General features: G+C 55.0%; 54 protein-coding genes (1 of these 54 running past the window's edge). 35 read left to right on the forward strand and 19 right to left on the reverse strand.

What is annotated here, in order from left to right:
* Positions 1-413 precede the first annotated feature (413 nt).
* Positions 414-1,121 (forward strand): FadR/GntR family transcriptional regulator, encoded by a 708-nt coding sequence (locus tag ACOTZP_RS12165; protein ID WP_045620979.1) that lies wholly within the window; start codon positions 414-416, stop codon positions 1,119-1,121.
* The gene (mdtD, locus tag ACOTZP_RS12170) at positions 1,118-2,551 is read left to right on the forward strand and encodes a multidrug transporter subunit MdtD (protein ID WP_023305119.1); all 1,434 of its coding nucleotides are present in this window, start codon (positions 1,118-1,120) and stop codon (positions 2,549-2,551) included. The genes ACOTZP_RS12165 and mdtD overlap by 4 nt, the downstream gene beginning before the upstream one ends.
* On the opposite strand, the gene rbsR is transcribed toward mdtD, so the two are convergent.
* The 7 genes from rbsR to kup form a co-directional block, all read right to left on the reverse strand.
* Positions 2,517-3,509 (reverse strand): ribose operon transcriptional repressor RbsR, encoded by a 993-nt coding sequence (gene rbsR, locus ACOTZP_RS12175; RefSeq protein WP_074143179.1) that lies wholly within the window; start codon positions 3,507-3,509, stop codon positions 2,517-2,519. The genes mdtD and rbsR overlap by 35 nt on opposite strands.
* A 3-nt stretch (positions 3,510-3,512) precedes the next feature.
* Positions 3,513-4,442, reverse strand: coding sequence for a ribokinase (rbsK, locus tag ACOTZP_RS12180; protein WP_022649865.1), 930 nt, complete (start codon positions 4,440-4,442; stop codon positions 3,513-3,515).
* Positions 4,443-4,550: 108 nt separating this feature from the next.
* Positions 4,551-5,441: a ribose ABC transporter substrate-binding protein RbsB gene (gene rbsB, locus ACOTZP_RS12185; protein ID WP_271075112.1), complete on the reverse strand. Its 891-nt coding sequence runs from the start codon at positions 5,439-5,441 to the stop codon at positions 4,551-4,553.
* A 27-nt stretch (positions 5,442-5,468) separates the two neighbouring features.
* On the reverse strand, positions 5,469-6,434 hold the full coding sequence (gene rbsC / locus ACOTZP_RS12190; RefSeq protein ID WP_022649866.1) for a ribose ABC transporter permease: 966 nt from the start codon (positions 6,432-6,434) through the stop codon (positions 5,469-5,471).
* 4 nt (positions 6,435-6,438) lie between these two features.
* Entirely contained in the window at positions 6,439-7,944 is a 1,506-nt protein-coding gene (gene rbsA / locus ACOTZP_RS12195; RefSeq protein WP_022649867.1) for a ribose ABC transporter ATP-binding protein RbsA, read from the reverse strand.
* A 7-nt stretch (positions 7,945-7,951) separates the two neighbouring features.
* Positions 7,952-8,371: a D-ribose pyranase gene (gene rbsD, locus ACOTZP_RS12200; protein WP_003862392.1), complete on the reverse strand. Its 420-nt coding sequence runs from the start codon at positions 8,369-8,371 to the stop codon at positions 7,952-7,954.
* 662 nt (positions 8,372-9,033) lie between these two features.
* Positions 9,034-10,902, reverse strand: a complete 1,869-nt coding sequence (gene kup / locus ACOTZP_RS12205) for a low affinity potassium transporter Kup (RefSeq protein WP_006808744.1) — start codon at positions 10,900-10,902, stop codon at positions 9,034-9,036.
* 222 nt (positions 10,903-11,124) lie between these two features.
* Between kup and ravA the strand changes: the two genes are divergently transcribed.
* On the forward strand, positions 11,125-12,621 hold the full coding sequence (gene ravA, locus ACOTZP_RS12210) for an ATPase RavA (RefSeq protein WP_271075360.1): 1,497 nt from the start codon (positions 11,125-11,127) through the stop codon (positions 12,619-12,621).
* Complete coding sequence (gene viaA / locus ACOTZP_RS12215) at positions 12,615-14,066, forward strand: ATPase RavA stimulator ViaA (RefSeq protein ID WP_022649870.1); 1,452 nt, start codon at positions 12,615-12,617, stop codon at positions 14,064-14,066. The genes ravA and viaA overlap by 7 nt, the downstream gene beginning before the upstream one ends.
* Here viaA and asnA read toward each other — a convergent pair whose 3' ends face one another.
* Entirely contained in the window at positions 14,067-15,059 is a 993-nt protein-coding gene (asnA, locus tag ACOTZP_RS12220; protein ID WP_003862385.1) for an aspartate--ammonia ligase, read from the reverse strand.
* Positions 15,060-15,210: 151 nt separating this feature from the next.
* Here asnA and asnC point away from each other — a divergent pair, with 151 nt between their 5' ends.
* From asnC to phoU, 20 genes are all read left to right on the forward strand, one after another.
* Positions 15,211-15,669, forward strand: a complete 459-nt coding sequence (gene asnC, locus ACOTZP_RS12225) for a transcriptional regulator AsnC (RefSeq protein WP_003862383.1) — start codon at positions 15,211-15,213, stop codon at positions 15,667-15,669.
* A gap of 90 nt (positions 15,670-15,759) precedes the next feature.
* The gene (mioC, locus tag ACOTZP_RS12230) at positions 15,760-16,209 is read left to right on the forward strand and encodes an FMN-binding protein MioC (protein WP_032626719.1); all 450 of its coding nucleotides are present in this window, start codon (positions 15,760-15,762) and stop codon (positions 16,207-16,209) included.
* A 374-nt stretch (positions 16,210-16,583) separates the two neighbouring features.
* On the forward strand, positions 16,584-18,473 hold the full coding sequence (gene mnmG / locus ACOTZP_RS12235; protein WP_421633722.1) for a tRNA uridine-5-carboxymethylaminomethyl(34) synthesis enzyme MnmG: 1,890 nt from the start codon (positions 16,584-16,586) through the stop codon (positions 18,471-18,473).
* Positions 18,474-18,578: 105 nt separating this feature from the next.
* Complete coding sequence (rsmG, locus tag ACOTZP_RS12240; protein ID WP_022649872.1) at positions 18,579-19,202, forward strand: 16S rRNA (guanine(527)-N(7))-methyltransferase RsmG; 624 nt, start codon at positions 18,579-18,581, stop codon at positions 19,200-19,202.
* A gap of 616 nt (positions 19,203-19,818) precedes the next feature.
* Positions 19,819-20,199: a F0F1 ATP synthase subunit I gene (gene atpI / locus ACOTZP_RS12245; RefSeq protein WP_003862375.1), complete on the forward strand. Its 381-nt coding sequence runs from the start codon at positions 19,819-19,821 to the stop codon at positions 20,197-20,199.
* A gap of 8 nt (positions 20,200-20,207) precedes the next feature.
* Positions 20,208-21,023 (forward strand): F0F1 ATP synthase subunit A, encoded by an 816-nt coding sequence (gene atpB, locus ACOTZP_RS12250; RefSeq protein ID WP_022649873.1) that lies wholly within the window; start codon positions 20,208-20,210, stop codon positions 21,021-21,023.
* Between the two features lie 49 nt (positions 21,024-21,072).
* Complete coding sequence (gene atpE, locus ACOTZP_RS12255) at positions 21,073-21,312, forward strand: F0F1 ATP synthase subunit C (protein ID WP_000429386.1); 240 nt, start codon at positions 21,073-21,075, stop codon at positions 21,310-21,312.
* Between the two features lie 48 nt (positions 21,313-21,360).
* The gene (gene atpF, locus ACOTZP_RS12260; protein ID WP_003862370.1) at positions 21,361-21,831 is read left to right on the forward strand and encodes a F0F1 ATP synthase subunit B; all 471 of its coding nucleotides are present in this window, start codon (positions 21,361-21,363) and stop codon (positions 21,829-21,831) included.
* Between the two features lie 14 nt (positions 21,832-21,845).
* The gene (gene atpH / locus ACOTZP_RS12265; protein ID WP_003862369.1) at positions 21,846-22,379 is read left to right on the forward strand and encodes a F0F1 ATP synthase subunit delta; all 534 of its coding nucleotides are present in this window, start codon (positions 21,846-21,848) and stop codon (positions 22,377-22,379) included.
* Positions 22,380-22,391: 12 nt separating this feature from the next.
* A complete protein-coding gene (atpA, locus tag ACOTZP_RS12270) occupies positions 22,392-23,933 on the forward strand; it encodes a F0F1 ATP synthase subunit alpha (protein WP_006808751.1) in 1,542 nt (513 codons plus the stop codon).
* Positions 23,934-23,984: 51 nt separating this feature from the next.
* Entirely contained in the window at positions 23,985-24,848 is an 864-nt protein-coding gene (atpG, locus tag ACOTZP_RS12275) for a F0F1 ATP synthase subunit gamma (protein WP_003862364.1), read from the forward strand.
* 31 nt (positions 24,849-24,879) lie between these two features.
* Positions 24,880-26,262 (forward strand): F0F1 ATP synthase subunit beta, encoded by a 1,383-nt coding sequence (gene atpD, locus ACOTZP_RS12280; RefSeq protein WP_003862362.1) that lies wholly within the window; start codon positions 24,880-24,882, stop codon positions 26,260-26,262.
* Positions 26,263-26,282: 20 nt separating this feature from the next.
* Positions 26,283-26,702 carry a F0F1 ATP synthase subunit epsilon gene (locus ACOTZP_RS12285; RefSeq protein ID WP_006177560.1) on the forward strand — a complete coding sequence of 140 codons (420 nt, stop codon included), beginning with the start codon at positions 26,283-26,285 and terminating at the stop codon, positions 26,700-26,702.
* 138 nt (positions 26,703-26,840) lie between these two features.
* Positions 26,841-28,211 (forward strand): bifunctional UDP-N-acetylglucosamine diphosphorylase/glucosamine-1-phosphate N-acetyltransferase GlmU, encoded by a 1,371-nt coding sequence (glmU, locus tag ACOTZP_RS12290; RefSeq protein ID WP_421633724.1) that lies wholly within the window; start codon positions 26,841-26,843, stop codon positions 28,209-28,211.
* Positions 28,212-28,451: 240 nt separating this feature from the next.
* Positions 28,452-30,281, forward strand: coding sequence for a glutamine--fructose-6-phosphate transaminase (isomerizing) (gene glmS / locus ACOTZP_RS12295; protein ID WP_022649875.1), 1,830 nt, complete (start codon positions 28,452-28,454; stop codon positions 30,279-30,281).
* 278 nt (positions 30,282-30,559) lie between these two features.
* Positions 30,560-31,600 (forward strand): phosphate ABC transporter substrate-binding protein PstS, encoded by a 1,041-nt coding sequence (gene pstS, locus ACOTZP_RS12300; RefSeq protein WP_022649876.1) that lies wholly within the window; start codon positions 30,560-30,562, stop codon positions 31,598-31,600.
* 127 nt (positions 31,601-31,727) lie between these two features.
* On the forward strand, positions 31,728-32,687 hold the full coding sequence (pstC, locus tag ACOTZP_RS12305) for a phosphate ABC transporter permease PstC (RefSeq protein WP_022649877.1): 960 nt from the start codon (positions 31,728-31,730) through the stop codon (positions 32,685-32,687).
* Positions 32,687-33,577: a phosphate ABC transporter permease PstA gene (gene pstA / locus ACOTZP_RS12310; protein WP_022649878.1), complete on the forward strand. Its 891-nt coding sequence runs from the start codon at positions 32,687-32,689 to the stop codon at positions 33,575-33,577. The genes pstC and pstA overlap by 1 nt, the downstream gene beginning before the upstream one ends.
* A 47-nt stretch (positions 33,578-33,624) precedes the next feature.
* On the forward strand, positions 33,625-34,398 hold the full coding sequence (pstB, locus tag ACOTZP_RS12315; RefSeq protein ID WP_003861154.1) for a phosphate ABC transporter ATP-binding protein PstB: 774 nt from the start codon (positions 33,625-33,627) through the stop codon (positions 34,396-34,398).
* Between the two features lie 26 nt (positions 34,399-34,424).
* The gene (gene phoU / locus ACOTZP_RS12320; RefSeq protein ID WP_003861153.1) at positions 34,425-35,150 is read left to right on the forward strand and encodes a phosphate signaling complex protein PhoU; all 726 of its coding nucleotides are present in this window, start codon (positions 34,425-34,427) and stop codon (positions 35,148-35,150) included.
* 85 nt (positions 35,151-35,235) lie between these two features.
* Here phoU and yieH read toward each other — a convergent pair whose 3' ends face one another.
* Complete coding sequence (gene yieH, locus ACOTZP_RS12325) at positions 35,236-35,901, reverse strand: 6-phosphogluconate phosphatase (RefSeq protein WP_022649879.1); 666 nt, start codon at positions 35,899-35,901, stop codon at positions 35,236-35,238.
* Positions 35,902-36,066: 165 nt separating this feature from the next.
* Here yieH and adeP point away from each other — a divergent pair, with 165 nt between their 5' ends.
* Positions 36,067-37,404: an adenine permease AdeP gene (gene adeP, locus ACOTZP_RS12330; protein ID WP_139152660.1), complete on the forward strand. Its 1,338-nt coding sequence runs from the start codon at positions 36,067-36,069 to the stop codon at positions 37,402-37,404.
* 91 nt (positions 37,405-37,495) lie between these two features.
* Here adeP and ACOTZP_RS12335 read toward each other — a convergent pair whose 3' ends face one another.
* The 9 genes from ACOTZP_RS12335 to rpmH all read right to left on the reverse strand — a co-directional run bounded on the left by ACOTZP_RS12335 (position 37,496) and on the right by rpmH (position 45,015).
* Positions 37,496-38,062 carry an NADPH-dependent FMN reductase gene (locus tag ACOTZP_RS12335; protein WP_038414971.1) on the reverse strand — a complete coding sequence of 189 codons (567 nt, stop codon included), beginning with the start codon at positions 38,060-38,062 and terminating at the stop codon, positions 37,496-37,498.
* Between the two features lie 36 nt (positions 38,063-38,098).
* Positions 38,099-38,845 (reverse strand): 4'-phosphopantetheinyl transferase family protein, encoded by a 747-nt coding sequence (locus ACOTZP_RS12340; RefSeq protein WP_023298947.1) that lies wholly within the window; start codon positions 38,843-38,845, stop codon positions 38,099-38,101.
* A 122-nt stretch (positions 38,846-38,967) separates the two neighbouring features.
* Complete coding sequence (gene yidZ / locus ACOTZP_RS12345) at positions 38,968-39,939, reverse strand: HTH-type transcriptional regulator YidZ (RefSeq protein WP_022649883.1); 972 nt, start codon at positions 39,937-39,939, stop codon at positions 38,968-38,970.
* Positions 39,908-41,083, reverse strand: coding sequence for an MFS transporter (locus ACOTZP_RS12350; RefSeq protein WP_032622027.1), 1,176 nt, complete (start codon positions 41,081-41,083; stop codon positions 39,908-39,910). The genes yidZ and ACOTZP_RS12350 overlap by 32 nt, the downstream gene beginning before the upstream one ends.
* Before the next feature lie 111 nt (positions 41,084-41,194).
* A complete protein-coding gene (gene mnmE, locus ACOTZP_RS12355; RefSeq protein ID WP_022649885.1) occupies positions 41,195-42,559 on the reverse strand; it encodes a tRNA uridine-5-carboxymethylaminomethyl(34) synthesis GTPase MnmE in 1,365 nt (454 codons plus the stop codon).
* 72 nt (positions 42,560-42,631) lie between these two features.
* On the reverse strand, positions 42,632-44,275 hold the full coding sequence (gene yidC, locus ACOTZP_RS12360; RefSeq protein ID WP_023298949.1) for a membrane protein insertase YidC: 1,644 nt from the start codon (positions 44,273-44,275) through the stop codon (positions 42,632-42,634).
* Positions 44,276-44,277: 2 nt separating this feature from the next.
* A complete protein-coding gene (yidD, locus tag ACOTZP_RS12365; protein ID WP_001307474.1) occupies positions 44,278-44,535 on the reverse strand; it encodes a membrane protein insertion efficiency factor YidD in 258 nt (85 codons plus the stop codon).
* Positions 44,499-44,858, reverse strand: coding sequence for a ribonuclease P protein component (rnpA, locus tag ACOTZP_RS12370; protein ID WP_006808764.1), 360 nt, complete (start codon positions 44,856-44,858; stop codon positions 44,499-44,501). Before rnpA ends, yidD begins: the two co-directional genes overlap by 37 nt.
* A gap of 16 nt (positions 44,859-44,874) precedes the next feature.
* Positions 44,875-45,015: a 50S ribosomal protein L34 gene (rpmH, locus tag ACOTZP_RS12375; RefSeq protein WP_000831330.1), complete on the reverse strand. Its 141-nt coding sequence runs from the start codon at positions 45,013-45,015 to the stop codon at positions 44,875-44,877.
* 638 nt (positions 45,016-45,653) lie between these two features.
* On the opposite strand from rpmH, the gene dnaA reads away from it, so the two are divergent.
* Genes dnaA through gyrB form a run of 4 tightly spaced genes read left to right on the forward strand, consistent with a single transcriptional unit; the run spans position 45,654 to position 51,666 of the window.
* A complete protein-coding gene (gene dnaA / locus ACOTZP_RS12380) occupies positions 45,654-47,048 on the forward strand; it encodes a chromosomal replication initiator protein DnaA (RefSeq protein ID WP_003861124.1) in 1,395 nt (464 codons plus the stop codon).
* A 4-nt stretch (positions 47,049-47,052) separates the two neighbouring features.
* A complete protein-coding gene (gene dnaN, locus ACOTZP_RS12385) occupies positions 47,053-48,153 on the forward strand; it encodes a DNA polymerase III subunit beta (RefSeq protein ID WP_003861122.1) in 1,101 nt (366 codons plus the stop codon).
* On the forward strand, positions 48,153-49,226 hold the full coding sequence (gene recF, locus ACOTZP_RS12390; RefSeq protein ID WP_022646527.1) for a DNA replication/repair protein RecF: 1,074 nt from the start codon (positions 48,153-48,155) through the stop codon (positions 49,224-49,226). Before dnaN ends, recF begins: the two co-directional genes overlap by 1 nt.
* 28 nt (positions 49,227-49,254) lie before the next feature.
* Positions 49,255-51,666, forward strand: coding sequence for a DNA topoisomerase (ATP-hydrolyzing) subunit B (gyrB, locus tag ACOTZP_RS12395; protein ID WP_023305131.1), 2,412 nt, complete (start codon positions 49,255-49,257; stop codon positions 51,664-51,666).
* Between the two features lie 34 nt (positions 51,667-51,700).
* Here gyrB and ACOTZP_RS12400 read toward each other — a convergent pair whose 3' ends face one another.
* A complete protein-coding gene (locus ACOTZP_RS12400) occupies positions 51,701-52,636 on the reverse strand; it encodes a LysR family transcriptional regulator (RefSeq protein WP_154849748.1) in 936 nt (311 codons plus the stop codon).
* Between the two features lie 110 nt (positions 52,637-52,746).
* On the opposite strand from ACOTZP_RS12400, the gene ACOTZP_RS12405 reads away from it, so the two are divergent.
* The 6 genes from ACOTZP_RS12405 to dgoD all read left to right on the forward strand — a co-directional run.
* Positions 52,747-53,772, forward strand: a complete 1,026-nt coding sequence (locus ACOTZP_RS12405; protein ID WP_271075358.1) for a zinc-dependent alcohol dehydrogenase family protein — start codon at positions 52,747-52,749, stop codon at positions 53,770-53,772.
* 113 nt (positions 53,773-53,885) lie between these two features.
* The gene (yidA, locus tag ACOTZP_RS12410; RefSeq protein ID WP_023298954.1) at positions 53,886-54,698 is read left to right on the forward strand and encodes a sugar-phosphatase; all 813 of its coding nucleotides are present in this window, start codon (positions 53,886-53,888) and stop codon (positions 54,696-54,698) included.
* Positions 54,699-54,924: 226 nt separating this feature from the next.
* Positions 54,925-55,614, forward strand: coding sequence for a D-galactonate utilization transcriptional regulator DgoR (dgoR, locus tag ACOTZP_RS12415; RefSeq protein ID WP_003861109.1), 690 nt, complete (start codon positions 54,925-54,927; stop codon positions 55,612-55,614).
* The gene (locus ACOTZP_RS12420; RefSeq protein ID WP_063849882.1) at positions 55,611-56,489 is read left to right on the forward strand and encodes a 2-dehydro-3-deoxygalactonokinase; all 879 of its coding nucleotides are present in this window, start codon (positions 55,611-55,613) and stop codon (positions 56,487-56,489) included. Before dgoR ends, ACOTZP_RS12420 begins: the two co-directional genes overlap by 4 nt.
* Positions 56,473-57,090 (forward strand): 2-dehydro-3-deoxy-6-phosphogalactonate aldolase, encoded by a 618-nt coding sequence (locus ACOTZP_RS12425; RefSeq protein WP_063849883.1) that lies wholly within the window; start codon positions 56,473-56,475, stop codon positions 57,088-57,090. Before ACOTZP_RS12420 ends, ACOTZP_RS12425 begins: the two co-directional genes overlap by 17 nt.
* Positions 57,087-57,671 carry the 5' portion of a galactonate dehydratase gene (gene dgoD / locus ACOTZP_RS12430; RefSeq protein WP_017694024.1) on the forward strand. 564 nt of this gene lie beyond the right edge of the window, so the window shows 585 of its 1,149 coding nt (coding positions 1-585); its start codon is at positions 57,087-57,089; the stop codon falls past the right edge of the window. Before ACOTZP_RS12425 ends, dgoD begins: the two co-directional genes overlap by 4 nt.

Genomic DNA, 57,671 nt, shown 5'->3' on the forward strand with positions numbered 1-57,671 from the left:
GTGTTCACTCGTTGAGACTTGGTATTCATTTTTCGTCCGAGGACGTTAAGAATCCATGTCACTTTGAGTGCCCACACAGATTGTCTGATAAATTGTTAAAGAGCAGTGCCGCTTCGTTTTCGCTGCGGCGCGGGGTGTGCATATTACGCTTTCCCGCTTCAGAGTCAAGCGTTTGTTTTGCTTTTCTCTGCTGACCCGGCGGCGTGTGTGCCGTTGTTCCGTGTCAGTGGAGGCGCATTATAGGGAGTTCTTCTGAAGTGACAAGAGGTAATTTAAAAAAAGTTTCTGACCGTGTTTTTTTTCACCAAAAGCGATGAGATCAAGCTACAAATTGTTCTAATTGGTGTATCTGCAACCACAATCACCCCTGAGATGGCATAATTAGCCGCATCAATATTTAAGGAATAAAAGCGATGCCATTAAGCGCTCAACAGCTGGCAGCTCAAAAAAACCTGTCCTATGTGCTGGCAGAAAAGCTGGCTCAGCTGATCTTAGCGGGTAAATATGCCCCAGGTAGCATCCTGCCCAGCGAGATGGAGCTGGGGGATCAGTTTGGTGTAAGCCGTACCGCCGTTCGCGAAGCGGTAAAAACATTAACGGCGAAAGGGATGGTGCTTCCACGCCCGCGCATTGGCACCCGCGTTATGCCTCAGGGGAACTGGAACTTTCTCGATCAGGAGTTACTCACCTGGTGGATGACCGAAGATAACTTTAATCAGGTCGTCGATCACTTTCTGGTCATGCGCAGCAGTCTTGAGCCTCAGGCCTGTCTGCTTGCCGCCACGCTCGGCACAGCAGAGCAAAAAGCGCAGCTCAATACTTTTATGGAAGAGATGGTGGATCTGAAAAAGCACTTTAACCGCGAGCGCTGGATAGAGGTCGATATGGCCTGGCATGAACATATCTATAATATGAGCGGAAATCCTTTCCTGACCTCCTTTGCTTCTTTATTCCATTCGGTGTACCACACTTACTTTGCCTCTATCACACAGGATGAGGTGGTGAAGCTGGATCTGCATCAGGCGATAGTCGATGCCATTCAGGAAAGCGACGGGCAGCGAGCCCTGAGTGAGTGCCAGGCGTTGCTGGCGGCGCCAACCCACCAGCAGGTAAATAAATGACAGAGAAAAAAGCACGCAGTATGGCCGGATTGCCGTGGATTGCAGCCATGGCGTTCTTTATGCAGGCACTGGATGCCACTATCCTCAATACCGCCCTTCCCGCAATAGCCCAAAGCCTTAACCGCTCCCCACTGGCGATGCAATCCGCCATCATCAGTTATACCCTGACGGTGGCGATGCTCATTCCGGTCAGCGGCTGGCTGGCCGATCGTTTCGGCACGCGCAAAGTGTTTATGCTGGCGGTGACGCTGTTCACCCTCGGTTCTCTGGCTTGCGCCCTTTCTACCTCTCTGACGGAACTGGTTATCTTCCGCGTTCTACAGGGGATAGGCGGCGCGATGATGATGCCCGTCGCGCGTCTGGCGTTATTGCGCGCCTATCCGCGCAGCGAACTGCTCCCGGTGCTCAACTTTGTGACTATGCCGGGGCTGGTCGGCCCGATACTTGGCCCGGTTCTCGGCGGCGTACTGGTGACCTGGGCAAGCTGGCACTGGATCTTCCTGATTAATATTCCGATTGGTGTGGCAGGGCTAATCTATGCCCGCAAATATATGCCGAACTTCACCACACCACGACGCAGCTTCGATATGGGCGGCTTCTTCCTGTTTGGCCTGAGCCTGGTCCTGTTCTCCAGCGGGATGGAGCTGTTTGGCGAGAAAATCGTAGCGACGTGGCTGGCGCTGGCCATCATTCTTAGCGGTATTCTGCTGTTCCTTCTATATATCCGTCATGCACGTCGCCATCCGACACCGCTTATCTCTTTATCTCTGTTTAACACCCGAACGTTTTCCGTCGGGATCGCGGGCAATATTGCCTCGCGTCTGGGCACGGGCTGCGTACCGTTCCTGATGCCGCTGATGCTCCAGGTCGGTTTCGGCTATCCGGCCCTGATTGCTGGCTGCATGATGGCCCCCACAGCGATGGGCTCAATTCTGGCAAAATCGACGGTCACGCAGGTGCTGCGCTGGTTTGGCTATCGTAAGACGCTGGTTGGCGTGACGATCTTTATTGGATTGATGATTGCGCAGTTCTCCCTGCAATCTGCGGCGTTACCCATCTGGATGCTGATCCTGCCGCTGTTTGTGCTGGGTATGGCCATGTCGACGCAGTTTACGTCGATGAACACCATCACCCTTGGGGACCTCACCGACGAGAATGCCAGCAGCGGCAACAGCGTACTGGCGGTCACTCAACAGCTGTCGATCAGCCTCGGGGTTGCCGTGAGCGCGGCGGTACTGCGGTTTTATGAAGGGTTTGACGGTACAAATACCGTTGAGCAGTTCCACTATACCTTTATCACCATGGGCGCGCTTACCGTGGTATCGGCGGTGGTCTTTATGTTGTTAAAACCAAAAGACGGCCGGAACCTGATTAAAGAGCGTCACAAAGAGAAGGCTAAACCGAACCGCGTTCCATCAGAACAGGAGTAAGCTGCAAACGTTGCTGTTGCAGCGTGGGCTGGGCCATACGGTGGATCAACACATCAATGGCCAGCTCACCCAGTTCATCTTTCGGCTGATGGATGGTAGTTAGCGGCGGCGTCATGTAGCGCGCCAGTTCGATATCATCGTAACCGACGATCGCCATGTCGTCCGGAACACGTAATCCCGCCTGATACAGCGCCTGATAAGCTCCGAATGCCATCGCATCGTTACCGATAAACACCGCCTGCGGGCGCGACTCTTGCGCCAGCAGTTTCTGCATTGCTTCAAATCCACCGTTAAATTCGAAATCGCCGGTGATGCGATAGCCATCAGGAATGGCAAGCCCCGCCCGTTCCATGGCCGAAAGATAGCCTTCCAGACGCAAGCGCGCCGGGGTTTTATCCAGCGGGCCGGTAATACAGGCGATGCGGGTATGGCCTTTATCTATCAGATGCTGGGTCGCCATATCGCCACCCAGCAGCGAGTTATCCTGGATCAGATCGCTGGTGCCATCGAACGGCGCCCAGTCCATCATGACCGTAGGAATAGAAGGGTAGCGCTGAATGATCTCTTTCGAGGGTTGATGCGTTTCGGTACAGAGCAGCAGCAGCCCGTCGACGCGTTTTTGCATCAGCGTCTCCAGGTTTCGGTTCATGCGCTGCTCATCGCCTTCGGTATTGCACAGCACCAGGCTGTAGCCGCGCTCGAAGCAGCTGCGCTCCACGCCGCGCACCAGTTCAGAATAAAAAGGGTTGGTACTGGCGGTGATCAGCATGCCGATGGTGCGCGTCTGGTTAAGCTTCAGGCTGCGGGCCAGCGCAGACGGCGCATAGTTGAGTTCTTTAATTGCAGCGTCAACTTTCTCCCGAATCGCCTCGCTGACGAAGCGATCCTTATTGATAACGTGGGAAACAGTCGAGGTAGAAACGCCCGCCATACGGGCGACATCTTTCATTGTGGCCAAGCGTTACCCCTGCTGACTTAAGAATTCATCAATCTCTTTACGCCATGGAACAGAAGGCTGAGCGCCTTTACGCGTCACCGCAATCGCAGCGGCGGCATGCGCGAAGCGGATCGCGTCATCCATTGCTTTTCCTTCCAGCAGCGCCGTTACCAGCGCACCGTTGAAGGTGTCTCCTGCGGCGATGGTATCAATGGCTTTGACCTTAAAGCCCGGCACGCGACGGCCTTCGCCATTGACGCTTGCCCACACCCCACGGCTGCCGAGGGTGATGATCACGGTGCCGATGCCTTTATCATGCAGCGCAAGCGCGGCACGCGCGGCATCGTCATCATTTTCGACACGGATACCCGTCAGCTTTTCCGCTTCGGTTTCGTTCGGGGTGATGATATCCACCAGCGCCAGCAGCTCGTCTGATAATACACGGGCAGGCGCCGGGTTAAGTACGACAGACGTATGATTTTCATGCGCAATTTTCGCAGCGGCCAGCACGCTTTCAACCGGTGACTCCAGCTGCATCAGCAGGGCTTCCGCTCCGGCGATGATCCCACGCTGCGCTTCGACGCGTTCAGTCGTTAACGCGGCATTAGCCCCCGCATGAATACCGATGACATTCTCACCTTCCGCATTGACGAAAATCAGCGCCACGCCGGTAGATTCCCCTGCAACCACGCTGACGGGTGCGATGTCGATTTTGTCGCTTGCCAGCTGTTTGCGTACGCGCTCGCCGGTATCGTCATCACCCGTACAGGCGATAAACGCGATATTTGCCCCGCTGCGTCCGGCGGCAACTGCCTGGTTTGCACCCTTACCGCCGAACGCGACCTGATACTGATTGCCGGTGACGGTTTCGCCCGGAGTGGGGAACGTTTCAAGGTTAAGAATGTGATCGGCATTGATACTGCCAAGGACGACGAGGTTGCCTGCGGTTTTCATGTATTGAGGTGTCCATCTGAGAGCGCCACCGGTATTACCCGGTGGCGTATGCCACACTTTTCTTTTATTTGGTGTCCCTCAGGCAGCCAGCGACTGCCTGAATCGCCTTTACTGCTTAATGACCAGTTTCAGGTCAACAGGATATTTGGCCTGAACTTTTTCGCCCTTCAGCACTTTATCGGCAGTTTGCACGCCAGTCGAGCCAATCTGCTCAGGCAGCTGAGCGATGGTCGCAGCCAGTTTGCCATCATTTACTGCTTTTTCACCATCCGGCGTGCCGTCAAATCCGACAACCATCACATCTGATTTACCCGCAGTCTGGAGCGCACGCAGCGCACCGAGCGCCATTTCGTCGTTCTGTGCGAATACCGCCTGCACATCAGGATGCGCGGTTAGCAGGTTCTGCATGACGTTCAGGCCCTTTGTACGGTCGAAGTCTGCCGGCTGGCTCGCCAGCACGTTGAATTTGTGCGCCGCTACAGCCTGCTGGAAGCCTTCACCACGTTCACGGGCTGCGGAAGTCCCGGCGATACCCTGCAACTCGATCACTTTCGCGCCTTCACCTGCTTTCTTCGCGATGTAGTCACCGGCGATTTTACCGCCCAGTACGTTATCAGACGCAATGTGGCTGACCACATCCCCTTTCGTTGCCTGACGGTCAAGGGTGATGACCGGGATCTTCGCCTGGTTTGCCATCTTCACGGCGTTACCGACCGCGTCGGAATCGGTTGGGTTGATCAGCAGGATTTTGGTACCACGAACGGTTAAGTCCTGAACGTTAGCCAGCTCTTTCGCCGGGTTGTTCTGAGAATCCAGCACCACCAGGTTGTAACCCAGTTTGTCTGCTTCTTTCTGCGCGCCATCCTTCAGGGAGACGAAGAACGGGTTGTTCAGGGTAGAGACAACCAGCGCGATGGTGTCCTTCGCCATGGCGTTAGCACTTACGGTTGCGCTCAGCGCGACAGCAGAAACCAGGGTAGCCAGTTTTTTCATGTTCATATCTAAGATGTCCTGTAGTGTCGTCAGTTACTGTTTTTTGTTGTCTACCAGTACCGCCAGCAAAATCACCACTGCCTTAACGATCATCTGGTAATAGGAGGAAACACCTAACAAATTCAAGCCATTATTCAGGAAACCGAGGATCAGTGCGCCGATCAATGTCCCAACAATGCGACCTTTACCGCCCGCAAGGCTCGTACCACCCAGAACCACTGCCGCGATGGCATCCAGCTCATAGCCCGTACCCGCCGTTGGCTGCGCGGAAGAGAGGCGCGCCACTTCGATGATGCCCGCCAGAGATGCCAGCAGACCGCACAGGGAGTAAACGATAATTTTAACTTTGTTGACGCTAATACCGGACAGACGCGTTGCCGATTCGTTACCGCCCAGCGCATAAATATAACGACCCAGACGGGTATGGTGCAGCATGTACCACGCCGCCAGGAAGACGATAGCCATGATCCAGACTGGCGTCGGAATACCCAGCGGGCGTCCGATACCAAACCAGCCAAACAGATCGGCGTTTTCGGTAAAGCCGGTATTCACCGGGCTACCGTTGGTGTACACCATGGTGACGCCGCGCAGCAGCAGCATCATCACCAGCGTGGCAATAAACGCCTGTACGCGGCCTTTTGCCACAATCACGCCGGTTACCGCGCCAATTGCCGCACCTGCCGCCAGCGCAGCAGCAACGGCCACCAGCGCGTTGACCTCAATACCGACAATCGACGCGGCAATCGCACCGGTGAGCGCCAGCAGGGAACCGACGGACAGATCGATACCCGAGGTCAAAATCACCAGCGTCATCCCCACCGCCATAATGGCGTTGACGGAGGTCTGCTGAAGAATATTGAACAGGTTATTAACGGTAAAAAAGTTCGGGCTCATGGTCGAGACAATCGCGATCAGCACCAGCAGGGCAATCAGCGATTTTTGTTCCATCAGCCATGCCTTTGTGAAATAGCGGCGACCAGAAACAGCCTGGGTAGTCATCTTCTTACTCCTGATTCACGCGATTAAGCTTGCCCACAGCGGCAGCCATCAGAACTTCCTGGGTGGCCTGCTCGCGAGTGAATTCACCGCCGAGATGCCCTTCATGCATGACGATAATGCGATCGCTCATGCCTAATACTTCTGGCATCTCGGAAGAGACCAGAATGATGCTCAGACCGTCGGCCTTGAATTGGTTAATCAGCTGATAGATCTCTTTTTTCGCGCCCACGTCAACGCCGCGAGTTGGCTCATCGAGGATCAGTACTTTCGGGCGCGTCATCAACCCGCGGGCAATCGCCACTTTCTGCTGATTACCGCCGGACAACAGGCCAATCGCCTGCTCCATCGATGGGGTTTTAACGTTAAAGAGACGGATAAAATCGCTGACCGCCTGCTGCTCATCTTTGTGTTTCAGGCTGCCGCCGCTGCGGCTGAAATAGCGTAGCGCGGTCAGGGACATGTTCTCTTTTACCGACATGCCCAGCACTAAGCCGTCACGCTTACGGTCTTCGGAGATATAGACAATGCCGTTCGCCAGGCCATCCTGCGGCGAGCGGGTCACTACCTCATGGCCGTCAAGGGTAACGTAGCCGCTGGTGCGCGGCAGTGCGCCATAGAGCACTTTCATCAGTTCGGTACGTCCCGCGCCCATCAGGCCCGCGACGCCAAGGATCTCGCCCTTGCGCAGGGTAAAGGAGACGTCATCCACGCCCGGCCCGCAGAGGTTATCCACCTTCAGGCGGATCTCTCCTGGCGCTTTGTCCAGACGCGGATACTGGTCTTCGAGCTTACGTCCCACCATCATTTCAATCAGCGAATCTTCGGTCAGCGTGGCCACTTCACGCTCGGCAATGAACTGCCCGTCGCGGAAGACGGTGACGTCGTCGCAGATCTCGAAAATTTCTTTCATGCGGTGAGAGATATAGACAATGCCGCGCCCCTGGGATTTCAACTCACGGATCACGCGGAACAGGGATTCGGTTTCGGTATCGGTCAGGGCGTCGGTCGGTTCATCCATAATGATGACCTTCGACTCGAAGCTCAGCACCTTCGCGATCTCCACCATCTGCTGATCGCCGATGGAAAGGTCGCCCACCAGTCGGTCGCTCTTAAAGCGCAGATTCAGCTTCGCCAGCAGTTTGTCCGCTTCGGCATACATGGTTTTCCAGTCGATTTTGCCAAACCGGTTCACGAACTCACGGCCGAGGAAGATGTTCTCCGCAATGGTGAGCTGCGGGATCAGGTTCAGCTCCTGGTGGATGATGCCAATGCCCGCTTCCTGAGAGGATTTCGGGCCGTTGAAGGTGGTCTCTTTACCCAGCCACAGCAGCGAACCGGCATCGCGTTGATAGATCCCGGTCAGCACTTTCATCATGGTGGATTTGCCCGCGCCGTTTTCGCCCACCAGCGCCATTACGCGCCCGGAATAGACGTTCAGCGCCGCGCCAGAGAGGGCTTTAACGCCCGGGAACGACTTATCGATCCCTTTGAGTTGCAGTAATGCGTCCATGATGGCCTCAGAAGGTGACGCCAGCACAGAGAATGATATTCGCATACGGGGAACACTCCCCGCTGCGAATCACCGCCTGACTGTCTGCGGTTTGTTGTTTGAACTGCTCGTGCGTTGTGTAACGAATTTCTATGGTGTTTCCCTGGTGCTGTTGCAGTTGCTCAATGTGGCTGAGCAACGTTTCGTGGAGTTGCGGATTATGTTGTTTGATTTCCGCCGCGAGAATGGCCGCCTCAACCTGCATCTCCGCCGTCACGACTTCCAGTACCTGCATGAACGAGGGTACGCCCTGCGTTAACGCCATATCGATACGGGTTGTGCTGCGCGGAACCGGTAAGCCTGCATCGCAAACCACCAGCGTATCGGTATGCCCAAGACGGGAAATTACCGATGATATTTCTGAGTTGAGTACTGTGCCTTTCTTCATTTTTTGCTCCACTAGCGAAACGTTTCGCTAAAAACAGTGTAGCCGCAGAAGTGTTCAGAAAACCATCATGACGTAACGGATTTGTGATCGGCGTCGAAACGTTTCGCTAAGTGAAATGCAAAGGAGGTAAATGCAAAACGGTAACCGTCAGGTTACCGTTTTTTATGGTTGCGCCCTCTCCCTGTGGGCTGAGGGTTCCCCACAAATTAATGCGAGCACTGAGCAATCCCCTCGCCCCTCCGGGGAGAGGGTTAGGGTGAGGGGAACATACGGCGGTGGTGGTCATTCCGTTCACTTTATGTTCCTTGCTACTCTGTAACGACTTGACCGGTGAACGTGCCAGGGTGGCTCAGTCGCCACCACCCTGGCGACCCGGGCTCCCGGCGGTAAATCGCCGCTTCGCGGTGACCTCGGCTTATTCCTTCCGGCTTATCGGGTACGGGCGGAGGCAACGTCCCTGTAAAGCCGCCCTCTCGGCGCATCCCTGCGCCTCGCCCCGGCCTGCAGGAAACGCCTCAGCGATTTACAGCCGGACCAGGGCATCGCTGACAGCCCTCAGTCATTTAGAATGCAACTTTATTGCTTCTGCATAAAAAAATTATTGGGGATCCCTCAGCCCTGTGGGAGAGGGGCAGGGTGAGGGCATCAGGCCGCACTGAGAATTAAATCTCGACCTGCGTCCCCAGCTCAATCACGCGATTGGGCGGGATCTCAAACTGGTCAGGCGCACGCAGGGCGTTACGTTGCAGGATGAGATACAGCTTGCCGCGCAGGCGCAGATACCATGGGCGCTTGCCGATGATCAGCGACTCGTGGGACATAAAGAACGATGTCTCCATCATGCGGCAACTCAACCCTTCCAGACCGCAGCGGTGGAATACCTCTTCCACATTCGGCGTTTCGCGCCAGCCGTAGCTTGCCACCACGCGCCAGAAGGTTGGCGACAGCTGCTCAATCTGTACGCGTCGCACATTGTGAACATACGGCGCATCTTCAGTACGCAGCGTCAGCAGGATCACGCGCTCGTGCAGCACTTTGTTGTGCTTAAGGTTATGCATCAGCGCAAACGGGATCACGTTCAGCGCACGAGACATATACACCGCCGTGCCCGGCACGCGCACCGGCGGGGATTTCTCCAGCGAGGCAATCATCGCCTCCAGAGAATTACCGTGCTCATGCATACGACGCAGCAGGCGGAAACGTTCGCTCTTCCACGTCGTCATCACGATGAACATCACCAGACCCAGCGTCAGCGGCAGCCAGCCACCGGAGACAATCTTATCGAGGTTCGCAGAGAACAGCGGTACGTCGATGCAGAGGAAGCCAACCAGGATCAGCCCCACGAGGAACTTATTCCAGTGCCAGTTACGGTACGCCACGGTGGTGGAGAGAATAGAGGTCAACACCATCGTTCCGGTTACCGCGATACCGTACGCCGCCGCCAGGTTACTGGAGTGCTCGAAGCTGACGATAACAATCACCACCGCGAAATAGAGCAGCCAGTTGACGAACGGAATGTAGATCTGGCCTGACTCCATCTCAGAGGTATGGATAATGCGCATCGGCGAGAGATACCCCAGACGCACGGCCTGACGCGTCAGGGAGAAGACGCCGGAAATGACAGCCTGAGAGGCAATGACCGTCGCCAGCGTCGCCAGGATCAGCATCGGAACCAGCGCCCAGTCCGGCGCCAGCAGGAAGAACGGGTTTTTAATCGCTTCAGGATGGGCAAGCAGCAGCGCGCCCTGGCCGAAGTAATTCAGCACCAGTGAAGGCAGAACAACGCTAAACCAGGCGACGCGAATTGGGAGTTTCCCGAAGTGGCCCATATCTGCATACAGCGCTTCAACACCGGTAATGGAAAGCACTACCGCGCCCAGCGCCACAAACGACACCACTTTATATTCCAGGAAGAAATGCACCGCCCACATTGGGTTCAGCGCATGCAGGACATCCGGGTTGGCGATAATACTGCGTAAGCCCAGCGCCGCCAGGATCAGGAACCAGGCCAGCATAATAGGCGCGAACAGCTTACCCACCAGCCCGGTACCGTGTTTTTGTATAGCAAACAGCAACGTCAGCACGATAATAGCGAGTGGCACCACCCACGTATCAAGCTGAGGCGCGACAATCTCCAGCCCCTCTATGGCCGACATCACCGAAATCGCTGGCGTAATCACGACTTCCCCATAGAAGAAGCTGCCGCCAATCAGGCCAATGATGACCAGCACGGAGGTCATTCTTGCAGACGTATTGCGCCCAGCAAGGGACATCAGGGTCAGAATACCGCCCTCGCCCGCGTTATCAGCCCGCATAACGAAAGAGAGATACTTAAGGGAGACCACCAGGATCAGCAGCCAGAAGATGAGCGAGAGGAAACCAAATACGGCGTCACGCTCTACACCAAAACCAAACTGACCGGACAAACATTCACGAAGCGTATAAAGCGGGCTGGTGCCGATATCACCGTAGACAACCCCGATCGCTGCAAGCGTTACTGCGGGTAATGATTGCTTATTATCAGTGCTCATAGACTAGTCTTTTCGTTTGAATAACAAATGTGTGCTTAGTCCCTTGGCCCACAAAAAGCGCACAGTATGCACGATTCAATGCAAAATCGTACCCCTAAATGCAGCCGCATTAATGTAGCGCAAAGAAAATAGCGCCGCACTTCAGCCTATTACCAGGCCAGACCGAAACGTCTATACTCGCTTCAATTAGCCGCCACGACGGCGAAAGGATGCAAAACTATTATGGCTCACTCACATTTATTAGCAGAAAGAATTTCCCGCCTCAGCAGTGCGCTGGAGAAAGGCCTATACGAGCGTAGCCACGCCATTCGCCTCTGTTTACTTGCGGCGCTGAGCGGGGAAAGCGTGTTTCTGCTGGGTCCGCCGGGCATTGCCAAAAGTCTGATCGCACGCCGCCTCAAATTCGCTTTCCAGAACGCTCGCGCATTCGAGTATTTGATGACGCGCTTCTCCACGCCGGAAGAAGTTTTCGGCCCGCTCTCCATTCAGGCGTTAAAAGATGAGGGACGCTATGAACGTCTGACGGCGGGCTATCTCCCGGAAGCGGAAATCGTCTTTCTTGATGAGATCTGGAAAGCCGGCCCGGCCATTCTGAATACCCTGCTGACGGCAATCAACGAACGCCGCTTCCGCAACGGCGCGAGCGAAGAGAAGATCCCCATGCGGTTGCTGGTGGCCGCGTCTAACGAACTTCCCGAAGCCGACAGCAGCCTGGAAGCGCTGTATGACCGCATGCTGATCCGCCTGTGGCTGGATAAAGTCCAGGACAAATCGAACTTCCGCTCAATGCTGGTAAGCCAGCAGGACGAAAACGAAAATCCGGTGGCACCATCATTACAGGTCACGGACGAAGAGTATGACCAGTGGCAGGAAGAGATAGGCAAAATTAAGCTGCCCGATGCCGTCTTTGAGCTGATCTTCATGCTGCGCCAGCAGCTTGATTTATTGCCCTCCGCGCCGTACGTCTCCGACCGTCGCTGGAAAAAAGCCATTCGTCTGCTTCAGGCAAGCGCCCTGTTCAGTGGCCGCGATGCTGTCGCCCCCATCGATCTGATCCTGCTGAAAGACTGTCTGTGGCACGACGCAGAAGGGATGAATCTGATGCAGCAGCAGCTGGACGTTTTGATGACCGGGCACGCGTGGGGTCAGCAATCCATGCTTAATCAACTGGGGGCGATTGCCCAACGTCGTCTTCAGCTTCAGCAGCAGCAAAGTGACAAAACCGCGCTGAAGGTGAACCGTCTTGGCGGGATGTTTGCCCGTAAACCGCACTATGAACTGCCAGCCGAGCTGACTGACGCCTCGCTCACGCTTCTTCTTCAGCAGCCGCTAAAGCTTCATGATATGCAGGTGGTGCACGTGACGATCGAACGCGTTGCGCTGGTTCAGTGGCTGGATAAGGGCGGCGAGATCCGCGGTAAACTCAACGGTATCGGCTTTGCACAGCCGCTGTCGATGGAAGTCGACAGCAGCCAGCACCTTGTGATCCGCGACGTCAGCCTTCAGGGATCGCGCCTGGCGCTGCCGGGCACGGCCTCTGACAGTCTTCCGGAGGAGATCAAACAGCAGCTCGAAGCGCTGGATAACGAATGGCATCAGCAGCACACGCGCTTCAGCGAGCAGCAGAAATGCCTCTTTATCCATAGCGACTGGTTAGGTCTCATTGAAGCCAGCTTGCAGGATGTCAGCGCGCAGATTAAACAGGCGCGTCAATGCTAACGCTGGACACGCTTAACGTCATGCTGGCGGTTAGCGAGGAAGGGTTGATCGAAGAGGTCGTCATTACCCTGCTCGCTTCACCGCAGCTGGCGGCCTTCTTTGAAAAATTTCCGAAGCTCAGAAAAGCAATGACGGACGATCTTCCCCGCTGGCGCGATAACCTGCGCCAGCGGTTTAAGGAGACGGAAGTCCCGCCGGAACTGACAGAGGAAGTGGCTGGTTACCAGCAGTGCCAGCGGCTTTCAACGCCGCAGTTTATTGCCCAGCTACAGCAAACCCTGACGCTGCTAGATAACGTTCACTCCCCGTTTGCCAGCCAGGCCAGAGCGCTGGTCACGGACAACCCCAGCTTTACTCCCGCCCTGCATACGCTGTTTTTACAGCGCTGGCGGCTCAGTCTTGTCGTTCAGGCCACCTCTCTCAACCAGCAGTTGCTGGACGAAGAGCGCGAACAGCTGTTAAGCGAAGTTCAGGAGCGGATGACGTTAAGCGGCCAGCTAGAACAGGTGCTGGTGGAGAATGAAAACGCCGCCGGTCGACTCTGGGATATGAGTGCCGGTCAGTTAAAACGTGGCGATTATCAGTTGATCGTGAAGTACGGCGACTTTCTGGCACAACAGCCGGAGCTGATGAAGCTTGCAGAACAGCTTGGTCGTTCCCGGGAGGCCAGGTCAATTCCAAAGAAAGATGCGCCGATGGAAACCTTCCGTACGCTGGTACGCGAGCCCTCCACCGTACCGGAGCAGGTGGACGGCTTACAGCAAAGCGATGATATCCTGCGCCTGTTGCCTACGGAACTCAGCACGCTGGGAATGACCGAACTGGAGTATGAGTTTTATCGTCGGCTGGTGGAAAAACAGCTTCTTACCTATCGGTTGCATGGCGAAGCCTGGCGCGAAAAAATCAGCCAGCGCCCGGTGGTGCATCAGGACTTTGATGAGCAACCGCGCGGTCCATTCATTGTTTGCGTAGATACGTCCGGATCGATGGGGGGATTTAACGAGCAGTGTGCAAAAGCGTTCTGCCTGGCTCTGATGCGCGTGGCGCTCGCCGATCGTCGTCGCTGCTACATCATGTTATTTTCCAGCGAAGTGGTGGGGTATGAACTGACCAGCCCACAGGGGCTGGAGCAGGCGATCCGCTTTTTAAGCCAGCGCTTTCGCGGCGGCACCGATCTGGCCAGCTGTTTTCGCAGCATCATTGAGCGCATGCAGGGCGGAGACTGGTACGACGCGGATGCGGTGGTGATTTCCGATTTTATTGCCCAGCGGCTGCCGGACGACGTCGTGAATAAAGTGAAGGAGATGCAGCGCGTGCACCAGCACCGTTTCCATGCCGTGGCGATGTCTGCACATGGAAAACCCGGCATCATGCGCATCTTCGATCACATCTGGCGCTTTGATACCGGGTTGCGTAGCCGCCTGCTCAGACGCTGGCGACGTTAATTAAAGAAGAGAACCGACGCTCTCACGTACCTGCTGCGGCCAGACCCCACACTGTACCTGACCGATATGGGACAGTTGCAACAGCAGCATGGTCAGACGAGACTGGCCAATACCACCGCCGATGGTCTGCGGCATTTCACCGCGCAGCAGCGCCTGGTGCCACTCCAGTTGCAGACGATCTTCATCACCGGTCACGGCCAGCTGACGCTTCAGTGCTTCAGCATCCACGCGGATCCCCATCGAAGAGAGTTCAAACGCATCTTCCAGAACCGGGTTCCAGACCAGGATATCGCCGTTCAGACCGGCATATTCGCTCTCGCCCACGGTGCTCCAGTCATCGTAATCCGGCGCACGGACGTCGTGACGTTTACCATCAGACAATTTCCCGCCAATGCCGATCAGGAATACCGCGCCCAGCTCTTTGGCGATCGCGCGTTCACGGCCTTTGGCATCCAGATCCGGGAAACGGCTCAGCAACTCCTGACTGTGAACAAAGTGGATCGTTTCCGGCAGGAACGGTGCCAGACCAAACTCTTTGCTCACGGCCGCTTCGGTCGCTTTGATCCCGGCGTAGATCGCCTCAACGGTAGATTTCAGCGTACCGACGTGACGCTCGCCGTCACCCATTACGCGCTCCCAGTCCCACTGGTCAACATAGACAGAGTGAATGGGGGAGAGGCGGTCTTCATCGGGGCGAAGGGCTTTCATATGCGTGTAAAGCCCTTCGCCCGCGCTGAAGTCGTGTTGTCCCAGGGTTTGACGCTTCCACTTCGCCAGGGAATGAACCACTTCGAACTGGGCGTCTGGCAGTGTTTTCACTTTTACCTGTACCGCTTTTTCGCAACCAGACAAGTTATCCTGCGTCCCGTCACCCACGCGGCTCAGAATCGGCGCCTGCACTTCAATAAGGCCAAGCTTCTCTTCCAGCTGGCGAGAAAAATGGGATTTAACGAAACTGATCTGGCGTTGTTTTGCGATGTAAGCGGTTTTCATTATTTATACTCCTGCGTCCTGTTGATACTGATTAAGCAACAGAACAGGCGCTTAATTCAATAACCCATCAACAAAAAGCCACCTTCACTTTTGATTCGTTAAAATAAGACGCTAGAATAGAAGGAATCATTAATCTTCATAAGAAAAACCTATGGAAAATTATCAGATCGACAATCTGGACCGCGGCATTCTGGAAGCGCTCATGGCCAACGCACGCACCGCGTATGCCGAACTGGCGAAACAATTTGGCGTCAGCCCGGGGACCATTCACGTTCGCGTAGAGAAAATGAAGCAGGCCGGGATCATCACCGGCGCACGCATTGATGTCAGCCCGAAGCAACTCGGCTACGACGTCTGCTGCTTCATTGGCATTATTCTGAAAAGCGCCAAAGATTACCCCTCCGCGCTGGAGAAGCTGAACGCGCTGGATGAAGTCACTGAGGCGTACTACACCACCGGGCACTACAGCATCTTTATAAAGGTCATGTGCCGATCCATCGACGCCCTCCAGCAGGTACTTATCAACAAGATCCAAACAATCGATGAAATTCAGTCCACCGAAACCCTGATCTCCCTGCAAAACCCGATCATGCGTACTATCCGCCCGTGATCGGGCAATTTCATTCCCACATTTTCCACAGGTAGATCCCAGCTCGTTCACAGCGTACAATGGCCGCCTCTTTATCTGAGCGAGCGATCAATGGCGGACATTACTCTTATCAGCGGCAGCACCCTGGGCGGTGCGGAATATGTAGCGGAACATCTGGCTGAGAAGCTGGAAGACGCGGGCTTTTCTACACAAACGCTGCACGGACCGCTGCTGGAAGATCTCCCGACTGACGGGGTCTGGCTGCTGATCACCTCCACGCACGGCGCGGGCGATCTGCCAGATAACCTGCAACCTTTATATGACGAACTGCTGGAACAACAGCCCGATCTGGCAAACGTCCGGTTTGGCGCTGTGGGGATCGGCAGCCGTGAATATGACACTTTCTGTGGCGCCATAGAGAAAGTAGAAGCTGCGGTGACCGCCTGCGGAGCAAAACAGCTGGGTGAAACGCTGAAGATCAACATCCTCGATCATGATATTCCCGAAGATCCAGCCGAGATCTGGCTCGCGGAATGGAAAAATTTACTCAAAAACGATTAAAGATCGTGCGATCAGATGTGGATAACTCTGGTTAAAAGCTCGTATTAACCCGTAGTTATCCAAAGAACAACGTTAGTTTAGTTTTTGACCTGTGTATAAAGTGGCGATCTGATCCCAGCTTATACGGTCCAGGATCACCGATCATTCACAGCAAACGATCCTTCCTAACTGCATGATCTTATTTATGGGATCGGACTTATCCACAAAGGTCTGCGATTCTAATAAGAGATCACAATAGAACAGATCTCTAAATAAAAAGATCTTCTTTTTAATAGCCCAGGATCCCAATGCTTTCTCGAAAGACTAAAGTTGAGTAGAATCCACGGCCCGGGCTTCAATCCATTTTCATACCGCTTTACGCGAGGCAGACCACCATGTTTTATCAGGATCCTTTTGACGTCATCATCATTGGCGGGGGTCACGCAGGCACTGAGGCCGCAATGGCCGCAGCGCGAATGGGTCAGCAGACCCTGCTTTTGACACACAATATCGACACGCTGGGACAAATGTCCTGTAATCCGGCGATTGGCGGCATTGGGAAAGGACACCTGGTAAAAGAAGTGGATGCACTTGGCGGCCTGATGGCGAAAGCGATCGATCATGCGGGCATCCAGTTTAGGATACTAAACGCGAGTAAAGGTCCGGCTGTTCGCGCCACCCGTGCACAGGCAGACCGCGTGCTTTACCGTCAGGCTGTGCGCACCGCGCTGGAAAACCAACCGAACCTGATGATCTTCCAGCAGGCTGTAGAAGATCTTATCGTGGAAAACGATCGTGTTGTTGGCGCCGTGACCCAGATGGGTCTCAAGTTCCGCGCAAAAGCGGTGGTGCTGACGGTCGGGACATTCCTGGACGGTAAAATCCATATTGGTCTGGACAACTACAGCGGTGGCCGTGCGGGCGATCCGCCGTCGATTCCGCTGTCTCGTCGTCTGCGTGAGCTGCCGCTGCGCGTAAGCCGCCTGAAAACCGGCACGCCGCCGCGTATTGATGCGCGTACCATTGATTTCAGCGTTCTGGCACAGCAGCACGGTGATAACCCGATGCCGGTGTTCTCGTTCATGGGCAATGCGGCGCAACATCCGCAGCAGGTGCCGTGCTACATCACGCACACCAATGAAAAAACCCATGACGTGATCCGCAGCAACCTCGATCGCAGCCCAATGTACGCCGGCGTGATCGAAGGGATCGGCCCACGTTATTGCCCGTCGATCGAAGATAAAGTGATGCGCTTTGCCGATCGTAACCAGCATCAGATCTTCCTCGAACCTGAAGGGCTGACCTCGAACGAAATTTACCCGAACGGCATCTCCACCAGCCTGCCGTTCGATGTGCAGATGCAGATTGTGCGTTCAATGCAGGGGATGGAAAACGCGAAGATCGTTCGTCCTGGCTACGCTATTGAGTACGATTTCTTCGATCCGCGTGACCTGAAGCCGACGCTGGAAAGCAAATTCATCCAGGGTCTGTTCTTCGCAGGCCAGATTAACGGCACCACCGGGTACGAAGAAGCTGCCGCACAAGGGCTGCTGGCCGGTCTGAACGCCGCTCGCTTCTCTGCCGAGAAAGAGGGCTGGGCACCAGCGCGTTCTCAGGCTTACCTGGGTGTTCTGGTCGACGATCTCTGCACGCTGGGGACCAAAGAACCGTACCGCATGTTTACTTCTCGTGCGGAATATCGCCTGATGCTGCGCGAAGACAATGCCGATCTGCGTCTGACCGAGGTGGGCCGCGAATTGGGTCTGGTGGATGACGAACGCTGGGCGCGCTTCAACGAGAAGCTAGAGCGTATCGAACAGGAACGTCAGCGCCTGAAAACCACCTGGGTGAATCCGCAGGCGGAAACTGCTGCTGAAGTGAACGCTCACTTAACTGCGCCGCTTTCGCGCGAAGCCAGTGGTGAAGATCTGTTGCGCCGTCCTGAAGTCACCTACGAGAATCTGGTCAAACTGACCGCGTTCGCACCGGGCCTTGAAGACGCTGAAGCGGCTGAACAGGTCGAGATTCAGGTGAAATACGAAGGTTACATCGCGCGTCAGCAGGATGAGATCGAAAAACAGCAGCGCAACGAAAATACGCCACTGCCGGAAATGCTGGACTATCGTCAGGTGACGGGGCTTTCCAACGAAGTGATCGCTAAGCTGAACGATCACAAACCTGTGTCGATTGGCCAGGCCTCACGTATCTCCGGTGTCACACCTGCCGCGATTTCGATTCTGCTGGTGTGGCTGAAAAAGCAGGGTATGCTGCGCCGCAGCGCGTAATTAACATTGCTTTTGGCGGGTGGCTTCGCTTACCCGCCCTACTTAATCGTAGGCCCGGTAAGCGGCAGTGCCACCGGGCGAAAAATCTCTTAACAGGTATCCACCGTGCTCAATAAACTCTCTCGTCTGCTGGAACAGGCAGGTATTTCGCTCACCGATCACCAGAAAAATCAGCTGGTGGCCTATGTCGATATGCTGAACAAATGGAATAAAGCGTACAACCTCACCTCCGTACGCGATCCCAACGAGATGCTGATTCGCCATATTCTCGATAGCATCGTTGTGGCGCCGTATCTTACCGGTGAACGTTTTATCGACGTGGGCACCGGTCCGGGCTTGCCGGGCGTTCCGTTGTCTATTGTTCGACCGGAGAGTCATTTCACGCTGTTGGACAGTCTGGGTAAGCGCGTACGCTTTTTACGACAGGTTCAGCATGAGCTGAAGCTGGAAAACATCACGCCCGTGCAGAGCAGGGTAGAGGAGTTCCCGGCAGAGCCACCGTTTGACGGCGTTATCAGCCGCGCGTTTGCCTCACTCAATGACATGGTGAGCTGGTGCAAACACCTGCCGGCGGATAAGGGCCGTTTTTATGCGCTGAAAGGGCAACTTCCGGGGGACGAAATAGAGCAGCTTCCGGACGGTTTTGCAGTGGAATCCATTGAAAAACTCCAGATCCCTCAGCTCGAAGGTGAGCGTCATCTGGTGATAATTAAGCCAAACACATTTTAAAAAATTAATAAAAAATGTGGAATTTGTGCTGTTCTGATGGTGTTAAAAAGCAGCACATCCAGTCTGATTTGGCCGTAGTTAATTTAACCTTGTTGTCACCATGGATTTTCTTATGGTTAACCTGAAGTGATTCGTTCACCCTGAAGATAGTCAACCATGAAAATATCAGCCTGCTAAAAGTGGGTAAAGGCAACAAGAATGAAATGTTAAATATTTATTAAGAATGTCAATAAAAGGTTTTTGTTGTATACGGCTCTGTTTTAAAAATAGTTGCGATTTTTTTGCTTTAATTTCAATCGGATGAAATAAATCGTTTTACGTCTTTGATAAATACCACTTTATCGCAAATGTGTATTTTGTGATCTCGTGCACGCTTTATCACCAACGTTTCCGCGCTGTTTGCAGTTTTGCCTGAAGGTTGGCACTGAGTTCAAAAGTTGAAAAATAGGACTGGGGAAAAATATTTAAACATTTATTCACCTTTTCGCTACTTAATGTTTGAAATCACGGGTACGCACCGTATAATTTGACCGCTTTTTGATGCTTGACTCTGAGCCTTAAAGGACGTTTTATACGACACGCGGCATACCTCGAAGGGAGCAGGAGTAAAAACGTGATGTCTGTGTCGCTCTTGAGTAGAAACGTTGCTCGTAAGCTTCTGTTCATTCAGTTTCTGGCTGTGATAGCAAGTGGACTGCTGTTTAGCCTCAAAGACCCCTTCTGGGGCATCTCCGCCGCGTGCGGAGGTTTGGCGGTGGTTCTGCCAAACGTGTTGTTTATGATTTTTGCCTGGCGTCATCAGGCGCATACACCCGCCAAAGGCCGCGTGGCCTGGTCCTTCGCTCTCGGCGAAGTGTGTAAGGTGTTGCTGACCTTTGCTCTACTGGTGATGGCGCTGGCGGTTTTGAAAGTGGTATTCATGCCGCTGATAGCAACGTGGGTTTTGGTGCTGGTGGTACAAGTTCTGGCTCCAGCTGTAATCAATAACAAAGGGTAAAAGGCATCATGGCTTCAGAAAATATGACGCCGCAGGATTACATAGGTCACCATCTGAATAACCTTCAGCTGGACCTGCGTACATTCTCGCTGGTGGATCCACATAACCCCCCGGCCACCTTCTGGACGATCAACATCGACTCCATGTTCTTCTCGGTGGTTTTGGGTCTTCTGTTCCTGGCCATGTTCCGCGGTGTTGCTAAACGAGCGACCAGCGGTGTTCCAGGGAAATTCCAGACGTTCATCGAGATGATCATCGGCTTCGTCCATGGCAGCGTCAAAGACATGTACCATGGTAAGAGCAAGCTGATTGCTCCGCTGGCCCTGACCGTGTTCGTTTGGGTCTTCCTGATGAACCTGATGGACCTTCTGCCTATCGATTTCCTGCCGTGGATCGGCGAGCATGTCTTCGGTCTGCCTGCACTGCGCGTGGTTCCGTCTGCCGACGTGAACATCACCCTGTCGATGGCGCTGGGCGTATTTATCCTGATTCTTTTCTACAGCATCAAAATGAAAGGCGTAAGCGGCTTTGTGAAAGAGCTTACCTTGCAGCCGTTCAACCACTGGGCGTTTATTCCGGTCAACCTGATCCTGGAAGGCGTTAGCCTGCTGTCCAAACCTGTTTCACTGGGTCTGCGACTGTTCGGCAACATGTATGCGGGTGAGCTGATTTTCATTCTGATCGCGGGTCTTCTGCCGTGGTGGTCACAGTGGATTCTGAATGTGCCATGGGCCATTTTCCACATCCTGATCATTACGCTGCAAGCCTTTATCTTCATGGTTCTGACGATCGTCTATCTGTCGATGGCGTCTGAAGAGCACTGATTTTTTACCAACACTACTACGTTTTAATTGAAACAAACTGGAGACTGTCATGGAAAACCTGAATATGGATCTGCTGTACATGGCTGCCGCTGTGATGATGGGTCTGGCGGCTATCGGTGCTGCGATCGGTATCGGCATCCTCGGGGGCAAATTCCTGGAAGGCGCAGCGCGTCAACCTGATCTGATTCCTCTGCTGCGTACTCAGTTCTTTATCGTTATGGGTCTGGTGGATGCAATCCCAATGATCGCTGTAGGTCTGGGTCTGTACGTGATGTTTGCTGTCGCGTAGTAGTTGTTTTAAAACCCCAAGCCACAGAAATTTAAGAGGTATTGTGCTGTGAACATGAACGCAACAATCCTCGGCCAGGCCATCGCGTTTATTCTCTTTGTCTGGTTCTGCATGAAGTATGTATGGCCGCCTTTAATGGCTGCCATCGAAAAACGTCAGAAAGAAATTGCTGACGGTCTGGCTTCCGCAGAACGCGCTAAGAAAGATTTGGACCTTGCACAGGCCAACGCGACAGACCAGCTGAAAAAAGCGAAAGCTGAAGCTCAGGTAATCATTGAACAGGCTAACAAACGCCGTTCTCAGATCCTGGACGAAGCCAAAGCTGAAGCAGAACAGGAACGTACTAAGATCGTGACACAGGCTCAGGCTGAAATTGAAGCTGAGCGTAAACGTGCTCGTGAAGAACTGCGTAAGCAGGTTGCGATTCTGGCTGTTGCTGGCGCCGAGAAGATCATCGAACGTTCCGTGGATGAAGCTGCTAACAGCGACATCGTGGACAAACTTGTCGCTGAACTGTAAGGAGGGAGGGGCTGATGTCTGAATTTGTTACGGTAGCTCGCCCCTACGCCAAAGCAGCTTTTGACTTTGCTGTCGAACACCAAAATGTCGATCGCTGGCAGAATATGCTGGCGTTTGCCGCTGAGGTGACGAAAAACGAACAAATGGCCGAGTTGCTTTCTGGTGCGTTAGCGCCTGAAACCCTCGCCGCGTCGTTTATCGCCGTGTGCGGAGAGCAACTGGATGCCAACGGCCAGAACCTGATTAAGGTGATGGCGGAAAATGGTCGTCTCCGTGTGCTCCCGGATGTTCTCGAGCAGTTTGAGCACTTACGTGCCCTTAGTGAAGCTACCGCTGAAGTTGAAGTAACTTCCGCGACTGAACTGAGTGATGAACAGCTTGCGAAAATCACCGCCGCGATGGAAAAACGTCTGTCACGCAAAGTTAAGCTGAATTGCAAAATCGATAAGTCTGTAATGGCAGGCGTAATCATCCGTTCGGGTGATATGGTCATTGATGGCAGCGTACGCGGCCGTCTTGAGCGCCTTGCAGACGTCTTGCAGTCTTAAGGGGACTGGAGCATGCAACTGAATTCCACCGAAATCAGCGAACTGATCAAGCAGCGCATTGCTCAGTTCAGTGTTGTGAGTGAAGCTCACAACGAAGGTACTATTGTTTCTGTAAGTGACGGTGTTATCCGCATCCACGGCCTGGCCGATTGTATGCAGGGTGAGATGATTTCCCTGCCGGGTAACCGTTACGCTATCGCACTGAACCTGGAGCGCGACTCCGTTGGTGCCGTTGTGATGGGTCCATACGCTGACCTTGCCGAAGGCATGAAGGTTAAGTGTACTGGCCGTATTCTGGAAGTGCCGGTTGGCCGTGGCCTGCTGGGTCGCGTTGTTAACACCCTGGGTGCGCCAATCGACGGTAAAGGTCCGGTTGAGCACGATGGCTTCTCTCCAATCGAAGTTATCGCACCAGGCGTTATCGACCGTCAGTCCGTTGATCAGCCAGTGCAGACGGGTTATAAGTCCGTTGATGCCATGATCCCAATCGGTCGTGGTCAGCGTGAACTGATCATCGGTGACCGTCAGACCGGTAAAACCGCGATGGCAATCGACGCCATCATCAACCAGCGTGATTCCGGCATCAAATGTGTGTACGTGGCTATCGGCCAGAAAGCGTCCACCATTTCCAACGTGGTTCGTAAACTGGAAGAGCACGGCGCACTGTCTAATACCATCGTTGTGGTAGCTACCGCGTCTGAATCTGCTGCACTGCAATACCTGGCACCATACGCTGGTTGCGCAATGGGCGAATACTTCCGTGACCGCGGTGAAGATGCGCTGATCGTATACGATGACCTGTCTAAACAGGCTGTTGCTTATCGTCAGGTTTCCCTGCTGCTCCGTCGTCCACCAGGACGTGAAGCATTCCCGGGCGACGTATTCTACCTCCACTCTCGTCTGCTGGAGCGTGCTTCCCGCGTTAACGCGGAATACGTCGAGAACTTCACCAAAGGTGAAGTGAAGGGTAAAACAGGTTCTCTGACCGCTCTGCCGATCATTGAAACCCAGGCGGGTGACGTTTCTGCGTTCGTTCCGACCAACGTAATCTCCATTACCGATGGTCAGATCTTCCTGGAAACCAACCTGTTTAACTCCGGTATTCGTCCGGCGGTTAACCCGGGTATCTCCGTATCCCGTGTGGGTGGTGCTGCTCAGACTAAGATCATCAAGAAACTGTCCGGTGGTATCCGTACCGCGCTGGCACAGTATCGTGAACTGGCTGCGTTCTCTCAGTTCGCATCCGATCTGGACGAAGCAACCCGTAAACAGCTGAGCCACGGTCAGAAAGTGACCGAGCTGCTGAAGCAGAAACAGTACGCGCCAATGTCTGTTGCTCAGCAGGGCCTGGTACTGTTCGCGGCTGAACGCGGTTACCTCGAAGATGTGGAACTGGCGAAAATCGGTAGCTTCGAAGCCGCTCTGCTGGCTTACGTCGACCGTGATCACGCTCCGCTGATGCAAGAGATCAACCAGACCGGTGGCTATAACGACGAAATCGAAGGCAAGCTGAAAGCTATCCTCGATTCCTTCAAAGCAACCCAATCCTGGTAATCGTCCGGCGGCTTGTCTCAGGACAAGCCGTCTGGCATTGAGGAGAAGCTCATGGCCGGCGCAAAAGAGATACGTAGTAAGATCGCAAGCGTCCAGAACACGCAAAAGATCACTAAAGCGATGGAGATGGTCGCCGCTTCCAAAATGCGTAAATCGCAGGATCGCATGGCGGCCAGCCGTCCTTATGCAGAGACCATGCGCAAAGTGATTGGTCACCTTGCAAACGGTAATCTGGAATATAAGCACCCTTACCTGGAAGAACGCGACGTTAAGCGCGTGGGCTACCTGGTGGTGTCGACTGACCGTGGTCTGTGTGGCGGCTTGAACATTAACCTGTTCAAAAAACTGCTGGCGGATATGAAAGGCTGGTCCGATAAAGGCGTTCAGTGCGATCTGGCACTGATTGGCTCTAAAGGCGTCTCTTTCTTTAACTCCGTTGGCGGCAACATTGTCGCTCAGGTGACCGGTATGGGTGATAACCCGTCCCTGTCCGAACTGATCGGCCCGGTTAAAGTGATGTTGCAGGCCTACGATGAAGGCCGTCTGGACAGACTGTACGTTGTCAGCAACAAATTTATTAACACCATGTCTCAGGTGCCTACGCTCACTCAGATGCTGCCGTTACCGGCATCAGAAGATGACGAGCTGAAACAGAAAGCCTGGGATTACCTGTATGAACCCGATCCGAAACCGCTGCTGGATACCCTGCTGCGTCGTTACGTTGAATCTCAGGTTTATCAGGGCGTTGTAGAAAACCTGGCCAGCGAGCAGGCCGCACGAATGGTGGCGATGAAAGCCGCGACCGATAATGGCGGCAGCCTGATTAAAGAGCTGCAGTTGGTTTACAACAAAGCTCGTCAGGCCAGCATTACTCAGGAACTCACCGAGATCGTCTCGGGGGCCGCCGCGGTTTAACCAGGTTTACGAATTACGTAGAGGATTCAAGATGGCTACTGGAAAGATTGTCCAGGTAATCGGCGCCGTGGTGGACGTCGAGTTCCCTCAGGACGCCGTACCACGCGTGTACGACGCGCTTGAGGTACAAAATGGTAACGAGAGCCTGGTGCTGGAAGTTCAGCAGCAGCTCGGCGGCGGTATCGTGCGTACCATCGCCATGGGTTCTTCCGACGGTCTGCGTCGTGGTCTGGAAGTGAAAGACCTTGAGCACCCGATCGAAGTCCCGGTAGGTAAAGCAACACTGGGTCGTATCATGAACGTATTGGGTCAACCAATCGACATGAAAGGCGACATCGGTGAAGAAGAGCGTTGGGCTATCCACCGCGCGGCACCTTCCTACGAAGAGCTGTCCAGCTCTCAGGAACTGCTGGAAACCGGCATCAAAGTTATCGACCTGATGTGCCCGTTCGCGAAGGGTGGTAAAGTTGGTCTGTTTGGTGGTGCGGGTGTAGGTAAAACCGTAAACATGATGGAGCTGATCCGTAACATCGCGATCGAGCACTCCGGTTACTCCGTGTTTGCGGGTGTTGGTGAACGTACTCGTGAGGGTAACGACTTCTACCACGAAATGACCGACTCCAACGTTCTGGATAAAGTATCCCTGGTTTACGGCCAGATGAACGAGCCACCAGGAAACCGTCTGCGCGTTGCGCTGACTGGCCTGACGATGGCTGAGAAGTTCCGTGACGAAGGCCGTGACGTTCTGCTGTTCGTTGATAACATCTACCGTTACACCCTGGCCGGTACTGAAGTATCTGCACTGCTGGGTCGTATGCCTTCAGCGGTAGGTTATCAGCCTACGCTTGCGGAAGAGATGGGTGTTCTTCAGGAACGTATCACCTCTACCAAAACTGGTTCTATCACCTCCGTTCAGGCGGTATACGTACCTGCGGATGACTTGACTGACCCATCTCCAGCCACCACCTTTGCTCACTTAGATGCAACCGTGGTACTGAGCCGTCAGATCGCGTCTCTGGGTATCTACCCGGCCGTTGACCCGCTGGACTCTACCAGCCGTCAGCTGGATCCACTGGTTGTTGGCCAGGAACACTACGACACCGCGCGTGGCGTACAGTCCCTGCTGCAACGTTACCAGGAACTGAAAGACATCATCGCCATCCTGGGTATGGATGAACTGTCTGAAGAAGACAAACTGGTGGTAGCACGTGCGCGTAAGATCCAGCGCTTCCTGTCCCAGCCGTTCTTCGTTGCGGAAGTATTCACCGGTTCTCCAGGTAAATACGTTTCCCTGAAAGACACCATCCGTGGCTTTAAAGGCATCATGGAAGGCGAATACGATCACCTGCCAGAGCAGGCGTTCTACATGGTTGGTTCCATCGAAGAAGCCGTGGAAAAAGCCAAAAAACTTTAACGCCTTAATCGGAGGGTGATATGGCAATGACTTACCACCTGGACGTCGTCAGCGCAGAGCAACAAATGTTCTCTGGTCTGGTCGAGAAAATCCAGGTAACGGGTAGTGAAGGTGAACTGGGTATTTTCCCGGGTCACGCACCGCTGCTCACCGCCATTAAGCCTGGTATGATCCGCATCGTTAAACAGTTCGGTCATGAAGAGTTTATCTATCTGTCCGGCGGCATTCTTGAAGTGCAGCCAGGCAGTGTGACCGTTCTGGCCGATACCGCTATTCGTGGCCAGGATCTCGACGAAGCGCGAGCCCTGGAATCGAAGCGTAAGGCTGAAGAGCACATTAGCAGCTCTCATGGTGACGTGGATTACGCTCAGGCGTCTGCGGAGCTGGCCAAAGCGATCGCGAAACTGCGCGTTATCGAGTTGACCAAAAAAGCGATGTAACACCGGCTTGAAAAGCACAAAAGCCAGTCTGGATCCCAGGCTGGCTTTTTTTTTCGGCCTTAATTCATGATGAAAAAGATGTAGAATTTTAAGCATCAAACGTTTTTACTTCTCACACAAACTACCGTCAGGATGCGTATGTTAAACAGTGCGATGAGCGTGGTGATCCTTGCTGCAGGCAAAGGTACCCGCATGTATTCCGATCTGCCTAAAGTGCTCCACACGCTGGCAGGAAAGCCAATGGTGCAGCATGTTATTGATGCAGCTAATGAATTAGGCGCCAGCCAGGTGCATCTGGTTTATGGACATGGCGGCGATCTGCTGAAAAAAACGCTGCGTGACGACAATCTCAACTGGGTGCTACAGGCAGAACAGCTGGGTACGGGTCATGCAATGCAGCAGGCTGCACCCTTCTTCGCTGATGATGAAGACATCCTGATGCTCTACGGCGACGTCCCGCTGATCTCCTTTGAAACCCTCACTCGCCTGCGTGAAGCCAAACCGCAGGGTGGCATTGGGTTGTTAACCGTCGTGCTGGACGATCCAACCGGCTATGGCCGCATTACACGTGAAAACGGCAAGGTAACCGGGATTGTTGAGCATAAAGATGCCACTAACGAACAGCGTCAGATTCAGGAGATCAACACCGGCATCCTGATTGCGAACGGTGCGGATATGAAGCGCTGGCTGTCTAAACTCAATAATAACAACGCGCAGGGTGAATACTACATCACCGACATCATTGCGATGGCGTACCAGGAAGGGCGTGAGATTGCCGCCGTTCATCCGGCGCGTATCAGCGAAACGGACGGGGTAAACAACCGTCTACAGCTGTCACGCCTGGAGCGTATTTACCAGTCCGAGCAGGCAGAAAAACTGTTGCTGGCGGGCGTTATGCTGCGCGATCCGGCGCGTTTCGATCTGCGTGGCACGCTGACCCACGGGCGCGACGTTGAAATAGATACTAACGTTATCCTGGAAGGTAACGTCACGCTGGGCAACCGCGTCAAAATCGGCACCGGCTGTGTGATTAAAAACAGCGTGATCGGTGACGACTGCGAAATCAGCCCGTACAGCGTGGTAGAAGATGCGCGTCTGGATCCCGCCTGTACCATCGGCCCGTTTGCGCGTCTGCGCCCGGGCGCTGAGCTGCTGGAAGGCGCTCATGTAGGTAACTTCGTGGAAATGAAAAAAGCACGTCTCGGTAAAGGCTCGAAAGCCGGTCATCTGACCTATCTGGGCGATGCGGAAATTGGCGACAACGTAAACATCGGTGCAGGGACGATTACCTGTAACTATGACGGTGCCAATAAGTTTAAAACCATCATCGGTGATGACGTGTTTGTAGGTTCCGATACCCAGCTGGTGGCGCCTGTTACCGTGGGCAAAGGCGTGACCATTGCCGCCGGGACAACCGTTACGCGCGATGTGGCCGAGAACGAGCTGGTGTTAAGCCGCGTTCCGCAGGTCAGTAAGCAGGGCTGGAAACGCCCGGTGAAGAAAAAGTAACGACAATATACACCCCTCACCCTGACCCTCTCCCCATAGGGGAGAGGGGAACTGAATGGTGCGGTTTTCACCCTCTCCCCTATGGGGAGAGGGCCGGGGTGAGGGGATAACATAATCCTCCCCCCACCAGCAGTACCCATAAAAATAACCCCACTCTCTACAAGGCTCGGGGGGCCCGGAAAGGGCAAATACAGGTCAGCGACAACGCATGGCATAACGCCATAATCAGGAAATCTAACTATGTGTGGAATTGTTGGCGCAGTTGCGCAGCGTGATATTGCTGAAATCCTTCTCGAAGGTTTACGTCGTCTGGAATACCGTGGTTATGACTCAGCCGGTCTGGCTGTCGTCGATGCAGAAGGTCATATGACCCGTCTGCGTCGTCTCGGTAAAGTGCAGATGCTGGCCCAGGCGGCGGAGGAACATCCGCTGCACGGTGGCACCGGTATTGCGCATACCCGCTGGGCGACTCACGGTGAGCCATCTGAAGGCAACGCACACCCGCATGTGTCTGAACACATTGTGGTGGTGCATAACGGCATTATCGAAAACCACGAACCGCTGCGTGAAGAACTGAAAGCGCGCGGCTATACCTTCGTCTCTGAAACCGACACCGAAGTGATTGCTCACCTGGTGCACTGGGAGCTGGCAAAGGGCGGTACACTGCGTGATGCGGTGCTGCGCGCTATCCCTCAGCTACGTGGTGCTTACGGTACGGTGATCATGGATTCCCGCGACCCGTCCACGCTGCTGGCCGCGCGTTCCGGTAGCCCAATGGTGATTGGTCTGGGCATGGGTGAAAACTTTATCGCTTCCGACCAGCTGGCGCTGCTGCCGGTTACCCGTCGCTTTATCTTCCTGGAAGAGGGCGACATTGCCGAGGTGACACGTCGCAGCGTGACCGTATTCGACACGAAAGGCGAGCAGGTTAAGCGACAGGAAATCGAATCAAACCTGCAATACGACGCGGGCGACAAAGGCGCTTACCGTCACTACATGCAGAAAGAGATCTACGAACAGCCAAACGCCATTAAAAACACTCTGACCGGGCGCATCAGCCATGGTGAAGTGGATCTGAGCGAGCTGGGCGCCAATGCCAACGAAATGCTGAGCAAAGTCGAGCACATTCAGATCGTGGCCTGCGGTACCTCTTACAACTCCGGTATGGTCTCTCGCTACTGGTTTGAATCCCTGGCGGGCGTGCCGTGCGACGTCGAAATCGCATCTGAGTTCCGCTATCGTAAATCCGCTGTGCGCCGTAACAGCCTGATGATCACCCTTTCACAGTCTGGCGAAACGGCCGATACCCTGGCGGCGCTGCGTCTGTCTAAAGAGTTGGGTTACCTGGGTTCGCTGGCCATCTGTAACGTACCGGGCTCCTCGCTGGTGCGTGAATCCGATCTGGCGCTGATGACTAAAGCGGGCACCGAAATCGGCGTCGCCTCCACCAAAGCGTTTACCACTCAGCTGACCGTTCTGCTGATGCTGGTGGCGAAGCTGGCGCGTCTGAAAGGCGAAGATGCTTCCGTTGAGCATGACATCGTTCACGGTCTCCAGGCGCTGCCGAGCCGTATCGAGCAGATGCTGTCTCAGGACAAGCGCATTGAGGCGCTGGCTGAAGATTTCTCTGATAAGCACCACGCTCTGTTCCTGGGCCGTGGCGATCAGTACCCTATCGCGCTGGAAGGCGCGCTGAAGCTGAAAGAGATCTCCTACATCCACGCGGAAGCCTACGCGGCAGGCGAGCTGAAACACGGTCCGCTGGCGCTGATCGACGCGGATATGCCGGTTATCGTGGTGGCACCGAACAACGAACTGCTGGAAAAACTGAAATCTAACATCGAAGAGGTGCGCGCCCGTGGTGGTGTACTGTACGTCTTTGCGGATAAAGATGCCGGTTTCGCCAGCAGCGACAACATGCACATCATCGAGATGCCGCATGTGGAAGAGGTGATTGCGCCGATCTTCTACACCGTACCGCTGCAACTGCTGGCTTACCACGTCGCGCTGATCAAAGGCACCGACGTTGACCAGCCGCGAAATCTGGCGAAGTCCGTTACCGTAGAATAATCCTTCCAGGCTCCGCCATCCGGTGGAGCCTTTTTTTATGACAATCCGTCATTTTCAGCTATTTTATCAGTGTCACATAAAGAAAATATTACTGAAAACAAGCTGTCATAATAATCATTAAGTTTATGATTTATTTATGGATTTTTGCTTAATTTTAAGTGAAATTTTCTTTGTCATAAAACTGTCATATTTCGTACATTTATCTGTCACCTGTTTGTCCTATTTTGCTCATCGTAGCCACTTAAACAATGATTTACGAAATCCTTGCAGGAGACATTATGAAAGTTATGCGTACCACTGTCGCAACTGTTGTCGCCGCGACCTTATCTCTGAGCGCTTTCTCTGCTTTCGCAGCAGCAAGCCTGACTGGCGCTGGTGCAACCTTCCCTGCGCCGGTGTATGCCAAATGGGCGGATACCTACCAGAAAGAAACCGGTAACAAGGTTAACTATCAGGGTATCGGCTCCTCCGGTGGCGTAAAACAAATTACCGCGAATACCGTTGATTTCGGCGCATCCGACGCTCCGCTGTCTGATGAGAAACTGAATCAGGAAGGCCTGTTCCAGTTCCCGACCGTGATCGGCGGCGTTGTGCTGGCTGTTAACATCCCTGGCCTGAAATCAGGCGAGCTGGTGCTGGACGGCAAAACCCTGGGTGATATCTACCTGGGCAAAATCAAAAAATGGGATGACGAAGCCATCACCAAACTGAACCCGGGCGTTAAGCTGCCTTCGCAGAATATCGCTGTGGTTCGTCGTGCTGACGGCTCTGGTACCTCTTTCGTGTTCACCAGCTACCTGGCGAAAGTGAACGAAGAGTGGAAATCTAAAGTCGGTTCCGGCTCTACCGTTAACTGGCCAACCGGTCTGGGCGGTAAAGGCAACGACGGTATCGCTGCCTTCGTACAGCGTCTGCCTGGCTCTATCGGCTACGTAGAGTACGCTTACGCGAAGCAGAACAACCTGGCTTACACCAAACTGGTTTCTGCTGACGGCAAACCGGTTAGCCCGACCGAAGAGAACTTCGCTAACGCCGCAAAAGGCGCTGACTGGAGCAAATCCTTCGCGCAGGACCTGACCAACCAGAAAGGCGACGATGCATGGCCTATCACGTCTACCACCTTCATTCTGGTCCACAAAGAGCAGAAGAAGCCTGAGCAGGGTGCTGAAGTGCTGAAGTTCTTTGACTGGGCATACAAAAACGGCGGCAAACAGGCGAATGACCTGGATTACGCCAGCCTGCCAGACAGCGTGGTTGAGCAGATCCGTGCTGCATGGAAAACCAACGTGAAAGACAGCAGCGGTAAAGCGCTGTACTAACAGGATATTTTTGACGAAGATGGCGGGTGGCGCGCAGCGATCCCGCCCTACGGTTCATCCTGTAGGCCCGGTAAGCGTCAGCGCCACCGGGCATATTCGTAAGACGTCTCATAAAGAAGAGTAATTTATGGCTGCAACCAAGCCTGCATTTAACCCTCCGGGTAAAAAAGGTGACATGATTTTCAGCGCGCTGGTGAAACTGGCTGCGCTGATTGTGCTATTGCTGCTGGGCGGCATTATCGTGTCCCTCATTTTCTCCTCCTGGCCGAGCATTCAAAAATTTGGTTTCGCCTTCCTGTGGACCAAAGAGTGGGATGCGCCGAACGATATCTACGGTGCGCTGGTGCCGATTTACGGCACGCTGGTGACCTCTTTTATCGCTCTGCTGATTGCGGTGCCGGTAAGCTTCGGTATTGCCCTGTTCCTGACGGAGCTGGCACCAGGCTGGCTGCGACGTCCGCTGGGTATCGCCATTGAACTGCTGGCGGCCATCCCAAGTATCGTTTACGGCATGTGGGGCCTGTTTATCTTTGCTCCGCTGTTTGCGACGTACTTCCAGGAGCCGGTGGGTAATGTTCTCTCCGCCGTTCCGTTTGTGGGGGCCCTGTTCTCTGGCCCGGCATTCGGTATCGGTATTCTGGCGGCTGGCGTGATACTCGCCATCATGATTATTCCGTACATTGCGGCGGTCATGCGCGATGTCTTCGAACAAACCCCGGTGATGATGAAAGAGTCGGCCTACGGCATCGGCTGCACCACCTGGGAGGTTATCTGGCGCATCGTCCTTCCGTTCACCAAAAATGGGGTGATCGGCGGCATCATGCTGGGCTTAGGCCGCGCGCTGGGTGAAACCATGGCTGTGACCTTTATCATCGGCAACACCTACCAGCTCGACAGCGTGTCGCTCTACATGCCGGGGAACAGTATTACCTCTGCGCTGGCGAACGAATTTGCCGAAGCGGAATCCGGGCTGCACGTCGCAGCGCTGATGGAACTAGGCCTGATCCTGTTTGTTATTACCTTTATTGTGCTGGCTATCTCCAAGCTGATGATTATGCGTCTGGCTAAAAACGAGGGGGCACGCTAATGGCGACTCTCGACATGCAAAACACCGCTCAGCTTGCGGAATCTCGTCGCAAAATGCAGTCAAAGCGCCGGATTAAAAACCGCATTGCGCTGACGCTTTCCATGGCCACGATGGCGTTCGGCCTGTTCTGGCTGATCTGGATCCTGATGTCCACCATCACCCGTGGTATTGATGGAATGTCCCTGGCGCTGTTCACCGAGATGACGCCGCCGCCAAACACGGCGGGTGGTGGTCTGGCAAACGCCCTGGCGGGCAGCGGCCTGCTGATCCTGTGGGCGACCGTTTTCGGTACGCCGTTGGGCATCATGGCGGGTATCTATCTGGCGGAGTATGGCCGCAAGTCCTGGATCGCTGAAGTCATCCGCTTTATTAACGACATTCTGCTTTCTGCCCCGTCGATTGTGGTAGGTCTGTTTGTTTACACCATCGTGGTGGCGCAAATGGAACACTTCTCCGGCTGGGCGGGTGTGATTGCGCTGGCGCTGTTGCAGGTGCCTATCGTTATTCGTACCACTGAAAACATGCTGAAACTGGTGCCGGACAGCCTGCGTGAAGCGGCTTACGCGCTGGGCACGCCGAAATGGAAAATGATTTCGGCGATCACCCTGAAAGCGTCCGTCTCGGGGATCATGACCGGTATCCTGCTGGCTATCGCCCGTATCGCTGGTGAAACCGCACCGCTGCTGTTTACCGCCCTCTCCAACCAGTTCTGGAGTACGGACATGATGCAGCCGATCGCCAACCTGCCGGTGACGATCTTTAAATTTGCGATGAGCCCATTCGCGGAATGGCAGCAGCTGGCCTGGGCCGGGGTGCTGATCATCACCCTTTGCGTACTGTTGCTGAACATTCTGGCGCGCGTCATTTTCGCGAAGCAGAAACACGGTTAAATTTTTACGGCGCGGCACATCGCGGCGCCGAATGAGGAAATGAGTCAATGAGTATGGTTGATACTGCCCCGGGTAAGATTCAGGTTCGTGATTTGAACTTCTACTACGGCAAATTCCATGCCCTGAAGAATATCAACCTGGATATCGCGAAGAACCAGGTCACGGCATTTATCGGTCCGTCTGGCTGTGGTAAATCCACGCTGCTGCGCACCTTTAACAAAATGTATTCGCTCTATCCGGAGCAGCGCGCAGAAGGTGAAATTCTGCTGGACGGTGACAACATCCTGACCAATACCCAGGATATCGCCCTGCTGCGTGCGAAAGTGGGGATGGTGTTCCAGAAACCCACGCCGTTCCCGATGTCGATCTATGACAACATCGCCTTTGGTGTGCGTCTGTTTGAGAAGCTCTCCCGTGCGGATATGGACGAGCGCGTGCAGTGGGCATTGACCAAGGCCGCATTATGGAACGAAACCAAAGATAAACTTCACCAGAGCGGGTACTCTCTCTCCGGTGGACAGCAGCAGCGTCTGTGCATTGCGCGCGGTATCGCCATTCGCCCGGAAGTCTTGCTGCTGGATGAGCCGTGCTCAGCCCTTGACCCGATCTCAACCGGGCGTATCGAAGAGCTGATCACCGAGCTGAAGCAGGATTACACCGTGGTGATCGTCACTCACAACATGCAGCAGGCTGCCCGTTGTTCTGACCACACGGCGTTTATGTACTTGGGCGAGTTGATTGAGTTCAGCGATACGGACGCGCTGTTCACCCGTCCTGCGAAGAAACAAACCGAAGATTATATTACTGGCCGCTACGGTTGATTTGCCTTAGTGCATGTGGAGAAACCATGGACAACCTCAATCTTAATAAACACATTTCCGGCCAGTTTAACGCAGAGCTGGAAAGCATTCGCACCCAGGTGATGACCATGGGCGGCATGGTCGAGCAGCAGCTTTCTGATGCGATTACGGCAATGCACAACCAGGACAGCGAGCTGGCGAAGCGCGTTATCGAAGGCGATCACAACGTCAATATGATGGAAGTCGCCATCGACGAAGCGTGCGTGCGCATCATTGCCAAGCGTCAGCCAACCGCGAGCGACCTGCGTCTGGTAATGGCGATCATCAAAACTATCGCCGAGCTGGAGCGTATTGGTGACGTGGCGGATAAAATCTGCCGCACAGCGCTGGAGAAATTCTCCCAGCAGCACCAGCCGCTGCTGGTGAGCCTGGAGTCTCTCGGTCGCCACACCGTGCAGATGCTGCACGATGTGCTGGACGCTTTCGCGCGCATGGATCTGGACGAAGCGGTCCGTATCTACCGTGAAGATAAGAAAGTTGACCAGGAATACGAAGGCATAGTGCGTCAGCTAATGACCTACATGATGGAAGATTCCCGTACCATTCCAAGCGTGCTGACCGCGCTGTTCTGCGCGCGCTCAATTGAGCGTATTGGCGACCGCTGCCAGAACATTTGCGAATACATCTTCTACTTCGTGAAGGGACAGGATTTCCGTCACGTGGGCGGCGACGAGCTGGACAAGCTGCTGGCGGGTAAAGATCCGAAAGAGTGATGTGTGTGGCGGGTGGCGCTATCGCTTACCCGCCCTACAATCCTTGTAGGCCGGATAAGCGTTAGCGCCATCCGGCTTTGTTTTTTCAGCGAGTAATATCCCACCCGCGCGCCTTCCACAGTTCCGGCAGCTGCGCCAGGTCTGTAAAGGTCGTCACTTTTGGATGATCGATCGGCTTGTTGTGCGGATCGGCGCAGAAGTAAAACACCTCCATCCCCGCATCAATCCCCGACTGCGCGCCCGCAGACGAGTCATCCACCAGGATGCAGTTCTCCACGTTGACGTTCATCGCCTTCGCCGCGTGGAACATCAATGCCGGATCCGGCTTCCAGCGCTGGATATCGTAGCCGCTGAACAGTTTTTCCGGGAAGTGGTGCAACATGTCCAGCTTGCCGAGTGAGTGCTGCATTTTGCTGACCGGACCGTTAGAGACCACGCAGATCGGCACCGTCATCGCATCCAGCAGCGCGTTAGCGCCGGCGATAACTTCCAGCTCGGCGTCGAAGAGGCGTGCGACCTCGGCGCGGTACACCGGTTCCAGATCCGCTTTCGCCAGATCCACCCCGTGCTCTTCGTTAATGATGTCGATGATCTCGTACAGCTTCACGCCCTTAAAGCGTTTAAACACCTCTTCGAGATCGAGCGTAATGCCAAATTCCTGGAACATGGCGACATACGCGCGGGAACAAATGACCTCACTGTCGACCAGCGTACCGTCACAGTCGAAAAATACCGCTTCAATTCCGGACATGCCTTTCCCTTTTAACAAGTTTAACGTTTACGTACGACAGTTTAACGAGACGCAATCGTTGCCGTATAAGCAAAATCAATGAAAAAAGTATCCCGTAACCGCCACTATTGTCGCATTTTGGTATAGGATAGCGACGAATTTTCCCTCCTTGTTCGGAAATTGATGATGAGTCAACAACACACTACCCAGACATCTGGTCAGGGGCTGCTTGAGCGCGTGTTCAAACTGCGCGAGCACGGCACAACGGCACGCACCGAAGTGATCGCCGGTTTTACTACCTTCCTGACGATGGTCTATATCGTTTTCGTTAACCCGCAAATTCTGGGCGTGGCTGGCATGGACACCAGCGCCGTCTTTGTTACCACCTGTCTGATCGCGGCCCTTGGCAGCATCCTGATGGGCGTTTTCGCTAATCTGCCCGTGGCGCTGGCCCCGGCAATGGGTCTGAATGCGTTCTTTGCGTTCGTGGTGGTTCAGGCGATGGGCCTGCCGTGGCAGGTTGGGATGGGGGCTATTTTCTGGGGCGCGGTCGGCCTGCTGCTGCTGACCATCTTCCGTGTGCGCTACTGGATGATTGCGAACATTCCCGTGAGCCTGCGCGTGGGCATCACCAGCGGTATCGGTCTGTTTATCGGCATGATGGGGCTGAAAAACGCTGGCGTAATCGTGGCGAACCCGGAAACGCTGGTGAGCATTGGTAACCTGACCTCTCACAGCGTGCTGCTGGGCGTGCTGGGCTTCTTTATTATCGCGATCCTGGCGTCGCGTAACATCCACGCTGCGGTGCTGGTCTCTATCATCGTGACCACGCTGCTGGGCTGGATGCTGGGTGACGTGCATTACAGCGGTATTGTCTCTGCGCCACCGAGCGTTTCTACCGTGATTGGTCACGTTGATCTGGCGGGCTCGCTGAACCTGGGTCTGGCCGGAGTGATTTTCTCCTTCATGCTGGTCAACCTGTTTGACTCCTCCGGTACGCTGATTGGCGTGACGGACAAAGCGGGTCTGGCGGACGAGAAAGGCAAATTCCCGCGCATGAAGCAGGCGCTGTATGTGGATAGCATCTCGTCCGTTGCGGGTTCTTTCATCGGCACCTCGTCTGTTACCGCTTACATTGAATCCTCTTCCGGCGTGTCCGTGGGCGGCCGTACTGGCCTGACGGCGGTAGTCGTGGGTCTGCTGTTCCTGCTGGTGATCTTCCTCTCTCCGCTGGCGGGGATGGTGCCACCGTACGCGGCAGCTGGCGCGCTGATCTACGTCGGCGTGCTGATGACCTCGAGCCTGGCGCGCGTGAAGTGGGAAGATCTGACGGAAGCCGTTCCGGCGTTTATTACCGCGGTGATGATGCCGTTCAGCTTCTCGATCACCGAAGGTATCGCGCTGGGCTTTATCTCGTACTGTGTGATGAAGATCGGTACCGGCCGTTTCCGCGAACTCAGCCCGTGCGTGATGATTGTGGCGCTGCTGTTTGTGCTCAAGATTGTGTTTATTGACGCGCACTAAGGTGCGGTTTGTGGTGTCAGGTGGCGCTTCGCTTACCTGACCTACTGATGAGTGTAGGCCCGGTAAGCGCTAGCGCCACCGGGCTTTTTTATCAGCTTTTAACCCGCTTAATATAATCCCCAAACGCAGTCAACTGACCAGAGAGATGATCACGCGTACTCTGATCCACCACTTCACCCGTCTGCGGGTCGACTTTGTTCTGAATCACGCCGCCCATAAATTCCGGCTTGTTCATCACCATCGCATCCAGGAACACCAGGATCTGTCGCAGGTGATACTGGCAGCGCGCACCGCCGATGGCGCCCATTGAGCTGGTCTGGATCAGCACCGGTTTGCCTGACAGCGGCTGCTCCGGTAAACGGGATAACCAGTCAATCGCGTTCTTCAGACCACCCGGAACCGAGTAGTTATATTCTGGCGTTACAATCACTACACCATCAGCCTGACGGATCTGCTCGGCTATCGCCTCCACGCTGTGCGGGAACCCTTCTTCCTGCTGAACGTCAGCATCATAAAGCGGGATGTCGCCAATAGACGGCAGGGCGCTGATCTCCATTCCCGCAGGCGCCAGCTGTGGCAGCGTGCGCGCTACCATCCCGTTAAACGAACCTTTGCGCAGGCTTCCCAGTAACGTAACAACTTTCAACGTATCAGACATGATTACTCCTGTTTCATCATGATGACCCTGGACGGATCAGCTATGGGTGTATGCTTTTTCTGCCGGTAAACTGGTTAATCGCATCAGGCGCGCGGCGGGCTCGTTGGCGCGCTCAGGTACATCCGGAAGACTACGCCAACCGCGAATACTGTCAAACTCCCAGATTTTCAGCCGTTCGATGGCGGGGCTCACCGCAACGGACCAGATCAGTACGTCCTCAGCGTCGCTGAGCGCCTCTACCAGCGAGGCTTTCGCGGCACGCAGGCGTCCGGAGCCGGGAAGCAGCTGCAACAGGCTGGCGTCGTCTGATGCCGCGCCGCTCAGTTTACGGATGCTCTGGCGAAGGGTGATGAGCTGCGCTCTGGCTTCAACGGGATCGTTCTGGTTACGTATCCACAGCTTTTCATTGCTGGAGAGCGGGTATTCATCGAGCGCGTTAGCACCATGGAAGCTGCGCGTGACGCGTTGCAGCTCCATATCCAGGCCGCAATCACCTTCAGTCGTCAGCGCGACGCCAACAATGTTGCCGGTATACGCAATGGAAAAATGGGGGAGTGCCGGGTCCGCAAAAACCGGGCGACCTTCTGGCTGGGTGAGTATGTCCGGTAATTCGCTGGTGCCGTACAGCATAAAAAGCAGTTCTGCGAGGAGCGCTCTGGAAGCTAAAAACCGCGTCCTGCGGTGTTCAGGTAGTTTGAGCGCCTCACTGTGACAGGCTGAAGAAATTCTGGCCGATACGAGATGCCCTTCCGTTAATGTTCCTCGTGCAAAGTGCGTAGCCATTTTTCGCTCCCTGATAATGGTCGTAGTCGGTTAAACGGTTACATGATTATCGCTTAACTCAGCTTCTGTTTTAATCAGTAAATAGAAATAAGAGAAGCCTGAGGACCGAACTTTACATTATCTTAGGCAAAAACCTGACCTGGCGCGGTATACAGGGCTTTTATAGTTTCGCGCAGCCAGATAATTTTCGGATTATGGCTGTTCCGCTTATGCCAGATTAGCGTGAAGGGTACGGTCAGCTTTTCTGCCTGCGCCTCATCGATGGGAATGGGAAGGCAGACCAGATTACGCTGGTGGAGTTGATTGTAGTGATGGCAGTAGTAGGGCGCAGTGGCAATGTAGTTGTGGTCCGGCTGAGCCGCCATAAACATCGACTGTTCAAAGCCGGGCAGGCTCATGGCGACGTTGCGCTCGCGGCCCATCTCTTTTAGCACTTCATCAAGCGCCCAGGTATCGCTGCGCTCCCAGAAGATGCTGATATGCGGGTAGCGCAGAAACGTCTCAAGGTTCCACGCTTCGTGAAGTGCCGGATGATCTTCTCGCAGATAGACGCACGGACGGTCGCTGAACAGGATTTCGTAGTCAATAAACCACGGCATCAGCTTTAGCAGCTCGCGGGAGCGCGGGTGCGTTTCGCGGCCGGTAAAACCGAGATCGACCTCCCCGCGTGTAATGGCGTCCAGCGAATCATAATCCCACTGGCGCAACTTCACCGTCGCCTGTGGGTAGCGCTCATTCACCTGCTCCAGCAGGGTGTTGAAGCGAATCAGCATCAGCGGCGTTTCGGCGGCGAGCACAAACTTGAGCCCGCCTGGAGAGCTATGGTGGAATTTATCGACGATTTGATTGCCAATCTGCATCCAGTCGGCCAGATCCTGTTCCAGACTCACCGTTAGCGGCGTGGGCAGTAGCCCTAAAGGCGTTTTCACAAACAGCGGATCGTCGAACCAGTCGCGCAGCTTCGCCAGCGATTTACTCACCGCGGACGGCGTCACGTTCATTCGCTTCGCGGCTTTGGTGACGCTGCGCTCCTGCAACAACAACTGCAGGCAAAGTAAAAGATTAAGATCGAGACTGCTGATGGGCTTCTTCATAGTGCGCCGCGGGCTGGATGACCATAAGTAAGGTAATGCAGAGTATGCTACAGCCAATCAGAACCCCGATCAGCATATTCAGCGCGTTAAGGCCGATCACCGCCGCCAGCCAAATCCACAGCGACGAACCGCAGACCTGCGCAATGCCCAGCACCGAGCTTGCCACGCCTGCCCGCAGTGAGAACGGGCCAAGCGCCTGACTCATCGCCACGCCGAAGCCGCCGGAGAATCCGGCGCAGATCAGGGTCATACCCACCAGCATCAGCGCATGTGAGGTGGCGGTCGCCAGAATTACGCCTGCGGCGAGAAACAGCGTCTGTGAAGCGAGCATCAGCGTGCGCTGGCGGAAGATATTGAGCGCAAAGGGCATCGAGAATGAAACCGCCATGCTGACCATCGCATTGAGCGCCATCACCGTCGAATACTCACCGCGATCGAAGCCTATCGTCTCCATCAGTAACACCGGGGAAACGTTTACATAGGTGAGGATCACCGCCACGCTGAGCGTGATGATGGCCAGGCGGCTCAGGAAAAAGCGATTCAGAAGCTTTTCAGCCGGATGAATGGTAGCAGCGTGGTGCGTCTGCTGCGAACCGGGATGGGTCTCTTTCAACACCGTCACGGACAGTATAAAGACGATGGCGCCCATTGTGGCCATAGTCCAGAAAAGGCTCTGCCATGGAAATTTCAGCATGATCAGGTAGCCTACAACCGGTGCCAGCACCGGGATGATGCAGGTAATGCCGTTCAGCATCGACAGCACCCTGGCGCGGCGCTGGGCGCTCAAGGTATCGCGCAGAATGGCAAACGCCACCACGTAACAGCCGCCCGCGCCAATGCCCTGGATAAAGCGCCCTGACAGGAACATTGTGCTTTCCTGAGCCATTGAACACAGTACCGATGCCAGCGTAAAGATAACCGCCCCCGTAATGGCGACGGGTTGACGGCCGGCTCTGTCCGCGATTTTCCCGGCAAATACCATCGACGACGCCATTCCCGCGAGGTAGGCCGAAAACGCGATGTGCAGTTGCGCCTCGCTGGCACCCAGATCGCGGGCAATATGCGGTAGCCCCACGAGATACATATCAATACCGGACGGATACAGCAGAACTAATGCGAAACTACAAAACAGAAAACGAGCCATAAATCCCCCATAGATGCAGGCAAGCAGGATAGGGGGCATGGGGGGATTAAGCGAGTTGCCATTGGGACAATGGTGATTTCCCTGGAGGAAATCACCATGTTCTATCGGGAATTACTTACCAATACAGAAGCTTGAGAAAATTCGTCCAAGCAGATCGTCCGACGTAAACTCCCCGGTGATCTCGCTCAGGTTCTGCTGCGCCAGACGCAGTTCCTCCGCCAGCAGCTCGCCGGCCCAAGCGCCGATCAGCTGGGCTTTGCCCTGCTCAAGGTGGCGAGCCGCCTCTTCCAGCGCCTGCAAGTGACGACGACGCGCCAGGAAGCCGCCTTCCATGCTGGTGTCAAAACCCATGCTCTGTTTGAGGTGGTTACGCAGGGCTTCCACGCCTTCCCCGGTACGGGCCGACAGACGAATAAGTGAGTGACCATTCACATCGCTGATGCCCAGCGTTTCGCCGGTAACGTCGGCCTTATTGCGCACCACGGTGATCGGCAGTTTGGCCGGGAGACGGGCGATAAAGTCTGGCCAGATTTCAGCCGGGTCAACGGCGTCGGTCGTGGTGCCGTCCACCATAAACAGCACGCGGTCGGCCTGCTCGATCTCCTGCCAGGCGCGTTCGATACCGATACGCTCGACTTCATCGCTCGCATCGCGCAGGCCAGCGGTATCGATGATGTGCAGCGGCATGCCGTCGATATGGATATGCTCGCGCAGAACATCGCGGGTGGTACCGGCTATGTCGGTCACGATCGCCGCTTCACGGCCCGCCAGGGCGTTCAGCAGGCTTGATTTCCCGGCGTTGGGGCGACCAGCAATGACCACCTTCATGCCCTCACGCAGCAGGCTGCCCTGGCGCGCTTCGGCGCGAACGGCATCCAGATCGTTCATCACCTGGTTGAGCTGGGCTTCGATTTTGCCGTCAGAAAGGAAGTCAATCTCCTCGTCCGGGAAGTCGATAGCCGCTTCAACATAGATTCGCAGGTGAGTAAGTGCTTCCACAAGGTGATTCACGCGTGCGGAAAATGCCCCCTGCAACGAGTTCAGCGCGGAGCGGGCTGCCTGTTCGGAACTGGCGTCGATCAGGTCGGCAATCGCTTCGGCCTGAGCCAGGTCGAGCTTATCGTTCAGGAAGGCACGCTCGGAGAACTCACCCGGCTTCGCAATGCGCAGGCCAGGCAGGGTCAGAATACGTTTTAACAGCAGGTCGAGGATCACCGGGCCGCCGTGACCCTGAAGCTCCAGCACGTCTTCGCCAGTAAAGGAGTTTGGGCCGGGGAACCACAGCGCAATGCCCTGGTCCAGCGAGGTGCCGTCGGCATCTTTAAATGGCAGATAATCAGCGTAGCGCGGCTTTGGCAGTTTACCCAGCACCGCTTCGGCCACCTCACGCGCCTTCAGGCCGGAGATGCGCAGAATGCCTACACCACCGCGTCCCGGTGGGGTTGCCTGGGCGACGATAGTGTCGTTATGGCTCATGGTTGCTCTCGTTCAATACAAATAAAAAAGGCGGTCAATCGACCGCCCTTATTTTAGCGTTAAGTTACCGAATCAGGACTTTTTCTTTTCGCGGCTATGCAGGCCACGTTTTTCCAGACCACGGTAAATCAGCTGCTGCTGGATGATGGTCACCAGGTTGCTGACGATATAGTACAGCACCAGACCTGACGGGAACCACAGGAAGAACACGGTGAAGATGACCGGCATAAAGGTCATGATCTTCTGCTGCATCGGGTCAGTCACGGTGGTCGGAGACATCTTCTGGATGAAGAACATCGTCACGCCCATCAGGATCGGCAGGATGTAGTACGGGTCCTGTGCGGACAGGTCATGGATCCACAGGGCGAACGGCGCGTGGCGCAGCTCAACGGAACCCATCAGCATGTAGTACAGTGCAAGGAAGATTGGCATCTGAATCAGCAGCGGGAAGCAACCACCCAGTGGGTTCACTTTTTCTGCTTTATACAGGGCCATCATCTCCTGGCTCTGACGCTGTTTGTCATCGCCCAGACGCTCACGCATAGCCTGAATCTTCGGCTGTAGCATACGCATCTTCGCCATGGAGGTGTACTGCGCTTTAGTCAGCGGGTACATGATGCCACGAACGATAAAGGTGATAACGATGATGGAGAAGCCCCAGTTACCCAGGAAGCTGTGGATGAACTTCAGCAGCTTAAACAGCGGCTGAGAGATGAACCACAACCAACCGTAATCAACGGTCAGATCCAGGTGCGGCGCAACGGCAGCCATTTTGTCCTGGATTTCCGGGCCGACCCACAGGGTGCTTGCCAGCTTACCGGTTTGACCCGGCTGCACCAGAACCGGCTGAGATTTGTAGCCGATGGCTGCAATACCGTTGCCGAGGTTCGCGGTGTAGAAGTTGTTCGTACCGTCGTTATTCGGTACCCACGCCGTCGCGAAATACTGTTGCAGCATTGCGACCCAACCGCCTTTAGAGCTGACGTTCAGATTTTCGTTATCGGCAATGGTGTCGAATTTGTATTTCTCGTACTTGGTATCTGGCGTGGAGTAAGCCGCGCCACGGAAGGTATGCAGCGCAAAGTTGCTGCTTCCGGTGTCACGGTGAGACGGCAGATTGATGGACTGCTTCAGCTGACCAAAGGTAGAGATTTCCAGCGGTTTCGCACCGGTGTTCTGTACGCTGTAGCCCACGTTCACCGCATATTCACCGCGTTTCAGGGTGAAGGTTTTGGTGAAGGTGTTGCCTGCCGCGTCGGTGTAGGTCATCGGAATAACCAGTTCGTTCTGGCCATCAGCCAGCACAAAGGTGTCATTCTCGACGTTATACAGTGGACGCGCACCGTTCGCCGGGTTATCCGGGCCATCACGACCGGTCAGGCCGCTCTGTGCCTGGTAGATAAACTCAGGCGTGGTTTCCAGTAACTGGAACGGTTCGGTAGACTTCAGCTCTTTCGGGTAGGTCAACAGCAGCGCCTGCTCAACATCACCACCACGGGTGTTGATAGTCAGCTCAAGCACATCGGTCTTAACCGTAATCTGTTTCCCCTGGCCACTGGCCGGTACGCCCTGGTCGGCGGCGCTACCCGCTGCGGTGGTCGTGGTCTGCGTGGTCTGCTGCTGGGGTTGAGGATTTTTATCCTGCTCCCATGCCTGCCAGATCATGAAAGACACGAACAACAAAGCGATGATAAGAAGATTGCGTTGCGAATCCATCGTTAGTGTTCTCTGGTATCAAAAGGTCCTGGAGGGACGGGGTCGTCTCCACCTGGGTGTAAAGGGTGGCATTTTAATACGCGTTTCACCGTCAACCAACTGCCTTTTATCACTCCAAACCTGCGCAATGCCTCAATTCCGTAGCTTGAGCATGTTGGCGTGAAACGGCAATGTGGCCCGAGTAGCGGACTAATCAGGCGTTGATAGACCCGAATGAGGGCTATCAGGACCCGCGAGCCAGGCGACAGTGGCGGCGCCATAATTTTTCCAACGCTTCCGAGAGAGCACGGTTATCGAGGTCGGCAACCCCTTTTTTAGCCACCACCACGAAATCCATTGAAGGCAGTTCGTGCTGACGTAAACGGAAGCTTTCACGCGTCAGACGTTTAATCCGGTTGCGTTCATGCGCACGCTTAACGTTTTTCTTGGCGACTGTGAGACCGATGCGGGGATGCCCCAGCGAATTTTGGCGGCCGAGGATGGTGATTTGCGGCGTGCCAGCCCGTAGTGGCTGCTGGAAGACGAAAGTGAAATGAGTGGGAGTTAACAAACGTAACTCCCTGGGAAATGCGAGCTTAACCACTCAGGGGTTAGCTTTATTACTTGGAAACGGTCAGACGAGCGCGGCCTTTAGCACGACGACGTGCCAGAACCTGACGACCATTTTTAGTAGCCATACGAGCACGGAAGCCGTGAGAACGGTTGCGCTTCAGTACAGACGGTTGAAAAGTGCGTTTCATGGCGATTTCTACCTAAACTTGAATAAATTCACTGACTTTTGCGTATACCCGAACGAGATTCGAACGACTAACGCCTCAGCGTGGGTGATTAAAGAGGCCGGATTGTAATAATTGTACACTCCGGAGTCAATTCTCTTTCCTTAAATCCCTGCGTATTTCCGCACGATTTCGCGTGGAAAATGAGCAACGAACGACGCAGGAAGATGAGCATCACGCGCCGGGTCGAGGATTATACGGGCTCGCCAACAAAGCGCAAGGATCCTCCTGGATCTTCGTTAGATCATTTAAGCCCAAAATTGTCTGTGCTCATTAAATTTTCCAATATGCGGCCTAAATCGCGAGGCACTCGCGTCAGGATCGTTTACACTTACCCGATTCCGGATCTTCCTGTGGATAAATCGGGAAGAATCTGTGAGAAACAGAAGATCTCTGGCTCAGTTTAGGCTATGATCCGCGGTCCTGATCGGGATCCAGCGATCCTGGCCGGACATAAACACAACATCGTTCAGGCTCTATCAACGATAGCGTGTATAACCGCAGATAGCGGTTCGCACATCACCCTGATGGGGTCATGTCGATGTGCGCCAACAATCATGAATATTCAATAGTTTTCTTTTATTGTTCGAGTGGAGTCCGCCGTGTCACTTTCGCTTTGGCAGCAGTGTCTTGCCCGATTGCAGGATGAGTTACCAGCCACAGAATTCAGTATGTGGATCCGCCCATTGCAGGCGGAACTGAGCGATAACACGCTGGCTTTATACGCGCCAAACCGTTTCGTGCTCGATTGGGTAAGGGATAAATACCTTAATAACATCAATGGACTGCTTAACGATTTCTGCGGGTCAGATGCCCCACAGCTGCGTTTTGAAGTGGGCACAAAGCCGGTCACCCAAACCGTTCGTGAAGTTGTCAATGTGGCAGCCCCTGCACAGGCGGCGCCCGCTCCAGCGCCTCGCGTTGCACCGGCTCGTCAGGGCTGGGATAACGTTCCGGCCCCCGCTGAGCCTACCTACCGCTCTAATGTTAACGTGAAACACACGTTCGATAACTTCGTTGAAGGTAAGTCGAACCAGTTGGCGCGCGCGGCGGCCCGCCAGGTTGCCGATAATCCCGGTGGTGCTTACAACCCGCTGTTCCTTTATGGCGGCACGGGTCTCGGTAAAACGCACCTGCTGCATGCGGTGGGCAACGGCATTATGGCGCGTAAGCCCAATGCCAAAGTAGTGTATATGCACTCCGAACGCTTCGTTCAGGACATGGTAAAAGCCCTGCAAAACAATGCGATCGAAGAGTTTAAACGCTACTACCGTTCCGTTGATGCGCTGCTGATCGATGACATCCAGTTCTTTGCCAATAAAGAACGATCGCAGGAAGAGTTTTTCCACACCTTTAACGCCCTGCTGGAAGGCAATCAGCAGATCATTTTGACCTCGGATCGTTATCCAAAAGAGATCAACGGCGTTGAAGATCGTCTCAAATCCCGCTTCGGCTGGGGCCTGACCGTGGCGATCGAGCCGCCGGAGCTGGAAACCCGCGTCGCGATCCTGATGAAAAAAGCCGACGAGAACGACATTCGCCTGCCGGGTGAAGTGGCGTTCTTTATTGCCAAGCGCCTGCGTTCCAACGTTCGTGAGCTGGAAGGGGCACTGAACCGCGTTATCGCCAACGCCAATTTTACCGGTCGTGCGATCACCATCGATTTTGTGCGTGAAGCGCTGCGCGATTTGTTGGCATTGCAGGAAAAACTGGTCACCATCGACAATATTCAGAAGACGGTGGCTGAGTACTACAAGATCAAAGTGGCAGATTTACTGTCTAAACGTCGTTCCCGCTCGGTGGCGCGTCCGCGTCAGATGGCGATGGCGCTGGCAAAAGAGCTCACCAACCACAGCCTGCCGGAAATCGGTGATGCGTTTGGTGGACGTGACCATACGACCGTGCTGCACGCCTGTCGCAAGATTGAGCAGTTACGCGAAGAAAGCCACGACATAAAAGAAGATTTTTCCAATTTAATCAGAACATTATCATCGTGACGCTATGAAATTTACCGTTGAACGTGAACATTTATTAAAACCGCTGCAACAGGTGAGTGGCCCATTAGGCGGCCGCCCTACGCTGCCTATTCTTGGAAACCTGCTGCTTCAGGTCGCTGACGGTACGCTGTCGCTGACCGGCACAGATCTGGAAATGGAAATGATCGCGCGCGTTACGCTGACTCAGCCGCACGACGCGGGCGCGACCACGGTTCCGGCACGTAAATTCTTTGATATTTGCCGTGGGCTGCCGGAAGGCGCTGAAATCGCCGTGCAGCTGGAGGGCGACCGCATGCTGGTGCGCTCTGGCCGCAGCCGTTTCTCCCTCTCCACGTTGCCCGCTGCGGACTTCCCGAACCTGGATGACTGGCAGAGCGAAGTTGAATTTACCCTGCCGCAGGCGACGATGAAGCGTCTGATTGAAGCCACGCAGTTCTCCATGGCGCATCAGGACGTTCGTTACTACTTAAACGGCATGCTGTTCGAAACCGAAGGTGAAGAGCTGCGTACCGTGGCTACAGACGGTCACCGTCTGGCGGTCTGTTCCATGCCGATTGGCGATTCACTGCCAAACCATTCGGTGATCGTACCGCGTAAAGGCGTAATTGAACTGATGCGTATGCTCGACGGCGGCGACACCCCGCTGCGCGTGCAGATCGGTAGCAACAATATTCGTGCCCACGTGGGCGATTTTGTCTTCACATCGAAGCTGGTAGACGGACGTTTCCCGGATTATCGCCGCGTATTGCCGAAGAACCCGGACAAAACGCTGGAGGCGGGTTGCGACATCCTCAAGCAGGCGTTCGCGCGCGCCGCTATTCTCTCCAACGAGAAATTCCGCGGCGTACGTCTGTACGTGAGTGAAAACCAGATCAAAATCACCGCCAACAACCCGGAGCAGGAAGAGGCAGAAGAGATTCTGGACGTCACCTACGCCGGGGCTGAGATGGAAATCGGCTTCAACGTCAGCTATGTGCTGGATGTGCTGAATGCACTGAAATGCGAGAACGTTCGCATCCTGCTGACTGACTCCGTTTCGAGCGTACAGATTGAAGATGCCGCATCACAGTCGGCTGCTTATGTTGTTATGCCAATGAGACTGTAATGTCGCTCACCCGTCTGTTGATCCGCGACTTTCGCAACATCGAGAGCGCGGATCTCGCTTTATCCCCTGGCTTTAATTTCCTGGTTGGCGCGAACGGCAGCGGCAAAACCAGCGTGCTGGAAGCCATCTATACGCTCGGTCATGGCCGGGCGTTTCGCAGTTTGCAGATTGGTCGCGTGATTCGCCACGAGCAGGATGCGTTTGTGCTGCATGGGCGCTTGCAGGGTGCCGAGCGGGAAACCGCCATCGGCCTGACCAAAGACAAGCAGGGCGACAGCAAGGTGCGCATCGACGGCACCGACGGCCACAAGGTGGCGGAGCTGGCACTGCTGATGCCGATGCAGCTGATTACGCCGGAGGGGTTTACTTTACTCAACGGCGGCCCCAAATACAGAAGAGCGTTCCTCGACTGGGGATGCTTTCACAATGAAGCCGGTTTCTTTAACGCCTGGAGCAATCTGAAGCGTCTGCTTAAACAGCGTAACGCCGCATTGCGCCAGGTCACGCGCTACGCCCAGCTGCGTCCGTGGGACATGGAATTAATTCCTCTTGCGGAACAAATCAGCCGCTGGCGTGCCGAATACAGCGCAGGTATCGCCGAAGACATGGCCGATACCTGCAAACAGTTTTTACCCGAGTTCTCTCTCACCTTCTCTTTCCAGCGTGGCTGGGAAAAAGAGACGGATTATGCCGAGGTGTTAGAGAGAAGCTTCGAGCGCGATCGCATGTTGACCTACACCGCGCACGGCCCGCACAAGGCGGATTTCCGCATTCGTGCCGACGGTGCGCCGGTGGAAGACACGCTGTCGCGCGGGCAGCTGAAGCTCCTGATGTGCGCGCTGCGCCTGGCGCAGGGGGAATTCCTCACCCGCGAAAGTGGGCGACGCTGCCTGTACCTGATAGATGATTTTGCCTCGGAACTTGACGACGCGCGGCGCGGGCTACTTGCCAGCCGCTTAAAAGCCACGCAGTCGCAGGTTTTCGTCAGCGCCATTAGCGCTGAACACGTTATGGACATGTCGGACGAAAATTCGAAGATGTTTACCGTGGAAAAGGGTAAAATAACGGATTAACCCAAGTTGAAATGAGCGAGAAACGTTGATGTCGAATTCTTATGACTCCTCCAGTATCAAAGTCCTGAAAGGACTGGATGCGGTGCGTAAGCGCCCGGGTATGTATATCGGCGACACGGATGACGGCACCGGTCTGCACCACATGGTATTCGAGGTGGTAGATAACGCTATCGACGAAGCGCTCGCGGGTCACTGTAAAGACATCGTGGTCACGATCCATGCGGACAACTCCGTGTCCGTTACCGATGATGGTCGTGGCATCCCAACCGGTATTCACCCGGAAGAGGGCGTATCTGCTGCGGAAGTTATCATGACCGTTCTGCACGCAGGCGGTAAGTTCGATGATAACTCCTATAAAGTTTCCGGCGGTCTGCACGGCGTAGGCGTATCCGTAGTAAACGCCCTGTCGCAGAAGCTGGAGCTGGTTATCCAGCGCGAAGGCAAAATTCACCGCCAGATTTACACCCATGGTGTGCCGCAGGCACCGCTGGCCGTTACCGGTGATACCGACAAAACCGGTACCATGGTGCGTTTCTGGCCGAGCCTTGAAACCTTCACCAACGTCACCGAATTCGAGTACGAGATCCTGGCGAAACGCCTGCGTGAACTGTCGTTCCTGAACTCCGGCGTGTCGATTCGACTGCGCGACAAACGCGACAACAAAGAAGACCACTTCCACTACGAAGGCGGTATCAAGGCGTTCGTTGAGTATCTGAACAAGAACAAAACGCCAATTCACCCGAATATCTTCTACTTCTCTACTGAAAAAGACGGTATCGGCGTGGAAGTGGCACTGCAGTGGAACGATGGTTTCCAGGAAAACATCTACTGCTTTACCAACAACATTCCACAGCGCGACGGCGGTACTCACCTTGCGGGCTTCCGCGCGGCGATGACCCGTACCCTGAACGCCTACATGGACAAAGAAGGCTACAGCAAAAAAGCGAAAGTCAGCGCCACCGGTGACGATGCCCGTGAAGGCCTGATTGCCGTGGTCTCCGTGAAGGTGCCGGATCCGAAATTCTCCTCACAGACCAAAGACAAGCTGGTCTCTTCTGAGGTGAAATCGGCGGTTGAACAGCAGATGAACGAACTGCTGAGCGAATACCTGCTGGAAAACCCGTCCGACGCGAAAATCGTGGTGGGTAAAATTATCGATGCGGCGCGTGCCCGTGAAGCGGCGCGTAAAGCCCGTGAAATGACCCGCCGTAAAGGCGCACTGGACCTGGCAGGCCTGCCGGGCAAACTGGCTGACTGCCAGGAACGCGATCCGGCGCTGTCCGAACTGTACCTCGTGGAAGGGGACTCCGCGGGCGGTTCTGCGAAGCAGGGCCGTAACCGCAAGAACCAGGCGATTCTGCCGCTGAAGGGTAAAATCCTTAACGTTGAGAAAGCGCGCTTCGACAAGATGCTCTCTTCTCAGGAAGTGGCGACGCTCATCACCGCGCTCGGCTGCGGCATCGGTCGCGACGAGTACAACCCGGACAAACTGCGCTATCACAGCATCATCATCATGACCGATGCGGACGTCGACGGCTCGCACATTCGTACGCTGCTGTTGACCTTCTTCTATCGTCAGATGCCGGAAATCGTTGAGCGCGGCCACGTCTACATTGCCCAGCCGCCGCTGTATAAAGTGAAGAAAGGCAAGCAGGAACAGTACATTAAAGATGACGAGGCGATGGATCAGTACCAAATCGCGATCGCCCTTGATGGTGCGACCCTGCACGCAAACTCCAGCGCGCCAGCGCTGGCCGGTGAACCGCTGGAGCGTCTGGTCTCCGAGTTCAACGCGACGCAGAAAATGATTGGCCGTATGGAGCGTCGCTATCCGAAAGCGCTGCTGAAAGAGCTGATTTATCAGCCGACCCTGACCGAAGCCGATCTGAGCAACGAGCAGACCGTCACCCGCTGGGTGAACACCCTGGTGAGCGAGCTGAACGAGAAAGAGCAGCACGGCAGCCAGTGGAAGTTCGACGTTCAGCAGAACGCTGAGCAGCAGTTCGAGCCGATCGTACGCGTGCGTACCCACGGCGTCGATACCGACTACCCGCTGGAGCACGAGTTTGTTACCGGTCCGGAATACCGCCGTATCTGCACCCTCGGCGAGAAGCTGCGTGGTCTGATCGAAGACGACGCGTTTATCGAACGTGGCGAGCGTCGTCAGCCGGTAGCCAGCTTCGAACAGGCGCTTGAGTGGCTGGTGAAAGAGTCCCGTCGTGGCCTCTCTATTCAGCGTTATAAAGGCCTGGGCGAAATGAACCCGGATCAGCTGTGGGAAACCACCATGGATCCGGAAAGCCGTCGCATGCTGCGCGTCACCGTTAAAGACGCAATCGCAGCGGATCAGCTGTTCACGACCCTGATGGGTGATGCGGTTGAACCACGTCGCGCCTTCATCGAAGAGAACGCCCTGAAAGCGGCGAACATCGATATTTAATCGTCGTAATACCGCACGATAACAGGCCGCGCTTTTAGCGCGGCTTTTTTATGGGCGCAGGCATATCCAGCGACATCACGGACGGTAAACGGCTCGCCAGCGTATCTATCGCTATTCTAACCCTCAGCGGCAGATGCGGCGTCTGCTGCCAGACCGCATGAACGTTGAAATGCACATCCGGTGCCTGCTTTAAGAGCGGGACGAGTTTGCCCTGGTGAATATCTTTGACGACCATCCAGCAGGGCAGCCATGCAATGCCGTGTCCGGCCAGCGCAGCGTCGCAGATTGCCTGTAAATCATCCATATTGAGTGATGAGCGGGGAGTAAAGGTGTGCGATCTCCCTTCGCTATCCATTAGCTGCCAGGGCAGCACTCTGCCTGATCGCAGATAGTTAATGGCAGTGTGGTGGGGTAAATCAGCAACGTTTTCTGGCTGGCCGTACTTCATCAGGTAATCCGGGGCGGCACACAGCACCATGCGATGCTCGCCCAGCCTTCTGGCGACCAGCACGCTGCTGTCCTGCAGCGTGCCGTTACGTACCGCCATATCAAAGCCTTCCTCTACCAGATCCACCACGCGGTCGCTGAATGACATTTCAAGCTCAAGCCCAGGATGTTCCTGCGTCAGTTCTATCAGCAGTGGCGCGACGCACTGGCGACCAAACAGAACCGGCATGGCGACGCGCAGGCGGCCGCTGACCTGCTGCTTCCCTGTTTCAAGCAGCGACTCCGCGCCCCGAATCTCCTCCAGCGCGCGCAGGCAGCGTTCATAAAAAAGCGCGCCGTTGTCGGTCAGCCTCTGGCTGCGGGTGGTACGCTGGAAAAGACGAACCCCCAACCGCTCTTCAAGACGAGCAATGCTTTTTCCTACCGCCGAGCGCGACAAATGCAGACGGACGGCGGCCTGCGCAAAACTTCCCGCCTCAACGGCGGCCACAAATACAGGTATATCCTTCAGCGTATCGGTCATGAATTGTATCCACTGCGTCATCAATTATGGGAAAACTTATCGCCACTGGCGACCAAACGTCAACGGTAGACTGTCAGTCCTAAAGCTTATTTGATGGCAGGAGAGAAAAAATGACAGAAACAATGCAGCGCTGGTCAATGAACGCCCTTGGGCGCGAGAGCCTTCAGCTTGTTCAGGTGCCTGTGTCACAGCCAGGCCCGGGGGAGGTTCGCGTAAGGGTTAATGCCGTTGCGCTCAACTACCGGGATAAAATGGTGATTGAAGGCACGATGCCGATTCCGCTTTCCTTCCCGTTTACCCCAGCATCTGACATGGCAGGCGTGGTGGACAGCATTGGCGAAGGCGTTACGCGTTTCAAACCCGGCGCACGCGTCATCTCAACCTTCTTCCCGGAATGGATCGACGGCAAGCCGCAGGCAGACGCGCGCGATTTGCCCTATAAAACGTCCGGTGGATACTTCCAGGGCATGCTGGCCGAATATGTGATTGTGAGTGAAAACGCGCTGGTGGCGTCCCCGGAAAGCCTGGATGACGCTGAGGCCAGCACGCTTCCTTGCGCGGGGCTTACCGCATGGTTCGCGCTGGTGGAGCGCGGTCATTTACGCGCCGGGCAATCGGTGCTGGTACAAGGCACGGGCGGTGTGGCGCTATTCGCTTTGCAGATAGCAAAAGCGCACGGCGCAGAAGTTATTGTTACGTCGGGGAGTGATGAAAAACTGGCACTGGCCAAAAAGCTGGGGGCCAGCCAGGGCATCAACCGACTGAAAGGCGACTGGGCTGAAAATACGCTGGCACTGACGCAGGATCGCGGCATCGACCATATTATCGAAACCGTGGGTGGGGAGAACCTGAGACATTCCCTTCGCGCGGTAGCCGTTCACGGGCGTATCTCCGTTATTGGCGTGCTGGCCGGAACGGACATTTCCCTGCCTGCTGGCGAGCTGCTGCTGAAATCCCCCGTCATTCAGGGGATTGGGGTTGGACACCGCCGGGCGCTGGAAGATTTCGTCCGTGCTGTTGATGTCACGGAGTTAAAACCGGTGATTGAACATCGCTATCGTTTTGACGAACTGGAACAGGCGCTTGAGCATCTGGATCGCGGTGCGTTTGGCAAAATCGTTCTCACCCACGAGTGAGTTCTTGTTCCCGGGATAAATATAAAAGGGGCTTTTTGTTACGCAAGGTAGCTCTATTTTTGTGTGCTTAATCGCGTTAGCATGAAATAGCACTCATTTATCCCGGGGACCTCATGGCTATCAAACTCATTGCAATCGATATGGACGGCACGCTGCTGCTGCCAGACCACACTATCTCTCCTGCCGTTAAAAATGCGATCGCCGCCGCACGCGAAAAAGGCGTGAACGTGGTGCTCACCACCGGACGCCCGTATGCCGGGGTGCACAGCTACCTGAAAGAGCTGCACATGAATCAGCCTGGCGATTACTGCATCACCTATAACGGCGCTCTGGTGCAAAAGGCAGCAGATGGCAGCACGGTGGCGCAAACTGCACTGAGCTATGATGACTACCTGTTCCTTGAAAAACTCTCCCGCGAAGTGGGCTCTCACTTCCACGCGCTCGATCGCAATACGCTTTACACCGCCAACCGCGATATCAGCTACTACACGGTGCACGAGTCCTACGTTGCAACCATTCCACTGGTGTTCTGCGAAGCGGAAAACATGGACCCGGCAACCCAGTTCCTGAAAGTGATGATGATTGATGAACCTGCGGTTCTCGACAAAGCCATCTCACGCATTCCGGCTGAGGTAAAAGAGAAATACACCGTGCTGAAAAGTGCGCCGTACTTCCTCGAAATCCTCGATAAACGCGTCAATAAAGGCACGGGTGTCAAATCGCTTGCCGATGCGCTGGGCATCAAGCCTGAGGAGATTATGGCGCTGGGCGACCAGGAAAACGATATTGCGATGATCGAATATGCAGGCATGGGCGTGGCGATGGATAACGCCATCCCGTCGGTGAAAGAAGTGGCGAACTTCGTCACCAAATCTAACCTGGAAGACGGCGTGGCTTATGCGATTGAGAAATTTGTCCTGTCCTAACAGCTGTCTGTAATCATCAGCCTCGGTTATCAACCGGGGCTTTTTTTAGCGCTGAATTTATCGAATTGTTCTTTTTGTGATCTGGATTGTAGTGCAACATTAACTGATTGTACTACATTGTCACCACGGCAAAGGCGAAAGGACTCACGTTTGTACTGCAAAAGTGAGGCGAAATTCAGCGGTCGCGGTAAAGTAGTGATGGACTTACAGAGCACAAGGACTCTCCATGACACTCAATAAAACCGATCGCATTGTCATCACGCTGGGCACTCAGATTGTGGGTGGCAAATACGTTCCCGGTTCGCCGCTGCCAGCAGAGGCGGAACTGTGCGAGGAGTTTGAAACCTCGCGCAACATCATCCGGGAAGTGTTCCGCTCGCTGATGGCGAAGCGGCTGATTGAAATGAAGCGCTATCGCGGCGCGTTTGTTGCGCCGCGTAACCAGTGGAACTACCTCGATACCGATGTTCTGCAATGGGTACTGGAAAACGACTACGACCCACGGCTTATCGGCGCGATGAGCGAAGTCCGAAATCTGGTGGAACCGGCCATCGCCCGCTGGGCGGCAGAGCGCGCAACGTCAGGTGACCTGGCACAGATTGAGTCGGCGTTAAACGACATGATCGCCAATAACCAGAATCGGGAGGCGTTCAACGAGGCGGACATTCGCTACCACGAGGCGGTACTGCAGTCGGTGCATAACCCGGTGTTACAGCAGCTTAGCGTGGCGATCAGCTCGCTACAGCGAGCAGTATTTGAACGTACCTGGATGGGCGATGAGGCCAACATGCCGAAAACGCTTCAGGAACATAAAGCGCTGTTCGATGCGATACGGCATCAGGACGGCGATGCGGCAGAGCAGGCGGCGCTGACCATGATCGCCAGCTCGACACGAAGGTTGAAGGAAATCACATGACATCACGCTACATCGCAATTGACTGGGGATCGACCAATCTGCGCGCCTGGCTCTACCAGGGGGAGCAGTGTCTGGAAAGCAGGCAATCAGAAGCAGGTGTGACGCGCCTGAACGGTAAATCCCCCGAAGCGGTGTTAGCAGAGGTGACACAAAACTGGCGCGACGGTACTACGCCAGTGGTGATGGCCGGAATGGTCGGCAGTAACGTGGGCTGGAAGGTTGCGCCTTACCTGTCGGTTCCGGTGCATTTCACCGCCGTTGGCGAGCAGTTAACGTCCGTTGGCGACAATGTCTGGATTATTCCCGGTTTATACGTCTCTCGCGACGATAACCATAACGTGATGCGCGGCGAAGAGACGCAGCTGCTCGGGGCGCGCACCCTTTCTCCTTCTTCTGTCTACGTCATGCCCGGGACGCACTGCAAATGGGTCCAGGCGGATGCTGAGCAAATTCATGATTTCCGCACGGTGATGACCGGCGAACTGCACCACTTGCTGCTTAAGCATTCGCTGGTGGGGGCCGGTTTGCCGGAGCAAACCCCTTCGCCGGAAGCGTTTGCCGCCGGGCTTGAGCGCGGGATCGCATCCCCTGCCGTTTTGCCGCAACTTTTTGAGGTTCGCGCCTCGCACGTGCTGGGAAATCTTCCGCGCGAGCAGGTCAGCGAATTTCTGTCCGGCCTGCTGATTGGCGCCGAAGTCGCCACCCTGAGCGACGCATTCGCCGGGCAGCAGGCCATCACGCTCGTCGCGGGTTCATCGCTGACGTCTCGTTACCGCCAGGCGTTCCACGCTATCGGACGGGATGTTGCTGCGGTGGAAGGCGACACGGCATTTCAGGCAGGTATAAGGAGCATCGCTCATGCAGTGGCAAACTGAACTTCCCCTGATCGCGATTTTGCGCGGTATCACGCCCGGTGAGGCCTTAGCGCACGTTGGCGCGGTGATCGACGCCGGGTTCGACGCGGTGGAAATCCCGCTCAACTCCCCGGAATGGGAAAAAAGCATTCCGGCAGTTGTTAAGGCGTTCGGTGATAAGGCGCTGATTGGTGCTGGTACCGTATTACAGCCGGAGCAGGTGGATGAACTGGCGAAGATGGGCTGCAAGCTTATCGTCACACCGAATATCAACCCCAAGGTGATCCGCCGGGCGGTGGATTACGGCATGACCGTATGCCCGGGTTGCGCCACGGCCACAGAAGCCTTTGCCGCCCTCGATGCGGGCGCACAGTCTCTCAAAATTTTCCCGTCGTCGGCCTTTGGTCCGGATTACATCAAAGCGCTGAAAGCGGTCTTACCCGCCAGCGTGCCGGTCTTTGCCGTGGGCGGCGTCACGCCGGAAAACCTGGTGCAGTGGATAAAAGCAGGTTGTGCGGGCGCGGGGCTGGGCAGCGATCTCTATCGTGCCGGACAGCCCGTTGAGCGTACCGCACATCAGGCGGCAGCATTTGTGAAAGCGTATCGAGAGGCAGTGCAATGAAAATAACCAAACTTACCACGTACCGTTTACCCCCGCGTTGGATGTTCCTGAAAATCGAAACCGACGAAGGCGTGGTTGGCTGGGGCGAGCCGGTGATTGAAGGCCGTGCGCGCACCGTTGAAGCCGCGGTTCACGAGCTGGGTGAATACCTGATTGGCCAGGATCCGGCGCGCATCAACGACCTGTGGCAGGTCATGTACCGGGCGGGATTTTACCGTGGCGGTCCGATCCTGATGAGCGCCATCGCCGGTATCGATCAGGCGCTGTGGGATATCAAAGGCAAAGTGCTGAATGCCCCGGTCTGGCAATTAATGGGCGGCCTGGTGCGAGACAAAATCAAAGCCTACAGCTGGGTGGGCGGTGACCGCCCTGCGGAAGTGATCGACGGTATCCGGCAGCTGCGCAACATCGGTTTTGACACCTTCAAACTCAACGGCTGCGAAGAGATGGGCGTTATCGACAACTCGCGCGCGGTAGACCGGGCGGTGAACACCGTGGCGCAAATCCGCGAGGCTTTCGGCAACGAGATTGAGTTTGGCCTGGATTTCCACGGCCGCGTCAGCGCGCCAATGGCCAAAGTG

Source organism: Enterobacter cloacae complex sp. SYL001, assembly GCF_049237025.1.
Lineage (GTDB): Bacteria > Pseudomonadota > Gammaproteobacteria > Enterobacterales > Enterobacteriaceae > Enterobacter > Enterobacter intestinihominis.

Excerpts from the sequence above, each read along its gene's own strand:
- ACOTZP_RS12165 (WP_045620979.1), top strand. The coding sequence starts at position 414 with ATGCCATTAAGCGCTCAACAGCTGGCAGCTCAAAAAAACCTGTCCTAT.
- mdtD (WP_023305119.1), top strand. The coding sequence starts at position 1,118 with ATGACAGAGAAAAAAGCACGCAGTATGGCCGGATTGCCGTGGATTGCA.
- rbsK (WP_022649865.1), bottom strand. The coding sequence starts at position 4,442 with ATGAAAACCGCAGGCAACCTCGTCGTCCTTGGCAGTATCAATGCCGAT.
- rbsB (WP_271075112.1), bottom strand. The coding sequence starts at position 5,441 with ATGAACATGAAAAAACTGGCTACCCTGGTTTCTGCTGTCGCGCTGAGC.
- rbsC (WP_022649866.1), bottom strand. The coding sequence starts at position 6,434 with ATGACTACCCAGGCTGTTTCTGGTCGCCGCTATTTCACAAAGGCATGG.
- rbsA (WP_022649867.1), bottom strand. The coding sequence starts at position 7,944 with ATGGACGCATTACTGCAACTCAAAGGGATCGATAAGTCGTTCCCGGGC.
- rbsD (WP_003862392.1), bottom strand. The coding sequence starts at position 8,371 with ATGAAGAAAGGCACAGTACTCAACTCAGAAATATCATCGGTAATTTCC.
- kup (WP_006808744.1), bottom strand. The coding sequence starts at position 10,902 with ATGAGCACTGATAATAAGCAATCATTACCCGCAGTAACGCTTGCAGCG.
- ravA (WP_271075360.1), top strand. The coding sequence starts at position 11,125 with ATGGCTCACTCACATTTATTAGCAGAAAGAATTTCCCGCCTCAGCAGT.
- viaA (WP_022649870.1), top strand. The coding sequence starts at position 12,615 with ATGCTAACGCTGGACACGCTTAACGTCATGCTGGCGGTTAGCGAGGAA.
- asnA (WP_003862385.1), bottom strand. The coding sequence starts at position 15,059 with ATGAAAACCGCTTACATCGCAAAACAACGCCAGATCAGTTTCGTTAAA.
- asnC (WP_003862383.1), top strand. The coding sequence starts at position 15,211 with ATGGAAAATTATCAGATCGACAATCTGGACCGCGGCATTCTGGAAGCG.
- mioC (WP_032626719.1), top strand. The coding sequence starts at position 15,760 with ATGGCGGACATTACTCTTATCAGCGGCAGCACCCTGGGCGGTGCGGAA.
- mnmG (WP_421633722.1), top strand. The coding sequence starts at position 16,584 with ATGTTTTATCAGGATCCTTTTGACGTCATCATCATTGGCGGGGGTCAC.
- atpI (WP_003862375.1), top strand. The coding sequence starts at position 19,819 with ATGTCTGTGTCGCTCTTGAGTAGAAACGTTGCTCGTAAGCTTCTGTTC.
- atpB (WP_022649873.1), top strand. The coding sequence starts at position 20,208 with ATGGCTTCAGAAAATATGACGCCGCAGGATTACATAGGTCACCATCTG.
- atpE (WP_000429386.1), top strand. The coding sequence starts at position 21,073 with ATGGAAAACCTGAATATGGATCTGCTGTACATGGCTGCCGCTGTGATG.
- atpH (WP_003862369.1), top strand. The coding sequence starts at position 21,846 with ATGTCTGAATTTGTTACGGTAGCTCGCCCCTACGCCAAAGCAGCTTTT.
- atpA (WP_006808751.1), top strand. The coding sequence starts at position 22,392 with ATGCAACTGAATTCCACCGAAATCAGCGAACTGATCAAGCAGCGCATT.
- atpG (WP_003862364.1), top strand. The coding sequence starts at position 23,985 with ATGGCCGGCGCAAAAGAGATACGTAGTAAGATCGCAAGCGTCCAGAAC.
- atpD (WP_003862362.1), top strand. The coding sequence starts at position 24,880 with ATGGCTACTGGAAAGATTGTCCAGGTAATCGGCGCCGTGGTGGACGTC.
- ACOTZP_RS12285 (WP_006177560.1), top strand. The coding sequence starts at position 26,283 with ATGGCAATGACTTACCACCTGGACGTCGTCAGCGCAGAGCAACAAATG.
- glmU (WP_421633724.1), top strand. The coding sequence starts at position 26,841 with ATGTTAAACAGTGCGATGAGCGTGGTGATCCTTGCTGCAGGCAAAGGT.
- glmS (WP_022649875.1), top strand. The coding sequence starts at position 28,452 with ATGTGTGGAATTGTTGGCGCAGTTGCGCAGCGTGATATTGCTGAAATC.
- pstS (WP_022649876.1), top strand. The coding sequence starts at position 30,560 with ATGAAAGTTATGCGTACCACTGTCGCAACTGTTGTCGCCGCGACCTTA.
- pstC (WP_022649877.1), top strand. The coding sequence starts at position 31,728 with ATGGCTGCAACCAAGCCTGCATTTAACCCTCCGGGTAAAAAAGGTGAC.
- pstA (WP_022649878.1), top strand. The coding sequence starts at position 32,687 with ATGGCGACTCTCGACATGCAAAACACCGCTCAGCTTGCGGAATCTCGT.
- pstB (WP_003861154.1), top strand. The coding sequence starts at position 33,625 with ATGAGTATGGTTGATACTGCCCCGGGTAAGATTCAGGTTCGTGATTTG.
- phoU (WP_003861153.1), top strand. The coding sequence starts at position 34,425 with ATGGACAACCTCAATCTTAATAAACACATTTCCGGCCAGTTTAACGCA.
- yieH (WP_022649879.1), bottom strand. The coding sequence starts at position 35,901 with ATGTCCGGAATTGAAGCGGTATTTTTCGACTGTGACGGTACGCTGGTC.
- adeP (WP_139152660.1), top strand. The coding sequence starts at position 36,067 with ATGAGTCAACAACACACTACCCAGACATCTGGTCAGGGGCTGCTTGAG.
- ACOTZP_RS12335 (WP_038414971.1), bottom strand. The coding sequence starts at position 38,062 with ATGTCTGATACGTTGAAAGTTGTTACGTTACTGGGAAGCCTGCGCAAA.
- ACOTZP_RS12340 (WP_023298947.1), bottom strand. The coding sequence starts at position 38,845 with ATGGCTACGCACTTTGCACGAGGAACATTAACGGAAGGGCATCTCGTA.
- yidZ (WP_022649883.1), bottom strand. The coding sequence starts at position 39,939 with ATGAAGAAGCCCATCAGCAGTCTCGATCTTAATCTTTTACTTTGCCTG.
- ACOTZP_RS12350 (WP_032622027.1), bottom strand. The coding sequence starts at position 41,083 with ATGGCTCGTTTTCTGTTTTGTAGTTTCGCATTAGTTCTGCTGTATCCG.
- mnmE (WP_022649885.1), bottom strand. The coding sequence starts at position 42,559 with ATGAGCCATAACGACACTATCGTCGCCCAGGCAACCCCACCGGGACGC.
- yidC (WP_023298949.1), bottom strand. The coding sequence starts at position 44,275 with ATGGATTCGCAACGCAATCTTCTTATCATCGCTTTGTTGTTCGTGTCT.
- yidD (WP_001307474.1), bottom strand. The coding sequence starts at position 44,535 with ATGGCGCCGCCACTGTCGCCTGGCTCGCGGGTCCTGATAGCCCTCATT.
- rpmH (WP_000831330.1), bottom strand. The coding sequence starts at position 45,015 with ATGAAACGCACTTTTCAACCGTCTGTACTGAAGCGCAACCGTTCTCAC.
- dnaN (WP_003861122.1), top strand. The coding sequence starts at position 47,053 with ATGAAATTTACCGTTGAACGTGAACATTTATTAAAACCGCTGCAACAG.
- recF (WP_022646527.1), top strand. The coding sequence starts at position 48,153 with ATGTCGCTCACCCGTCTGTTGATCCGCGACTTTCGCAACATCGAGAGC.
- gyrB (WP_023305131.1), top strand. The coding sequence starts at position 49,255 with ATGTCGAATTCTTATGACTCCTCCAGTATCAAAGTCCTGAAAGGACTG.
- ACOTZP_RS12400 (WP_154849748.1), bottom strand. The coding sequence starts at position 52,636 with ATGACCGATACGCTGAAGGATATACCTGTATTTGTGGCCGCCGTTGAG.
- ACOTZP_RS12405 (WP_271075358.1), top strand. The coding sequence starts at position 52,747 with ATGACAGAAACAATGCAGCGCTGGTCAATGAACGCCCTTGGGCGCGAG.
- yidA (WP_023298954.1), top strand. The coding sequence starts at position 53,886 with ATGGCTATCAAACTCATTGCAATCGATATGGACGGCACGCTGCTGCTG.
- dgoR (WP_003861109.1), top strand. The coding sequence starts at position 54,925 with ATGACACTCAATAAAACCGATCGCATTGTCATCACGCTGGGCACTCAG.
- ACOTZP_RS12420 (WP_063849882.1), top strand. The coding sequence starts at position 55,611 with ATGACATCACGCTACATCGCAATTGACTGGGGATCGACCAATCTGCGC.
- ACOTZP_RS12425 (WP_063849883.1), top strand. The coding sequence starts at position 56,473 with ATGCAGTGGCAAACTGAACTTCCCCTGATCGCGATTTTGCGCGGTATC.